This is a genomic window from Kushneria avicenniae (assembly GCF_900112585.1).
Classification (GTDB): Bacteria; Pseudomonadota; Gammaproteobacteria; order Pseudomonadales; family Halomonadaceae; genus Kushneria; species Kushneria avicenniae.
The window spans coordinates 401185-457483 of sequence record NZ_FOLY01000001.1 but is presented as its reverse complement, the minus strand read 5'-3'; the positions used below and the strand labels follow the sequence as shown (position 1 = coordinate 457483).

Sequence of the window (56299 nt, the reverse complement as noted above, 5' to 3'; positions counted from 1 at the left end):
GTGACGAGATCATCGATGGCGCTCGACTGCCGCTGCGCATGACCGCTCACACGCCCTGTTATCGCAGTGAAGCCGGCGCTTACGGTCGTGATACCCGCGGCATGATTCGCCAGCATCAGTTTGACAAGGTTGAAATGGTACAGGTCGTCGACCCGCAGCACTCCTATGAGGCGCTCGAGGAGATGCGCGGTCATGCCGAGGCCATTCTGCAGGCGCTTGAGCTGCCGTATCGCGTCGTGACCCTGTGCACCGGTGACATGGGCTTTGGCGCGGCCAAAACCTATGACATCGAAGTGTGGCTGCCCAGCCAGAACACCTATCGCGAGATTTCCTCGGTGTCCAACACGGAAGATTTTCAGGCGCGGCGCATGCATGCGCGTTTTCGTGGTCAGGGGCAGAAGAAACCGTCACTGGTACATACGCTCAACGGTTCCGGACTGGCAGTCGGGCGCTGCCTGCTGGCGCTGATGGAAAACCACCAGCAGGCTGACGGTTCAATCACGGTGCCCGAAGCTCTGCGCGGCTGGATGGGCGGTGTCGAGCGCATCAACCAGCCTTGATGACGGCTGCGCCGGCCTGACGCCGGCGCATCGTGATTGCGGCGATAACGATAATTCTCAGGGCACTTATGGAACTGCTTTCTCTTCAGGTGGACCCCCGACATCTTGATGCTCATCTGATCGGCGCCGGTCAGGCCGCGCTATCGCTGGCACGTCAGTTTCGCGGGCTGGAGCTGGCCCTGACCCTGCATGGTGAAAGAATGCCGGCGCTGACCACACTGGCGCGTGAAGAGGGCTGGGACTGTGTGGCGGAGATGCCACAGACGGGACAGCTCTGGATCGTGGCAACCGGCAGTCTGGATGAGGATGCGCGTTGGGCCGCCATCGCCCATCAGCACCGCATCGGTGTCTACGTGCCGACCTGTCCGGAGCTTTCTACCGTGCGACTGCCGGCACGCACTCAGGCGCTGGCGCCCGAGCAGGCCAATGACCTGCGGCGCGGTCATGTCTCGCTGGTCGGTGCCGGCCCGGGCGATCCGGGGCTTTTGACCCTGCGCGCGCTGGAGCGTCTTCAGGAAGCGGATGTTGTCATTCATGACCGGCTGGTCAGTCCGGAAATTCTGGCGCTGGCCAATCCGCAGGCGCGACGTCTGTATGTCGGCAAGGCGCGATCGGCCCATAGTGTGCCCCAGGAGGGCATCAATCAGGCGCTGGTGGACTGGGCGCGTGGCGGTTACCGAGTGGTGCGTCTGAAAGGAGGGGATCCCTTCATTTTTGGTCGTGGCGGGGAAGAGCTGCAGGCGCTGGCGGCCGCGGCGCTGTCCTTTGAGGTCGTTCCCGGTATTACGGCGGCCACGGGTATTTCAGCCTATACGGGCATTCCGCTGACACACCGTGACCATGCCCAGTCCGTGCGGTTTGTGACCGGGCATCTGCGCAACGGTACCTGCGATCTTGACTGGCAGACGCTGGCGGCCCCTGGCCAGACGCTGGTGTTCTACATGGGGCTCGGGACGCTGGACACGCTATGCAAGCAGTTGATTCAGCATGGCCTGTCGGCTTCAACGCCCATCGCGCTGGTAGAGCAGGGCACCACCGCCAGGCAGCGACTGCACACCGGCACCCTTGAAGACCTGCCGGGCAGACTGGCGGGGCTGAAGGCGGCGCCACCCACTCTGATTGTTGTCGGAGACGTCGTAACCCTCAACGAAACGCTGGGCTGGTTTGCAATACAGACGGCCAGAAGCCTGGGCTGGGAGAGCGGCAAGCATCCTTCTCCACTACCGCTGGCGGACAGTCGCTGACGATATCAACGCTTGCCTGCACTGGTAGATCTGCACTGGTCTGACGTGCTTGTCAGCGCAGAAAGGGAAGCTCGGGTAGCGAAAAATCGGGCAGTGAGAAGGGCATGGGGATGTTCTGCATATGCCCGATCACCAGCGCCAGCACGATAGGGCTGAACAGCGCGAAAAGCGTCAGGGCCAGCCAGTTGAAACGTTCATACCAGAGCACGTTGCGGTAGCGCCGGTTGGACGGCAGCGGATCTCGCAGCGAGCGATACCCCATCGGCAGTGTTTCTTCCGATGATTCCACGGCCTTCTTGTTATCCAGCTGTGACATCACGACACCATCTGCGCCTGAATCAGCGAATCGATCAGGATCTCCTCACCCATCCCGGGACGGGTTGCCCGCAAAATAATAAAGGCAGTTCGATGGGCGGACTCAAACGTGTTCCACGCTTCATCGGGACTGGCCAGAAAGGATTCTACCCAGCGTGACGCCCATGCCTGACATGGCGTGTGATGTTCCGGATAGCAGGGACTGGTCATCAGTGACACTCCTTTGATAACGGGGCAGGTCATGACAGTCTCTTAGCGGTGGCTACCATCATTGTTGCGATCTGTCCCGGATGGGCGCGGCGTGGAAAGCGTATTGCGCTGCTGATAATCACGCTTTTCCTGCTGCAGCTCACGCTGTGACTGTCGCAGCCTCTGCTGCTGTAGCGAGCGGTCGCCGGGACTGGTCTGCGGGTTACGCAGAACGGATTGCTGTCGATGGATGCTGGATTCACGGGACTGGATGCGTGAATTCTGCTGAGCACGCTCAAAGCGCTGCTGGGCTTCACTACCGGCGCGCTCTCGAGAGGCGCCGACACCTGATGACATGCCCAGTGCCACTATCAAGACGGCAGACAATGAAAGAAGACCAACGCGATGACGGCGCATGGTAATACTCCTGTTGTCGGGCATGACCTTTTATGAGGATAGCGCTATCCCGCCTTGCGCGTCATGCCGATACGATGGAGCTGCACTTCTTCGGCCATGGCAAGCTCATAGGCTGCCTGGCGGAACTCCTGCATGGTGCAGATGTAGTGCCCGTTGGGGCATCTCAGCTCATGATGATCCAGTGTACGGACCGGCCAGGAAAGGGTGATGTTGCACTCGGGACAACGCGGCCCACCGCGATAGCCTGTAGGGGTCATGACATTTCCATTGTCAGTAGGGGATGGTAACCGATGCCTCCATCGGCGGCATTCCATGCCTTCGATGCGGTGCGGACTCTAGCACACTGTAATGAGCTGTACAGGTTCGTCTGTATAGATAAATGGGCCAGGTCCACATCAATTTAAGCCTGACCCAAACATTGCAGGCATCTGCAGGAACGCGCGCCATGCCGGTCCCGACACGATTTTCCGGATAAATTCACGACTTGTGGAACCAATTCCGAGTGTCGTAGTCAGAGATAGTGCAAGACATCCTTCTGGGTTTCTTTGCCCCTCCCTCGTGAGGGGCTTTTCTTTGCCCGACAATCGGCAAATCCGACACTGATTCCCTGCCGCTGATTGACGGATGTAGCGCAATGCGTACAATACCTCGCACTCGCGGGAGTGGTGGAATTGGTAGACACGCTGGATTTAGGTTCCAGTGCCGCAAGGCGTGAGAGTTCGAGTCTCTCCTTCCGCACCATCTGCTTTACTTGTACGTCCTCTGACATATCCTTCAGCCCTGATGGCGCCCAGTCTGTAGCAAACCTCTTTCCTCTAGCGTCATCCTCAAACACGCTATTCAGGACGACTCCTTGTGCCCCTCCTTGTATGTTTGCAATTAAACTCGGTATGAAATCGAGGTGATGTGCTGCCACTACTCATTGGAGAAGATGGTGTGCCGACCGTGATGACCAACGTCACCTGCCATGTGACCGGTATTCGTGTGTTTGAGTATCCGATCATGCTGGCGGCCTGGTCAGTCAGCTACCGACGATATAATCGTAAAACCTGTGCTTGCGGGTATCTTCGTTGCTCATGAAAAGCTCGGTATATCGTCAATATGCCGAGCTTTTCCCTTTGTGATGGCGCTGATTTCATATTTTTCCAGTCGCTGATCCGAGGCGTTCACGTGCTCTGATTCAGGAGGCAGGTGTTGACCGAATAGGTCCATACGACTCCTGGATCACATGCCAAATTCCCGATTGTCTCTTGCCGCCTTTTTAAGGGCTTCGATGACCGTGCGAACGCCGGGCCTTAAATAGCGGTTGGTGGGCCACAGGACGTGGATCGGCATTTCTGCCCCTGCGTAGTCATCCAGTACGGTATCGAGCTGCCCGGTCGCCAGTTCCTCGGCGATCAGCCAGGTCGGCAGCTGACACAGACCCGCGCCGGCAAGCACTGCCGACACCATGGCTTCGCCATCGCTGAACTCGTGGCGGGCATGAACCCTTTGAGAGACCAGATGGCCATCGCCGTGACGCAGCAACCAGCTCGGCTGATCGTGACGTTTCCAGCCCACAATACAGTCATATGTCATCAGAGCCTCCGGCGTCTCCGGGCGACCATGCCTGTCCAGCCAGTCAGGAGAGGCACAGATAACCAGTCGCTGGGTACCCAGCCGGCTCGCCACGATATCGGCATCGTCATCCAGACGGCCGATGCGCACGGCCAGATCGATACCCTCCGCGACAATATCAGCGGTGCGTTCGCTGAACATGACCGAAAAGTCGAGCTGATCGAAACGCCGCGACAGCTCGTTCAAAAGCGGCAGCACATGGCGTCTGCCAAAGGCGCCGGGAAGCTCCAGGCGGACGGTGCCGGCCGGGGCTTCCCGGCGGGTGGCCAGCGTCTGTTCGATATCCTCGAGAGCGCCGAGCGCACGTGCGGCGGTGTCAAAATATTCGTTGCCCTCGTTGGTGAGCGTCAGGCGTCGGGTCGTGCGATGGAAGAGCTTGGTCCCCAGCCTTTTTTCCAGTCTGGAGACACTCTTGCCCACCGCAGACCCTGTCATGCCGAGTTGTTGCGCCGCCGCAGTGAAGCTGCCCAGCTGAACGGTAGTGGTGAATTCGATCAGCCCATCGAGTGAGTGCGATATGCTCATTATGGAACTCCACGACGTAATGAAAATCCTTGCGGCCCGATTATAGCGCAACCAGAAGTGTCTAGAGTGTGCGGTCAGGAGGATTTGCTCATGACCGACACTACCGCTCTGCGTTCGGACTCAAGGTCCCCAGCAGGTTTCAAACATCCGGGATATCGTGGGCTCTTTGAGCCCGGAGAGGTGACCCTGGGGTTGATCATGCCGCTGGAGACCTACCCCAACGCGCCGGCACCCACTCTGCAGGATCACTTCACGCGCGCCAGGGAAGCTGACGAGGCGGGGCTGAGCGCGCTCTGGATGCGTGACATCCCGTTTTTCGACCCGCGCTACGGTGATGCCGGTCAGGTATTCGAACCCCTGACCTACATTGCGGCGCTGGCGCGGGAAACCCGACGCATCGCGCTCGGGACGGCCGGCATTGTACTGCCGCTGCGCGAGCCGAAGCTGCTGGCCAAACAGGTGGCGTCGCTGGATCACTTCACTGACGGTCGCATGCTGCTGGGACTGTCCTCGGGGGACCGACCGACAGAGTATCCGCTGTTTGATATCGACTTTGACAGCCGTGGCGAGCGTTTTCGCGACGCCTTCGAGGTATATCGCGCCGTCATCGAGGAAGATTACCCGACCTTTGACTCTGCCCGTTTCGGGCGGTCACAAGGGACGCTCGATATGCTGCCCAAACCGCCGCATGAACATACGCCAACGGTTGCCATCGGCCGCGCGCAGCAGTCGACCGAATGGATCGCCGAACACCTCGATGGCCACATCGCGCCATCACCGCCGCTTTCGCGCCTGACACGGTTTGCCGAGCAGTGGCGTGACGTGGCCATGCCGCAGTCCGACAGCCCCTTCAAGCCACTCGGCATTGCCGGATTTCTGGATCTGGTGGCCGATCGTGATCATCCATTGCAGCAGATTCCCGCCGGTTTTCGCACCGGTAGCAAAGCGCTGGCGGAGTTCATGGCCACGGCCCGCGAGGCCGGCATACAGCATATGGCGCTCAATCCGAAGATCAGTCAGCGACCGCATCGGGCGCTGCTGGATGATCTGGTGCGCGATGTGTTGCCTCACTTTCCCACACGAATCGATCAACCGATTTGACGGTTAGACATCTCAAGCAGGAGATTTTGATGAGTCAGAAACTTTTTGAAGCCTACACACTGGGTGACATCACGCTGTCCAATCGCGTCATCATGGCGCCGATGACACGCGCCCGTGCCGAGAACGAAATCCCGGATGAACTGACCGCGCGGTATTACGCCCAGCGCGCCGGCGCCGGACTGATCGTCAGTGAAGGCGTGCCGGTTTCAAAAGAGGGGCGCGGTTTTCTTTACACGCCCGGGCTGTTCAACGCCGCCCAGGCCGAAGGCTGGCGTCATGTGACGGACGCCGTTCATGACAATGGTGGGCGCATCTTCGCTCAGCTCTGGCATGTCGGTCGTGTGTCGCATCATTCGCTCCAGCCGGACGGCGGCCAGCCGGTCGGGCCGACATCTCGTCAGGCCATCGATGCCAAGGCCTTTGCCATCAGCGATGAAACCGGCGAGCCGGGGCCGATCGCCCCGGACCAGCCACGGGCACTCGAAATCGAAGATATCGAGCACATCATTGAAGATTTCGCCCGGGCAGCGCGTACCGCCATCGATGCCGGCTTTGACGGAGTCGAGATTCACGCCGCCAATGGCTATCTGTTCGATCAGTTCATCAACGGCGAGCTCAATGATCGTGACGACCGCTATGGCGGCTCAATCGATAATCGTCTGCGCTTCACGCTTGAGACGCTGGATGCGGTCATTGCGGAAGTCGGGGCCGGGCGCGTTGGTATCCGTGTCTCGCCGTTCGGTCGCTTCAATGATCTGAAAGCCTTCGATGGCGAGGCCGAAACCTGGGTCGCCATGGCTGCCGAGCTGGAAAAGCGCGGTCCGGTCTATGTTCACCTGAGCGATCAGCTGACGCTGGGGGCCGAGAAGATGCCCGATGGCTTCGCCGCCCAGTTCTGCAAAACCTGGACCGGGACCCTGATCGCCGCTGGCGGCTTCGGTCAGGCCAGTGGTGAACAGGCACTGGTCAACGATGAGCTGGATCTGATCGCCATGGGACGGCCCTTTATTGCCAATCCGGATCTGGTCGATCGTATGAAAAATGGCCACCCGCTGGCCGAACCCAATCGTGAGACCTTCTACGGTCTGCTCGGCGCCAAAGGCTATACCGACTACCCGACCTGGGCCGAACAGCAGGCCGGCGTCGAACAGGAAGAGGCCTGATGAACATGAATGATGATCAGCAGGCGCGTCTTGTCGAACTTCTGGATCGCGAGGCGATTCGACAGCTTCGAAACGATTATTCCCGCTGCCTGGACAGTGGGAATATCGACGGACTGTCCCGGGTGTTTACCGAAGACGCCTCGCTTGAAGTGACCGTCGGTGCGATGGAAGGTCTCGAGGCGATCAAGGCAGGACTGCGCGACGCCTATCGTCAGTTTGATCGCGATGGGCGCGGGCATTACCCCTTTGTACACGTCATCGCCAATCACGAGATTCGCCTGACCGGCGCCGACAGTGCCGAGGGGCAGTGCTATCTGATCGATTTCGAGACGGCATCAAAAACCGATGATGAGGGGCGCGTCGATAAAAATCCGCTGCTGCTGCTTGGTCTCTACCACGACCGGTATCAAAGGGTGGACGGCGAATGGCGCATCGCTTATTCGAAGCTCGATGTGGTGTGGCCGTCGCAGGCTGACTGACACACGTTTCATGTCTTCATGCGTTTTGTACCTTGCAAAAACCCCGGACTCATTGTGTTGAGGGCGGGGTTTTTCGTGGTATTGATCGATAGGACGCCGATATCGCTTACGAGGTGAACGGCATGTTGTCATCGCCGAACCAGCCGGGCACGTACTCGCTCCAGCTGAACTTCCAGAGGCCGTCCTCCTTGATCAGTTCAAGCCGATAGTGGGCACCGTAAAGACGCTGGCCGTCATCATCCACCCAACGCCCGGGAATGCGGCGGCCGACCCACATCTCGGCGCTCTGGCCATCGTCTGCCAGCGTGATCTTCAACGGTTCGCCGTGGTGCTGCATCCAGGGCCACAGGCGCCGAAAGGCCTTCAGCGACCCCACGATCTCATGCAGACCGTTCAGCGGCCCCAGCGGTGGAAAAAGACCGCGCGCGGCTGGCGTATAAGTGCTTTTGAACAGAGTGATGTCGTTTTGATCAATGCCCCAGGCGTAGCGGGAATAGGTCTCGGCAATTTTTTCTTCTTCGCTGGCCTGAATTCGATTGTCGGGCATGGCAACCCAGGGCGAATCGAGTTCGCTGACCATCACCGGTGCGTCATCGCCCGGCCGCCAGCCCTGCTGTCCCGGCGGCAATGTCCAGCCGGCCAGGCGCTGCGTTTCGCCTTCGGCCCAGACGACGCTGAGGAGAATGTCGTCGATCTTCCAGTCCTCGCCGCACCAGGTCAGCTGTAGCCGCATGACAAGACCGAAGGCAGTGACCGGTGACTGCGAGGGCGGCTGTGACAGCTCGCCGTAGCCGTAGGCACTGACCATGGCGTGGCCTTGACCGTCGGCGGTGACGTAATGGTTGGTGGTGGCAAGGGCAAGGCGCTGGTCATCTCGAGCGTCTTCCTCGAACCGGGCAATGACGCTGTCGCGCCCCTGGTGATGGCCCTTGTGGTCGCTGCGTAGTGCAACCTCCGCGCTGATAAAGGCCTCTTGCGCTGTCCAGTCGTTGTCGGCCCAGCTTTGGGTGAAACGGTGTAAAAGATCCAGCGCCGCGGTGCGGGTGATGAGTCGGCTCATGTAACTTACTCGGGATAAGGGGCAGAAAAAGACCCGGATAGACCGGGCCTTGTATCGTTTGAAGGGCAGCGCGTCAGTCGCCAAACCAGGCGCGGGCGATACGCTGATGGGAGTCGATGCGGGCGTCGGGATCATGAATCCAGGAGTTGATCATGATTTCATCGGCGCCGGTGCGCTGGACCAGGTCGCGCAGTTGCTGGCTCACCTGCTCGCCGGTGCCCCAGGCGGACTCGCGTAGCTGATGGCGGATCTGGCGCGCTTCCATCGGATGCCACAGTCGATCCATGTCCTCGACCGGTCTGGGCAGCAGCGTGTCGACACCGCGTCCAAGGTTGTAAAACTTCTGAAGCTCCGTGGTGGCAAGGTGCTCGGCATCACGCCGGGTTTCGGCGGCCACGGCGTTGACGCAGACGATGACATAAGGGGCATCCAGCTGCGCCGAGGGTTTGAAGTGGGCGCGGTAGGTGGCGATCGCCGCCGACATGGCATCCGGCGCGAAGTGCGCCGCGAAGGCCAGCGGCAGGCCGCGCTCGGCCGCGAGCTGGGCACTGAAGGTGCTGGAGCCCAGCAGCCACAGGGGGATGTCGAGGCCGGCACCCGGAATGGCCTTGATACGCTGTTGGGGCTTCAGCGGGGCCAGATAGCCCTGCAGCTCGGTGAGCATCTCCGGGAAATCGAGGCCGCTGGCCGTCAGGTCGCGGCGCAGTGCTCTCAGCGTCGCGCCATCGGTACCCGGTGCGCGTCCCAGCCCCAGATCGATGCGGCCGGGGTAGAAGGACTCCAGCGTGCCGAATTGCTCAGCAATCATCAACGGCGGGTGATTGGGCAACATGATGCCACCGGAACCGAGCCGGATGGTCGAGGTGCGCGCGCCGATATGACTGAGCACCACTGAGGTGGCCGCACTGGCAACATCGATCAGGTTGTGGTGCTCGGCCACCCAGTAGCGCAGAAAGCCGGCCTGTTCGGCGGCCTGCGCCAGTCGTGTGCTGTTGGTCAGCGCATCGCGGGGCGTGAAGCCCTCACCAATGGGAATCAGATCAAGCACGGACAGTGGCGTGTGACTCTCTTTCATTGCGCTCTCCGAAACGGCGGAGCCAATGGCGCTCCGCGTCCAAAAATGTGATCGGCGTGCAGTATGATTGTGTCTTATGGGTGAATAAATTGGCTCGAAAGATGCTTAGAATATCCTGTCAAGCCATAATCGCGAGGGCCTTGACTCGCTAGACTGATTGGCTCGGTAGACCATGCCGGAGCCTGAACGGCCGGTCATTTGATGCGAGGAGAGAATTCCATGGAAGAGCGCGCCCTGAACCTGATGCGCGAGCACGCCATTCGCGATATTGCCCACCGCTGGTTTGCCTTCTTTGAAGGAGAGACCGAACCCGTCGAGCAGCATCTGGCGCTGTTTACGCCAGAAGTACGCCTGGTGCATGCCGGCACACATCTGCTGGCGGCGGGAAGAGACAGGCTGGGACAATGGCTGCAACAGGTCCCCAACGAGCAGGACGCTCATTTTATTCACGCATTGAAGTGGCAGATGCTTGATGCGGACAGCGCCGAGGTGGCCATGGAGATCGACTATCGCGTTGCCCAGTCGGACGGTAGCCTCGGTGGCGCGATCATCGAATATCGCGCCGAAGTGGTGTTCGATGCCGACGGTAACGCCGTGTTTCGCTGTCTGCAGAAGACGCCGGTTGCGCCTAACCCGGCGCGTGAATACCGGGATAGTTTCGCCGACAACCGTTTGAGGGCCGCCGTGGCACGTCTGGGGTTTCTCGCCGCCTGTGGGACGACGGATCGAATAGGCCAGGAGCTGCTCGGTCGCAACGCAATGAGTGACTGGACGAAACTGACACCGACGCTGCCCCTGGCGTTGCTTGCCGAGGCTCGAATCACACGATTTGATGGCGATGCGTTGACGCTGGAGCTGTCTGCTGACGAGATGCAACCGCTGCGCCTGTCGTTCGCGGAGCGCACAGGTCGTTATCCGAGCCTATGGCGGATTGAATGGATATGAGGGAGGCGAGCCGGCAGAGCGCCGGCTCGCAGATCGGGTTACTCGGGTAGAGCGTAGGCGATGACGTAGTCGCCGACCTCGGCGGAGCCGGAGGCGCCACTGGCGGACACCACCACGTACTGGCGGCTGGTCTCCGGTGATGTGTAGGTCATCGGAGTTGCCTGGGCGCCAACCGGTAGCGGGGCCTTCCAGACCTCCTTGCCGGTGTCGATGTCGAAGGCGCGCAGGTAGAAGTCCAGCGTGCCGGCGTAGAACACCAGTCCGGACTGCGTCGTCATGGAACCCCCCAGTGTCGGCATGCCCAGCGGAATCGGCAGACCAGTGCGCAGGCCCAGCGGGCCGGTCTCCTCAACGGTGCCCATCGGGCGTTGCCAGACGATCTTCCTGGTCTTCAGGTCGATCGCAGTCAGCGTGCCGAACGGCGGTGTGTTACACGGCACGCCCAGCGGTGACACGAAGCGCTCGCGATTGATGCCGTAAGGCGTGTTGCGCGCCGGCATGTAGTCGAGCCCTTCTTCCTGTCCGCCCGAATGCGTGGCTTCGAAGGCATCGGCCTCTTCCCGCGGCAGGAACTCGACCAGCTGGCCAATGCGAATATCGTTGACCAGCAGATAGTCTTTGGTCGGGTTGATCGATACACCGCCCCAGTTCATGCCGCCCAGCACGCCGGGGTAGTGCAGCGTCTGCTGTGTCGACGTGGGTGTGTAGGAGCCTTTGTAGTGGAGCTCATTGAATTTGATGCGGCAGGCCAGCTGATCGAACAGGGTCATGCCCCACATGTCCGTCTCGGAGAGAGAGCCGCCGCCGATTCTCGGCATGCCCGTCGACACGGGCTGGGTCGGTGAGGGATGCTCATCGGGCACGGCGGTCTGCGGTACCGGAACTTCCTCGACCTCGGTGATGGGCTTGCCAGTGCGACGGTCGAGCAGGAAAATTTCGCCCATTTTGGTCGCCTGGGCAAGAGCTGGAATCGTGCCGCCCTCGCCATCAGGAATGTCGTAGAGTGCCGGCGTCGGCGAGACGTCGTAGTCCCACAGATCGTGATGGACGGTCTGAAATACCCAGCGTTCGTGGCCGGTGGCGATATCGACCGCTACAACCGAGGTGGCGCGCTTCTCCGACTCGGGGTTGCGGCCGACACCCCAGTAGTCGGGTATGGTGCCGCCCACCGGCATGTACAGCAAGCCCAGTTTTTCATCGAAGGATGGGTGAGACCACATGTTGGGCGAGTCGTGGGTGTATTCGCCATCCTCGGGCAGGCCGTGGGTGTCAGGGTCGCCGGCATCCCACGCCCAGACCAGGGCGCCGGTCTCCACGTTGAAGGCGCGCACCACGCCCGAGGGTTCGGCGCCGCGATGGATGCCGTCGCTGACCCAGCCGCCGACGATCACCAGGTTGCCGAATACCGCCGGCGCGGAGGTGGCGGTGTACCAGTCCGGCTCGGGGTTATCCAGATGCAGCTGCAGATCCACCGTGCCGCGATCGCCGAAGGTCTCGCAGAGCTCGCCGGTGCTGGCATCGATGGCCTGAAGGCGGGCATCGTTGGTGGTCAGCAGGATGCGCTGCGTGCAGCTGGCATCGGCCAGTCGTTCGTCGATGGCTGGCGTCATCGATACGCCGGCCGCCGCTGCGTCGCGCGGCACGAGGTTGTCCGCGGTGTCGGCGTCAAAGTAACCGACGCCACGGCAGCGCGGGTGGGTGCTGATGGTGCGCGACTCGGGGTCGTGATGCCAGATCGGCTCACCGCTGTCGGCATCCAGTGCGAAGACCTGGCTGCTTGGCGTGCAGGTATACACGACGCCGCCGACTTCCAGTGGCGTGGCCTGGTCGGCATAAGGGAATTGAGGGACGTCGCCGGTGCGGAAGGTCCAGGCCACTTCCAGCGCGTCGACGTTGTCCGGCGTGATCTGATTGGCCGGGGAGTAACGTACGCCGGTGGGCGACTGGGCATAGCTGCGCCATTCATCCCACTGGGGCTGCGCCAGGTTGCCACCAGCCTCGGCGGCCGGGGCGTCGTCATCGGGCGTGATCATGCCATGGGGCTGGAAGGCGAAGCCGATCAGCACGACGCAGAAAACTGCGGTGGCGCCGGCCAGCGTGCGCGTGACGGCCGGCCTGCCGATACCGGCGCGACCGGGGAAGATCGTCGGCAGCGACAGCAGCACCGGCACGCAGAGCACCAGTGGGATGCCCAATCTTGGCATCAACGGCCAGTAGGCAAGACCCGCCTCGGTCAGTGCCCAGATCAGGGTGGCGATGAAGTAGGCGAAGAACAGCACGGCGCCTGAAGGGCGACGCTGGAAGATCAGGATGCCCGAGAGTGCCAGCACGACGCCGGCAATCACGTAGTAGAGCGAGCCGCCGAGCATGGCGAGGCGAGCGCCGCCGATCGCCAGTACCAGGCCGATCGCGAACAGCACGATACCGGCCAGGGCGACGGCTTTGCGCGCCGGTCCCGAAGGTTCCCTTGTCATAATGATTCCTTGCTTGCGCCATCGGTCGTCGACCCGCAAGGCCCCTCCGCTGTCGGGTACCCGATGGTTTCTGATTCGAGAGGGGGTGCTGCGATGCCGGCTGGGGTTTCCCGTCCCGGCACGAGAGGCCACCGGGAAGGCTAACGCAACCGTGGCGATCGATAATCGGGATGGCGGGAAAAAGCCTTTGTCCTGGAAGTCGGCAATGCTTTGCGACGAAAGTTGTGTGGCGGCGAGCGTCTCGGAACTTGGCTCCGACGCTATGATGGGCCCCGCAGATCGGCGCTGGTGCTGCATCGGCGAGAATCGACCAGGGAATGACATGATGTACGCGCAGATCGAATCGATCCATGGCAAGACAGGCGAAACAGGCAGCGTGGTACAGCTTGCTTGTCGTGATCGATGTCACGGTCGATGTCACGAGCGGCGTCGCAGAGAAGAAAGCGGCCGAGTCTATGCGGTCGTCGTCCCGGGATCGCAAACGGTGGAGGCGCAGGTATGAATGCTGGTGACCGCTTCTCGGGGATCGAGGCGTTCGTGGCCTCGGCGGGGGCCGGCAGTTTCACCGCGGCGGCCAGAACGCTCGGGATGACGCCCTCCGGCGTGGCCAAGAGTGTCTCGCGGCTGGAAGCCCGCATCGGCCTCAAGCTGCTGCATCGTACGACGCGGCAGATCTCGCTGACGCCCGAAGGCAAAGCCTATCTGGGCGCTTGTCGCCAGGCGATCGGCGAGCTCGACGAGATGGAGGCCGCGCTGGCCTCCGATGTCGCCGATCCCCTTGGGCGCGTGCGTATCACCATGCCGGCCGCGTTCGGCCGACGTCATGTGCTGCCGAGTCTGTTCGAGCTGGCCCGATGTCACCCGGGGCTCGATCTCTGCGTCTCGCTGACCGAACGCACGCTCGATCTGGTGGCCGAAGGTCTGGATCTGGCCGTGCGTATCGGCGAGCTGGACGATGACGGTGACCTGGTCGCCCGGCGGCTGGGAACGGAGCGGCTGGTGACCTGTGCGGCGCCGGCCTATCTCGGGCAGAGCGCCGCGATCGCGTCACCCGAGGATTTGCGCTACCACGATTGCATCGTGGGGCCGCCGCGCGCCGCGACCTCCAGCTGGGTCTTTCACACGCCAGAGAGGGAAGTGACGCGTCAGGCCCTGCGTGTGCGCCACCAGTTCAACGACGGCGAGAGCATGCTGGCGGCGGCACTGGCTGGCTGCGGCGTGATCCAGATGCCGACCTGGCTGGTCGGCGAGTATCTGCACGACGGCCGGTTGATCCCGGTGCTGGAAGACGTCGACGGCTGCGAGCTGCCGATTCATGCTGTCTGGCCGAAGAGCGCGTTTCTGCCACCCCGGGTACGCGTGGTCATCGACCTGCTGGAGCGCCTGGCCAGCCGTGGGGATTCCGGTTTCGCGCCTTGAGTGTGTCCACAAAGCGCCCGGCTTGGTTGGTTCGCCGCGGCGCGATGATCGAGGCCATCTGTCCGGCCACGTCTGTAGGGGTGAAGAGCTCGCGGGTCATCCGGCTCGGCAGACTGACCGGCAGTAGCTCGGCGTGGATTCGTAAGGTCACTCCTGGCCAGCAGGCCGGAGCTGACTCGTTGTCATCACTCGAAATGCCTCCGAAGGTGCTTACCTTAACGGCAGGAAGGTCCATGATTCGCACGCTCACGTCCGCGAATCGGGATGGATCTTCATTGCCACGATCAACGACGTGACCAGCATCAGGACGCCCGCCAGCAGGACCGGAGTGGTGGCGTTGCCGACCGTCAGCAGGTAGCCGCCGAGGGCTGCGCCGGTCATGTTGGCGAACTGAATGGTGGCGACCTGCAGTCCGCCGGCGTTTTCCGGGTCGTTGGCGAAGTGACGCGTCACCCAGGTGGACCAGCCGACAGGAACGGTGCCGAACACGAAGCCCCAGATCAGTGTGAGCAGGATCATCCAGCCGATGTGGGTGCCAAACAGCGCCAGCCCGAGGGCGCAGGCGCCAATGATGAGCGGTGCCACGACCAGAGTGCCCTTGAGATTGGCCTCGATGACGCGCGATGAGAATGAGGTGCCGATGAAGTTGGCAACGCCAAAGGCCAGAAAGATCAGTGACAGGTGGTGGCTTTCGAGCCCGACCCAGCTTTCATAGAAGGGGCGCATGTAGCTGAAAAAGGAGAACTGGCCGGCAAAGACGCAAAATTGCGCCACGATCCCGATTCTCATTCGGGGGTGTCTGGCCACCTGCCAAAGGTCGGAGAGCGTATTGACCCGGGTCGAAGGCATGCCGGGCATCGACAGCCATTGCCAGATCGCGCAGATCACGCCAAGTACTGCGGCTCCGGCAAAGACGCCGCGCCAGCCGATGAGCGTGCCAAGATAACTGCCCAGTGGCGCCGCCAGTACCAGCGCTACCGACAGGCCACCGAAAACGATCGACAGGGCGCGGGGCACCTTCGAGGGCGCCGCGAGACGCATGGTCAGAGAAGGGGCCATGGACCAGAGGCCACCCAGTGCCACACCGAGCAGCAGCCGACCCAGGGTCAATACCGCGAAATTACCGGCAAACACGACCAGCACGTTCGACAGGGTCAGAATCAATGAGAAGGCCAGTATGACATGGCGCCGGTCGATGCCTTTCGTGACGCGTGTGATCAAAAGGCTCGACACTACGGCGACCAGTGCCGTGGCGGTCATCGATTGGCCGGCCATGCCTTCGCTGATGGCGAGATCCTCCGCCATGGGGGAGAGCAGACTGACGGGCAAAAGCTCTGTGATGACGACGACCGCGACGCTGAAGGCGAATGCGAAAACGGCACTCCAATGGGTGACGTCGGAAAAACTGTCGGACGATGCCGTTGTGTTGCCATGACTCATCTGGATCGCTTACTCGAAATTCGGGGCCTTGTCCGGTCAGATGGCTGGAAGCACCGGGCAGGGCGGGCATTCAAAAGGGGATATCGGCTTGGCGGCCGAAGCGGCAGGTCAAAAATGTGATGGCGTTCAACGCCTTTCTGCTGCCATTGTGGCGTCACAGGTTAGCGGCGAATGCGTGATGTTCAAGTGCTTGTTTATCAATGGCTCGCTGGCGGGTGTCGCGGTGAGATGCGAACCCAATGATTGGCTCGATCCGCCCGCTCGCTCAGCCGGGTGAAATAACCGGGGAGGGTGCCCGTGTCTCAAGCAGAGTGCTCACTCGTCGATAATGACAGGATGGACCCGCCACGGACACCGTCATGCCCTACGTCGATATCTCCCTCTCCCTCACGCTGGACCAATGTCGACGCTACTACGCCGGCCATGCAGAGTGGGTTGATGCCCACAGTGTCGATGGTCGGCGCGTGCGTTTTCCCGCGCGGGCGCTGCGTCGAATTGTCGGACCCAACGGGGTGCATGGGGTCTATCGGTTGGCGTTTGATGGCGCAGGGCGCTTCGAGAGTCTGGTAAGCATGGCCAGCTGAGGTCTGGTGTTTCCCTCGACTGGCCGGTTACTCAGCGGCTGTTTAATGCCTTGCCGAAGGCGCGTGCCTGAAACAGCGCCGCTTCACCGGGTTCACGCTTACCATCGGTGGCGACGATGGTGAGCTCGTCGGTGCCCGGGCGGATCGCCATGCTGGTCACGTGCAAAAAGCGGCTCTCATTGCGGCCCGGCAACAGAATCTGACCGATCGGCAGACCTTCACGTGAGAACACCATGATTTTGCCCTGACCGTACATCGCCACGTAGACGTGGCCCTCAGCGTCGACACGCATCGAGTCCGGTGCCGGACCGATAAAGTAGTACGCCACGGTGCCACCGAACGGCGCCACGCTGGTCGCATCAGCAAGATCGAGGCGGTGCAGCTGGTTGGTGCCAAATTCCCCGACCCAGAGCCGATCGCCCTGTGGCGAGAGCGCAATGCCATTGCCCACGTCAAGGTGTTCGATCACCGGGCTGATATCCCCTTCAGGCGAGTGATAGTAGGCACCACCCTTTGGATCACTGGCATCGCTGTGGGAATCGGTGAAATAGAACCCGCCCTTGTCATCGAAAACCACGTCGTTGGGCAAAAAGCCCGCCTCCTCGGGCACAACGCTTTGCTGATCGCTGCCATCAAGTGCCATCGAGACGATCGCGCCGCCGCCATCGGTGGTGAAGGCGGCCACAAACAGGCGACCATCGTGGACTGCCATGCCGCCGGGCATCAGGCCATCGAGTGTGGCGAGGGTCGAAAGGCCCTTGTCCGGGGTCCAGCTCAACAGCCGCCCACCCTGGGTATCGGAAAAGATAAGGCGGCCATCGTCGGTGAATACGGGGCCTTCGAGATCCTTGGTGACATCGGGCACTTCGACCACCTGGTGGGCCTGGCGCGTTGCCAGCCCCTGTTCGGCGGGGGGAATCGGCACGGGGCTCTGCGCTGCGCCAGCTTCGCCGGAGCTCTGTGCCAGAGCTGCTGTGCCGGTGGTCAGCAGGATCAGGCCGAGGGCCATTGCCCCCAGAGCGGGCCTGAATGAATGTTGGGTCGGCATTGTCGGCTTCCTTCTGTGTTGTATGAGAGCGTCACGCGTGGGCCTTTTCGCTTGCGGCCCGCTTATCGGCCGGCGTTTTCAGATAGGGGCGGATGACCAGAAAGAAGACCAGGCCGAGGGCGGTCAGTCCAGACCCCGCCCAGATGGCCGAGGGCACCCCGAAACCGGCGTGGACCGCGACACCGCCTGCCGCAGCGCCCAGCGCGTTGGCGATATTGAACGAGGCCATGTTGAGCGAGCCCATCAGCGTCGGCGCCTCCGGGGCGAGCTTCATCATCTGAAGCGGAATGGTCGGCACCGCAACCATCAGCGTGAAACCGGTCACGGCCAGCATGATCAGAAGCGATGCCGGGTGGGACGTCGTCAGCGCCATGATCGCCAGCATCACGAGCGTGACCAGAAAGCCGGCAATCATCGCGGCAAAGCGGTAGCGGTCGGCCAGATAGCCGCCGAGCATATTGCCAAGCGCCATGCCGATGCCGATCAAGGCCAGCGCGATGGGGGTGATCGACTCCGGCAGCCCGGCATGGCTCACCAGCGGTCCGACAAAGGTATAGACCGAGAACAGGCTGGCCACGACGATGGCAGCAAATACCAGCATGCCCCAGACACTCAGGCGACCAAGCGCCGAGAGTTCCTGGCGCAGCGAGCTGCCCGCGTAGGCCGCGCTGGGTTTGAGCCAGACGATGATGGCCAGAGTTGCCAGCGCTCCAAGTCCGGCGATAACGAGGTAAGCGATACGCCAGCCGAGCATCTGACCGAACAGTGTGCCGACCGGCGCGCCGACGATGGTGGCGAAGGTAATGCCGCCCATGACCAGTGAAATGGCACGTCCGCCGCGGTCCATGCCAACGATGGCGGTCGCGACCACCGAGGCGGCGCCGAAATAGGCGCCCTGTGGCAAACCGCTCAAAAAGCGGGCGACGACTAGTAGACCGAGATCGTTTGCCACCGCTGTCAGCAGATTGGCGAGTACCGCCACCACCAGCAGGATGATCAAAAGCGTACGTTTATTGACGCTGGCCGCGCCGATGGTGATCAGCGGTGCACCAGCCATGACCCCCAGTGCGTAGGCGGTGATGGCGTTGGTCGCCATCGGTACGTCGAGGTTCAGGCCATCGGCGAACAGCGGCAGCAGGCCCATGCTCGCGAACTCGGACGTCGAGATCACGAAGCTGCCGAAGGCGAGCGCCAAAAGTGCGAGAAAAGAGGGAGTGATGTGTCGTGTCATGGCAATCCTGGCGGCCTGACATCGCACCATGGCGCTGGCGGTACGACGACAAGAGGCCCCGCCAGAAGCGGGGCCCGTGATAGGGCTTTGAGCGATATCAGCTCAGATGCTCGCCGAAGAATGTCTCCAGCTTGTCAAAGGGGATCAGGTTGACGCGGTCATACAGATCGACGTGACCGGCGCCCTCGACCCAGTAAAGCTCTTTCGGCTCGGCCGCACGCGCGTAGGCGTCTTCGCTGAATTCGCGGGAGTGGGCCTGGTCGCCGCTGATGAACAGCAGCGGGCGCGGCGAGATGGTGTCGATATCGACGAACGGATAGAAGTTGAGAAACTTTACGTTGCTGGTCAGCGTCGGGTGCGTGGTCAGGTCCGAGGATTGCCCCTTCGGCGTAAACTCACCGCGCGGTGTCCGATAGAAGTCATAAAACTCCTTGGCGATGGGATGCGAATTCTCGTCGATCTCGTGCGGGCAACCGCTGGTGTAGGCGATATCGCCACCGGCAAATTCGACGTTGCGCTGCTGTGAGGCGGCTTCGATACCGGCCTTACGGTCCTCGAGCGAGACGCTCTTGCCAAGGCCGTAGCGGTTGGCCTGACCCATGTCGTACATGCTGACCGTGGCCACCGCCTTCAGGCGTGAATCGATCTTGGCGGCGCTGATCACAAAGCTGCCGCTGCCGCACACGCCCAGACCCCCGATGCGTTCGCCATCGACGAATGACTGGCTTGCGAGAAAATCGACACCGGCGCTGAAGCCCTCGGCGTAAAAATCCGGCGACACGCGATTACGCGCGCCGTCACTGGCGCCCCAGTACGGCAGGTCGATCGCCAGTGTGACAAAGCCGCGCTCGGCCAGTTTGGTGGCGTACAAATTGGCGCTTTGCTCTTTCACCGCCCCCATCGGATGGCCGACCACGATGGCGGGATGTGTCGTCGAGCGGTCCAGGTTTCTGGGAACAAACAGGTTGCCGGCCACGGCGGTCTGGTAGAGGGTCTGGAACGTGACCGCCTGGGCGTCAACGCGGTCGCTCTGATAGAAGTTCTGTGCATCATCCGCCATGGTGGCTTCCTCCGGCGTTATCGGGTGGACATTGTGACGGGAAATATTGTTGAGCCAGACTGGCGGTCATCGATAGCCGGGTTCTCCAGAATAATTGCCTGATTCGATGATCCTGCATTGAATCCTGGTCCAATGTGGGCGGATTGAGTTTAAAGTGACGCTCTCTTGAAGGGGAGCAGGATACAATGGAAGAGACGTCACGACCGCTGGAAACGGTCCGGCATGATCCTGACATGTTCGGTCAGGGCGGTGCCAATGGGCGGGTAAGCCCTGATCTCGTGGATATCGTCGAGCGCTGGTCTCGTGGCCATCATGACTGCGAGACGGCGGTGCCGGGACTCGGTCTGTTCCGGCGCGAACAGCCGTCACCGCCCGTGGAGTGCATGATCGAGCCGAGCATCGTGATCGTGGTGCAGGGTGCCAAGCGCATGTGGATCGGCAAGGATGCCTATTCCTACGATGCTTCGCGTTTTCTGATTACATCGCTCGAGCTGCCGGCACGCTCCGAGGTGATCGAAGCCTCTCCCGAGCGTCCCTGTCTTGGGCTGGCGCTCAGGATAGACCGGGCACAGCTGACGGATCTGATTTCCCGGGGCGGCGCCCAGGGCCCGCTTGACAGAAGCAATATGGCCGGCATCGGCCTGAGTGATACCACGACAGGGATTCTGGCGCCGGTGTCCCGACTGCTCTCGCTGCTTGATGAGCCCGGGGCGATTCCCTTTCTGGCCCCGCTGGTGCTGCGCGAAATCCACTACCGTCTGCTGCAGAGCGATCAGGCGCATCGTCTGCGCCAGATTGCCTCGATCGACGGCCACGGTTTTCGAATCTCGAAGGCCGTCGACTGGATCCGGGCCCATTACGCCCAGCCGATGCAGATCGAGCACCTGGCGGCCATGGCCCGGATGAGTACGCCGTCCTTTTATCATCACTTTCGCCAGCTCACGACGCTGAGCCCGCTGCAGTATCAAAAGCGGCTGCGGCTCGATGAAGCGCGGCGACTGATGCTGACCGAGCAGCTCGATGCGGCGAATGCCGCTTTTCAGGTCGGCTACGAGAGTCCGTCGCAGTTCAGCCGGGAATACAGCCGGGCATTCGGCGCACCGCCAAAAAGCGATATTCAGAAGCTGAGAAGCCAGGCCAGAGCGTCTTTCGGGTAGCGATATTTCAGGGCGCCTGACGCATATTCCTGGAAGGTCATCATGATGAAGCCCCGACCGTTCAACGTTCTCACCCCTTGAGCGACGCCAGCAGGATTTTCGTGGCGATTGCATTGACCTCAACAAAAGTTGAGGTCTTATAGTCTCGATCTCGCAAGACGGGTCTTTGAAATCTTCATGATCGGTTCAGGAGAGTATTGATATGAACGGCAAGCAGATTGCTCTGGTGAGCGGCGCTAATCGTGGTCTTGGTTTATCCATTGCAAAGGGGCTCAGCAGAGCCGGGTTTCACGTGCTGGCCGGGTGCCGTGATCTGGAAACCGGGCAACGAATATTTTCTCCTTCATCCAGCGATGGTATCGAGCCCGTTCAACTGGAAGTCACCGACGAAAACAGCATTGAAAGGCTTCGGCAGTTCATTGCAGACAAGTTCGGAAAAATTGATGTATTGATCAATAATGCCGGGCTCTCTGCGGACATGACGCCATCATTGAGCACTCGTGATCGTTACCGGAACACTTTTGATGTCAATGTGCTGGGTGTGGTGCTGCTCACGGAGGGGATGCTGCCGCTGTTACAGAATTCGGACCATGCCCGTATTGTTAATATTTCTTCATCGCTTGCTTCATTTACGCTGAGATCGGATGCTTCCTGGCCCTACGCCTCTTTCCAGCTTCCCTTTTATCAGGCCTCGAAGGCTGCTCTGAACGCGTTGACGCTCAGCCATGCAACGGCTTTTGCCGAACATGGCATCAAGGTCAATGCGGTGTGCCCCGGGTTTACGGCAACGGAAGCAACCCAGTTCCAGGGTAGAAATGTCGATGAAAGCGCCGAGATCGCCATCAGATTGGCGCAGATCGGTGTGGATGGTCCGACAGGTGCCTTTGTGGATGATGGCGGCACCGTCGCCTGGTAATTCACCCTCACGGATAACGGTCCCGGCCATGAAAGCCGGGGCCCGGGCAGAAAGATTTCCTTTTGAGTGATGATCTGATCTGCCAACGGCAATCCCTCGAATCGATGAGCCTTCGGCCATGCGCCTGCTACTGCTCATGGATCCTTTTTCTGCCGGGTTGAACGCTGATCATCGGCTGCAGGGCCTGATGAAATCGATCGAGCATGGTGGAAAGGTGTTGTGTGGTGTCAGAGTCCGGTTTGAAGACATTGTTGCGGTCAAAATAGCGTTCAATCCCTTCAAGCCCCAGAGCGTGATCGATCGGTATGGCCTGTAGAAAGGAAAATACCTGTCTGAGCTGTTCGACGGCCTGCATGCCTTTTGAGTAGGTGCCATATGAAATAAAGCAGACCGGTTTGGCTTGCCAGACATTCGGCACGATGTCGATGAGATGCTTCAATACGGCCGGATAGCCCTGATGATATTCGGGCGTCACGACAAGAAAGGCATCCGCTTTTTCCATCCTTGCTTCCAGTTGACACCAGATATCCAGAGGCAGCGGCTGTTCGCCAAATGAAAGGGGGAGCCCTGAGGGATCTATCATATCGGCCGTCATGTCATGACGGGCATTGATCCTGCTTGCTGCCCACTGCGCAATGGGCTCGCATCGACGCCCATATCGGGCGCTGCCGATAACCGTCGCAATTGATAAAGGTACAGGCGCCATGCTTGCCTCCATATTCACGAGGCAGGCATTATCAAACCTGAACAAATGTTGAGGTCAAGCCATGACACGACCATTGAGCCCTGAAAAAAAATTCCTGTCAGTGGGCGATGTTTCACAGCGCATGGGTATTGCCATTTCGGCACTGCATTTCTACGAACGTGAAGGTTTGATTACGGCCCATCGAAGCGCTGGCAACCAGCGTCGTTACCCAAGAGATATCCTGCGCCGTGTGGCGGTTATCAAGACGGCCCAGCGCGTGGGTATTCCTCTGGCCGAGATTCGTGACACCCTGGCACAGCTTCCTGACGGCCGAGCGCCGAACGCAGAAGACTGGGCACACCTGTCGATGCGCTGGCGCATGCAACTGAACGAGCGCATCAGTCATCTTGAGCAGTTGCGTGATCAGCTCGATGGCTGTATCGGATGCGGTTGCCTGTCTCTGGCGCAGTGTCCGCTGCGTAATCCCGGCGACATACTGGGGCAGGAGATGGTCGGGGCCGTGCGATTTCAGTCAGAGTCGGAAATCGATCAGGGGCAGGATCAATGGGCGGGGCCAGAGGCGCCTGCCCATGATCAATCGGAATGACGCTTCAGGCCCTGTATTGTCAGCACAGGCAGCGTCAGTACAGGCAGCCTCTCACCGTGCAGCCTTTCCCTGCACGATGCGATCCAGCACCACGGCGCAGACAAGAATCGCCAATCCTGCCAGCAGCCCCTGTCCCTGAGCCGCGTATTGCAGCGCGCGCAGTACGTCCTCGCCAAGGCCGGGGGCGCCAATCAACGACGCGATGACGACCATCGATAGGCACATCAATATCGTCTGGCTGACGCCGGCCATGATGGACGGCATCGCAATGGGCAGATCTACCCTGAACAGCAGAAAGGCACGAGTCGCGCCGAACGCGGTCGCGGCTTCCCGCACGTTTTCCGGGACGTTTGAAATGCCCAGGGCCGTCAGGCGCACCACAGGGGGGATACCGAAAAATACCGTGGCAATGATGCCGGAAGGCTTGCCGATGCCGAACAGGGCGATCACCGGGATCAGGTAAACAAACGCCGGCATGGTCTGCATGAAATCAAGCGCCGGGCGTACCAGCCGGGCCAGACGACGATGGTAACCGCAGGCGATGCCCAGCGGAATGCCCAGACCGATCGAGATCAGGGCCGCTGTGCCGAGCAGGGCCACCGTTTGCATGCTCTTGTCCCAGAATCCCAGCAGGGCCAGATAGGCCAGCGCGACGACGGTCAGAAGAAAGACACGAAAGCCGGCGATCTGCCAGGCCAGCGCCAGAATGATGGTCATGACCACCGGCCAGGGCGTTGCCGCCAGCAGGGTCTCCATCAGCCACAGAGCGCCATTGATGGTGCCGGTCATCACCCCGGCGGCCGGCGCAACCTGCTCGCTGAAGGTCTTCATGGCGCCGTCAAGGAAGGCGGCGGTCATGGAGTGCCAGTCCGGGTTGGCCGGAACACTGGCCAGAGCCGGCATCAAGTGGCCTGAAAAACCAAGCGCGCTGATGGGCACCACAAGCGCCATCAAAGCGGTGGCCGCGATGGCGCCGCGCAGACTCAGTCCCGTGGGGGCACTATCACCGAGCAGGCGCCAGGTGCGAAAGCGCCGCTCCAGCAGGGGGGTCGCGACGATGCCAACGCCGGCACGCACGATGACAAGGCCCCCGATGCCCAGAAGCAGGATCTGCCAGGCACTGCTGGATGCTCTGTCGGCCGCGGCATAAGCCTCGTCGCGCTCTTTTGTAAGTGCGGCGGCAGATTCAGCCAGGGACTGGGTCATGGCACTTTCGGGATCTCTTTGTGTGGCCGCTGCGGCCTGTGCCTGACGACTCTCTGCCAGCGTGGCAAGCCTGTCGGCGCGCTGAAGGGACTCTCGATTGGCGCCACCGCTCAAGCCCACCGATATGACGATCCAGGCCAGTAGCTCAATGACCAGAATCGGCCAGAAAGCCGCCCACAATCGCCGCGCCCCGAACCAGATCGGGCCGAGCAGGGCGGCGGCGGGATTGAAGGACCCGATGCGCCCCCGACCCTCGCCGATTCGGTGAAAGGCCTGAACGTAGTACTGCGAGCCTCGTCCTGAAAACTGACGTATGGCGTCGCTGCGCTCGGTGGTCGAGACATCCGTCTCCATTCCGACTGCTGTCATTGAACCATCCTCAGCGGGGGTTGTTCTGGCGTTGTCCGATAAGGTTCGACAAAGCGGGCGACGTAATCATCCGCCGGGGCGTCGACAAGCTCCTGTGGCTTGCCGAGCTGAACGATCCGGCCGGCACGCATGAGTGCCACTCGATCGGCAATGCGAAAGGCTTCTTCAACATCGTGAGTAATGAACAGCGTCGTCTTGCCAAGATCCCGCGACAGGCGGCCGAACTCGTCCTGCAGCTCACGTCGAATAAGCGGGTCAAGGGCACTGAAGGGTTCATCCATGAGCAGGATACCGGGGTCGGCGGCCAGCGCCCGTGCGAGACCAACCCGCTGCTGCATGCCGCCCGACAGGCTTGAAACATTGCGATCGCCGAGACCGCCCAGCCCGGTTCGCTGGAGCAGTTCGTCAGCCCGGTCCTCGCGCTGATGGCGGGGAATTCGCTGAATCTCCAGCGGCAGGGCAACGTTGTCCCGCACGGACAGGTGGCCTATCAGCCCGTGGCTTTGAAAGACCATGCCGATATCCTGCGAGCGAAGTCGACGCAATTGGGCGGTATTGAGCCGACCAATATCGCTATCCCCGATCAGCACCTGCCCTGATGTCGGTGTCAGAAGGCGGTTGACCAGACGTATCAGCGTTGATTTTCCGCAGCCTGAAAGCCCCATGACACACAGCAGCTCACCGGGTGTCACGGCAAGATCCACGTTTCTGACCGCGATGGTCGCCGACTGCTGCTTCAGGGTTTTTCCGTCGATGTCATCCTGCCGGGCAGCGGACAGGGTGGCCTGCGGATCGGGAGAAAATATCTTCCATACCTCTTTCAGCGTGATCATGATTCAGTCCGCCGTCCACTGGGCCACAATATCGGGATGCGCGGCGATCCATTCCTGTGCCGCCTCTCGTGGCGGAGTGTTCTCAACGGCAATGGCATAGGCCAGCTGATTCACTTCTTCTGTCGTGAAGGTCACACGCTCAAGTAGTGCAGCGACCTCAGGAGCACGAGTTTTCAGCGATCGCGAATAGGCCATATGGATGGCGGCGTCCTTGTAGGCGGACGCAATGGAGGATTTTTCGAGCCAGTTTGGATCGCTGGAATCCACCACGTTCCAGGCGTTTGGATCGTAGGGAGGCTCCTCGAGTTGCACCAGATCGTAGCGGGCAAAGTTCTGGTGCGGGGCATAGCAGTATCCGACCCAGCCGGTGCCCTTTTTGACTGCAGCGTCGAGCGCGGCGGTTGCCACGGCTTCGTCGGTGGTCTGCAGATCGAAGAAGTCAGCAAAACCGTAATCTCGCGCACGGATTCTCTCGAAGCCGGTAGAGAGCCAGCCGGCAGCGCCCAGCCAGATTTCCCCCTTGCCATCGCCGTTGCTGTCGAACGCACTGATCTTGTCAGGATTGGAAAGGTCGTAGACCGAATGAATGTCATGTTTCTCGGCGGTGGCGCGGGTCGTGCAATACCCCTGCGTGCCGGCATAGGACGGCTGGGCAAGAATCGCCTGACCCTTGTCGCCGGTGTACTGGTCAACAAAAGGCGCCTGATTGGGCAGCCAGACATCGGTCCATATGTCGATATCGCCATTATTGCGGTTCAATGCTTCCCAGATCACCGGTACCGAGGTGGTATTGACGATCCGGGTCTGATCGCCAAACCGATCCTGAATCAGTGCCTCAACGACGTAGGCGGTTCCCTGCGCCGTGGCATACCCCGGATCGGTAATGGCAATGGGCCGGCTGTCGGCGGCGTTGGCCGTGGTGGCCAGAGTGGCGCCGAGCAGTAGTCCTGTCGCCAGATGGGGGAGTGATGTCATGTTTCTGATTCCATGATTCTGTTAACGCCTGGCGATGTCAGGCGCTTTCGAGTTGTCCGGCGGCGTGATGGTCTGTCTGGCCGCCCTGTCTCAGGCCCAGCCGGCGGCGCAGCGTGGTTTCTGCTTTCGAATCGCCGAGCAGCCCGCGCTGATGAAGGATCGGCATGACCTTCTCGACGAAGGCGTCCAGCCCATCAGGATAGGTGGGGGGCATCAGCATGAAGCCGTCGGCAGCCCCGGTGGTAAACCAGGTCTCCATCTGATCGGCAATCGATTCGGGGGTGCCCACGACCTGCCAGTGGCCTCGTGCCCCGGCGACCTTCAGGGCCAGTTGACGAATCGTCAGGTCATCGCGCGCGGCAAGATCGGTCAGCAGCTGCTGGCGGCTTCGGATGGCATTGGACGTCGGCAGCTCGGGCAGAGGTCCGTCCGGGTCACAGCCGGAGAGATCGACATCACCCAGATAGGTTTCGAGCAGGGCGATGGCCACTTCCGGCTGAATCAGTGATTGCAGCGCTTCAAAGCGTGCCTCTGCTTCTGCCTGGGTGTCGCCAATAATCGGGAAAATCCCGGGCAGTACGGCCATCTCGTCAGTCTGACGCCCGGCATTGAGCAGTCTTTGATGCATGTCGCTGCGAAACGCACGGGTCTTTTCGACACTGGGGTGCGCGGTAAACACCACCTCGGCATGCTGTGCCGCAAGATCGCGGCCGGCCGGGGATGACCCTGCCTGCACCAGCACCGGCCGCCCCTGAGGTGAGGGAATGACATTGAGCGGCCCACGGGTGCGAAAATGCGTTCCCTGGTGGTCGGTCTCCCGCAGGGCATCGGCTTCAAAAAACAGACCACTGTGCTTGTTGCGCACGATGCCCTGCGGGTCCCAGCTGTCCCAGAGACCCATGGCCGCCCTGATAAATTCGTCGGCTCGTTCATAACGAGCGCCGTGGGAAAAATTGGGCACAGGGTTGAAGTTGAGCACTTCAGCGCCCAGCGATGACGTCACGATGTTCCACCCCACGCGGCCGCCGCTGAGCAGATCCAGTGACGCCAGCTGGCGGGCCAGGGTGAAGGGCTCATTAAAGGTTGTCGAGGCCGTGGCCACGATGCCGATTCTTGAAGTCGAGGCGGCCAGAGCACCTGCCAGTGTCAGGGCTTCAAACCCCTGCGACCATTCATCAACACGTTGAAGGGCCTGGCGTGAACCGCCTGGTATGGCCAGCCTGTCGGGCAGGAAGATGATCTCGAAGCCGGCCGCTTCGGCAGTTTTTGCCAGGCGCTGATAATGCGCAATGTCGCTGTTGGCGCCGGGGTCAGTACTCGGGTGGCGCCAGGCGGCAAGATGATGACCGGTAGGGTAGGCCATGAGGCTTAAAAGCATCGGGCGTTGTGGTGTCATATCCAGGATGGCCTCTCGCTAAAGCATCAGAAGGTCAATGAAAATCGTGAATAACCGAGGGGCTTTTACTGCGTCTGCGCCGTTGCTGGTCGTTTCCGGGACGATCTTTCATCGCATGTTCAAAAACGGTCATCGCATGTTTAAAAAGAGGAGGCGTCTTTTAACCCTTCTTTTTTGAAGGCGCTCGACCGGCGTCTTGATCAAGGCACCGGCCGTTTGGCCCGAGGCTTCTCATGTCAGACGCTCATGCCAGCGCCAGATTGAGGTCTTCGCGCTTTTTGATGACATGGGTCGGTAACGGTTCTGATGCAGATATTTCAAGGAGCTCTGTGGCGGCATTATCGAGGCGGGCGCCAATCTCCGTGCCGGGCAGATAACGGCCATCAGAGGTTTTTTCGATATGCTGCGGGCTGGCATAAACGCCGGCCAGCTGGTGACTGGCGCCCAGCGCGGCAAGCACAGGTTTGAGGGCATAATCGAGCACGAGCAGGTGCTGGTCGCTACCACCGGCCGCCAGTGACAGCACGGTCTTGTGCTTCAGGGCGCCTTGTGGAAGGACATCAAGCATCAGCTTGAGCCCGCCACTAAAGGAGGCCTGATACACCGGCGTCGCCACAATCAGCGCATCCGCCGCGGCGATCGTTTCTCGAAGTCTGATGATGTTGGAATCATTCCATCGTCCCTGAGACAGGGCATTGGCATCGAAGTCATCCAGTCGAAACGCCGAGACGTTTGCTCCCGCCTTTTCGAGCGTTTCGGTCACGTGTTCGATCATGGCCGTAGAGCGTGATGACGCACCGGGGCTACCGGCAAGTGTGACGATGTTCATGGGAAAACTCGCTGTCTGATTCGATAATCAGGGATGCTATCAGCGCCGTATCGGCGCCACTAAATCATTAATATTGAAAACCTTATGAAGAATTGATGCCGCGGCGCAGGCGCCAGAATCATGATGACGGTATGGAGTATTCGGGGGCGTGTCGGGTCGGTTCCGGCATCGAATAGTCAAAAGGAAGCTTTGCACTTTTCGGCCGAAAAACTCCCCGGGTGCCGCCCAGGGCGATAGCGCGGCGCCAATTCATGAGTTCACTTCATTTCAGTTTTCCACGAGACCGTTGTTGATCATTTCGCCGGGCTTCTACCCTTTGGATGAATGAAAGAGGTAACGCTCTTGCACAAGAGGTAACGCTTTTGTGTAGCGCTCGGGGGAACGGGAGAGTTTCTTCTCGGGGCGATATCCATCAGAGCGTTATCGGCATCAGTGTTTCCAACGTTTGCCTTTTACTCTGCCATCAGGGATGTACTGTCATGGAATACCGTCTGCTGGGCCAATCCGGAATGGCCGTTTCCCAACTTGCGCTTGGAACAATGTATTTTGGTAATGAAACTGCCGAGAAGGACGCCTTTACCATCCTCGATACCTTTATCGAGAAAGGAGGCACGTTCATCGACACCTCCGACGTCTACGTCGGTGGCGAGGCGGAAGCGGTCGTCGGTCGCTGGATGGCCAGCCGGCCGCGAGAGGTAACCGATCGTGTCGTGCTGGCGACCAAAGGGCGCTATCCGACCGGTGAAGAGGTCAATGCGCAGGGGCTGTCACGTCGCCATCTGCATCGCGCACTCAACGCATCGCTGGAACGACTGCAGGTCGATACCATTGACCTTTATCAGCTGCACGGCACTGACCCGCTCACGTCGATGGAAGAAACGCTGGCGTTTCTGGATGACGCCGTACGTGCCGGCAAGATTCATTATGTGGGGCTTTCAAACTTCAACGGCTGGGAAATCCAGCGCATGGTCTCCACCGCACAGGCCATGGGGCTGACGGTACCGGTCTCGCATCAGCCGCAGTACAACCTGCTGTCGCGCGAGATCGAATGGGAGATCGTCCCGGCCTCCATGCACAATGGCCTCGGTCTGCTGCCATGGTCGCCACTGGCTGGCGGCATGCTGACCGGCAAGTACGAGCGCAACGGAACCCCGGGCGCCGAGACGCGAGCAGGCTCTGATAACCCGCTCTATCAATGGTCGAGCGCCGAGTTCGTCAGTTCGGATCGTGCCTGGCGTGTCATTGATGCCGTGCGGGAGGCAGCGACACAGCTTGGCGCGACGCCTTCGCAAGTGGCGCTGAAATGGCTGATGGATCGGCCGGGCGTGACGGCACCGATCTGCGGGGCGCGCACACTTGCGCATCTTGAGGACAACCTCGGTGCAGTGGATCTGGAACTCGGTGATGAGATTACCGAGCGGTTGGAAGCGCTGAGTCGTCCGGTGCCGGAAAACTGCTATCCCTACGGTGATTTCGGCGACGCCATGCGCACGCGCTTCGTTGGCAAGGCCGAGCATGCCGTGGGGCGAGTGGTCGGTGGCGGTTCCGATGCGCCGCTCAGCGGCAAGCCCAACTGAGCGTGAGAGAGGCGTCGTAAATGAACAACGATCAAGCCGATCGTCACACAGGCACTGCTGGCGGGCCCTCCGGGCCCGTTCAAACTGCTCGGCTCGACCCGAATCAGGTGCAGATTCTTTTCGCCGACTTGCAGGGCAATCTGATCGACAACAGCCGGACAACACCGCCGGAGTCGATCTCCCGGGCTGCTGTCGGTCTGGCCAGGGTTGCCGACATTCTAGAACTGCCGATACATCACAGCGTGGCGGCTCAGGCCGGCATGGACCCGGCGGTCATTGAGCCCCTGAGACCCTATGCGACAGCGGATAATACGTATCATCGGGTCACATCAGGGGCGCTGATGGACGCGCCGACACGAGAGGCACTGTCAGCGACGAATCGACCCATCCTTGTCGTTGCCGGGTTCGCGGCCGAAGTCGTGGTGATGCAGACGGTGCTCGATGCGCTGGCCGAAGGTTATACCGTTTTCTACATGGTCGATGCGATCGGTGGGCTGTCAGAGCGCAGCGAGCAGGCCATGTTTCGGGCGATGGAAGGCGCGGGCGCCATACCTTCTTCAGTAGCGAGTTTCGCCGCGCGGCTGGCGCCCGATTTCGATCGTGCCCCGGGGACCGGGATTCTCGAGGTAATTCTGTCACTGTGATCATTGCAGCTGCATAGGGAGCCATGATGCGCCTGTCGATTCAGGCGCATCATGGCTGACGGCGATGCCGCGGCCTCAACGATTGATCAGACCCATATGCATGGTGTTGTAACGGTCACCGACCACCGGGTGACGTTCAAGAATCGACTGAATGTCTTCCAGTTCACCATCGCTCAGTTCAGTACGCGCGCCTTCGATGTTTTCAGCCAGACGATGAGATTTGGTTGTACCGGGAATCGGCACAATCTGATCGCCCTGACGCAGCAGCCACGCCAGCGCCAGCTGTGAAGGCGTACAGCCTTTCTGCTCGGCAAGCGCGCTGACTTCTTTCGCGATGGCCAGGTTGGCTTCGAGCGCCTCGCCCTGAAAACGAGGAATCGTGCTGCGGACATCATCGCTGCCAAAGGCGGTGGCGGAATCGATGTTGCCGGTCAAAAACCCTTTCCCCAACGGGCTGAACGGCACCAGTGCAATGCCGAGCGATTTCAATAGCGGCAGAATCTCTGTCTCAGGATCGCGGGTAAACATCGAGTACTCGCTTTGTACCGCGGCTACCGGTTGCACGGCATGGGCGCGGCGAATGGTGTCGGCCCCTGGTTCGGAAAGGCCGAAATGGCCGACCTTGCCTTCTGCGATCAGCTCGCGCACCGCCCCGGCGACTTCCTCGATCGGTACATCAGGATCCACCCGGTGCTGATAGAACAGATCAAGCCGTTCGACGCCCATGCGCTTTAGTGACTGGTCCGCCACGATACGAATGCGCTCGGGACGGCTGTCCAGCTCTCCATTGCGTGGATCACCGTTTTTCCAGCCAAACTTGGTCGCAATCACGACATCATCCCGAAACGGCGCAATGGCGGCCCCGACAACCGATTCGTTGTCGGCGCCATAGGCTTCTGCCGTATCGAAGAAGGTGATGCCCAAGTCGTGTGCTTCACGAATCAGGGAGATGGCCTTGTCACGTGAAGTCGCCGGTCCATATCCGAAGTTCAGGCCCATACATCCCAGACCGATGGCAGAAACGGACGGGCCCTGATGGCCCAGCTGGCGCTTTTGCATTCTAAAGCTCCTTTTGCAGATGTGGCGAGGTTTGTCGATGTGACGAGGCTTGTCGATATGATGGGTGTGGCGAAGACGCCCGTCGTCATCGTGATGACCTCAGCATAGCGAAGGGCTCCTCGCGCGACCCTGACATGGACGTGCATGCTCCTATGCGATGGATTCATGAATGCGCCGAGCCTGTGGCTGTAAAATGTGCTTCAGGGCAGCATCGACCCGAGCGCTTTTACTCTGCGGTTGCTCACGGTTCACGTCACAAGGGAGATATGGGATGAATGTCAGCTACGATTTCAGTGGTCAGGTCGCTCTGGTCACCGGCGCCAGCGCCGGCATGGGGCTGGCCGCCACGCGCGCGTTCGCCGGGGCGGGTGCGGCGGTGGTCATCAGTGATATCGATGAGGCGGCTTTGAACACCCTGGCCGACGAGCTCAAGGCGGCCGGTCACCAGGTGCTGCCGGTGGTCTGCGATGTGGCTGATGATGATCAGGTGGCAGCGCTGGTCGAGCAGGCGGTCGCGGCCTTTGGCAAGCTCGACATGGCGTACAACAATGCCGGTGTTCAGCCGATTCCCGCCGAGATGGCCGATCAGTCGCTCGACGACTATGAGCGGGTGATGGGCATCAACCTGCGCGGTGTCTGGTCCTGCATGCGTCACGAGCTGGCGCAGATGCGCCGGCAGGGCAGTGGTGCCATCGTCAATTGCTCCTCGGTCGGCGGTCTGGTCGGTGGCAGGGCGCTGGGCAGCTATTATGGCTCCAAGCATGGGGTGATCGGTCTGACCAAAACGGCGGCAATGGATTATGCCGACCAAGGGATTCGCATCAACGCGGTCTGCCCGGGCGCCATCAGTACGCCCATGGTGGCCAGAATGCTTGAAGAGCAGAAGGAAGCCATGGATGAATTCCTCAAGCTGCAGGCCATCGGGCGTCTTGGCACCACTGATGAAGTGGCTCAGGCAGTGCTGTGGCTGTGCAGCGACGGTGCCAGCTTTGTGACCGGTACCACCCTGGCCGTGGACGGCTGTTTTACCGCCAACTGATCACGCCTTCGGCGTGTGACAGGTCGCGGCCATTGTCGACATGACGTCGCCATTATCGGCATGACAGGGCCGCGGCGGGAGAGGCTCCCGGCGCGGCTTTTCATTATGCCCCTATGACGTGTCCCAATGTCGTGAAGTCACTCGCGGCAGCGCCAGGCCGCACATGACATCAGATGCGTGACAGCGCACCGCCCGGCGTGAAGGCGGCACGCAATCGATGGATGCCTTCCTGCAGCCGGTCTCGCGAACAGGCGAAGTTGAGCCGGATGAATCCCTCGCCGGCATCACCATAGAGGATACCTTCGCTGAGCCACAGATGATGTCGATCACGCAGCCTTTGAGCTATTTCCTGGCTGGGCATTTCGAGCGCCGTGCAGTCGATCCAGGCCAGATAAGTCGCCTCCAGTGGCGTGATGCGCAGCTGTGGCAGCAGGTTGTGAAGGGCTGCTTCGACAATGGCGTAATTACCGGCGAGGTAGGCGCGCAGTGCTTCGAGCCAGGCTTCCCCCTCGGTATAGGCTGCAATCAGTGCCTCGACGCCGAACGGGTTGAGCTCGCAGGTCTCGTTGATGTTGATCTGACGATCGATACGTCGACGCCATTCGGGATCGGCAACGATGATGTTCGCGGTTTGCAGACCGGCCAGATTGAAGGTCTTGCTCGGTGCGCTGCAGGTGATCGAGCCGCGCCGGCATGCTTCGTTGACCGCGGCGAAGGGCGTGTGTCGAAATCCCGGACGGATCAGGTCGCTGTGGATCTCGTCGGCGATCACGATGACGCCGTGCTGCTGGCAGATCTGTCCGAGCTGCTCGAGCTCTTCCCGGCGCCAGACGCGACCGACCGGATTGTGTGGATTGCACAGCAGCAGAAAACGATTTTTGGGATCGGCGGCCTTGACCGTGAGGTCCTCGAAGTCGATCTGATAGTACCCGTCGGCGTCCTGACGCAGCGGGTTGTCGACCTGTCGACAGCCGCTGTTGCGAATCGAGGAAAAAAAGCAGTTGTAGGCCGGCGTCTGAACGATCACTCCATCGCCGGGCTGGGCAAGTGCCTGAATGATCGCCGAGAGTGCCGGCACCACGCCGGTGGTATAGAGCAGCCAGTCGCGCTTGAGTGGCATGCCGTGCCGGCGATCGTACCAGCCAATGATGGCTTCGAAGTAGCGCTCGGGTACTCGGGTATAGCCAAAAACACCGTGTTCGGCACGTCGCTGTAACGCTTCAACGACGGCAGGTGCCGTGCGAAAGTCCATGTCCGCGACCCACATTGGCAGCATGCCGGGATCGTCACTGTCGTCCCACTTGTGACAGTGGCTGCCGCGCCGAAGGACTGGGGTGTCGAAATCAAACAAGGGGGCGTCGCTCATGCCGGTACCTCTGTCTCGCGTGTTTCGATCCGGCAGGCGCCCGGGTTCAGGCAGTGCTCATCCAGAAACACCTCGTCGATGTGATCGGCACGAATGCGACCGCCCGCCGGGTTTCTGATGCTATCAATGCTGCCGACGATGTCGACATCGATGGTCGAATACTCGAAGCAGAGATCGGTATGTTCCATGACGCAGTTTTTCATCATGAGATTGGTGACGTAGCACAGCGGCTGCGTACCGCGAATGGTGCAGTTGACCAGACGCAGGTTACGGGAGTGCCAGCCGAGAAATTCGCCCTCGAGCACCGAGTCATACACCGTGACGTCACGGGTGTTCCAGAGGGCGTCCCGGGAGTCGAGGTGGGCATTGCGGATCACCACGTCACGCGCATCCTGAAAGCTGTAGTTGCCCTGCAGGCGGAAACCATCAATGTGAATGTGCTGGCTGTTCATCAGCAGGTAGTCGCCGTTGGCGATCTCGACGTCCCTGAAATCGATGTTGCGACAGTTCCACCCGCACTCGGCGGCATTGGACAGCGTCACACGCTCGAGCGTCAGGCCCTCGAGTGAGCGGAACATCTTGGGCGCCTCCACGCGGGTATCCCGCATGCGGACATTGCTCGAATACCAGATCGCTGCCCGCGCATCGACGGTGAACAGGCTGTTCTCGATCAGGACATCATTGTTGTGCCAGAACGGATACTTGCCGGTGAAGCGGCAATGGTGGGCTTCGACATGGTGGGTGTGCTTGATCGCCGATTCGCCCGGATGAAAGGTGACGCCCTCAAAGCGGGTGTCGTGAGCGGCAAAGCAGGCGCGCTCGCCGCCAAAGGCGGTGTTGTCGATATGTTTCATGATCATGCCTCTATCGATGTTCGGGTCATTGACCGGGCGGCAAAAGGGGATATGCCACCGGATCGGCGTGGTGTCGCCATGACACAAGAGCGCCACCACGGTATGAGTCACTGGCGATGTCGCCTGAGAGGGCAGCACCGTCGGAAGGTTTCCGTGTCGCACGCATGGCAGGTGCGGATGTCGGGTGGGCGCTGGCGGAGAGATGATGGCGGTTGAGCCGCCCGGGCGATGGCAGCCATCATGGTGATCACGCCCTGAGTGATCATGTGCAGCGTCAGGCCACGGGAAAACCATTCACAGGAAGACCATTCACAGGCAAACCATTATATCGGTCGAGCCCGCTGTCGGTGAGGTTACCGCGGCGATAGCATTTATGGGTTCAGCTCATTAATGAGAGTTGCTGGCTGAGTTGACTACCGGCCAGCGGCAATTCGAAAAGCGCGACGCCGACGACACCGCCCAGCTGACGCGCTCAGGAGAACAGAGCGGATACGGAGCTGGTGACCGTGGCGGGGAAAGTGGGTGACACTGGCCGTCAGGATGAAGCTCGATAGCGCGGGTAGAGTGTTATTGCTGTCTGAGATGACACCGGTAGTCGCCATCCGTGCCGATCTACGAGACCAGGGCTTCGGAGCCTCAACAGCCGGGATGGTTATTTCAACGCTGCGTCAGCGGACATGCTCTGTCGACGCAGCGTTGATGAGCATTTTGGTTGCAGATATCGGTGCGGGGGATCACTCCGCGCGTTTGATGGTCACCTCGATCGGCCCGCTGCGATCGATGGCAGAAAAATCGGCATCAAACTGCCCCAGCCTGACCAGCCCGCTGGCATGCTTGAACCCCTTGCGGAAGATGGCCAGATTACCCCAGGGCGCATAGTAGGTGATGTCACCGGCCGCCGGTTTCATCCCCTTTGACGCCGTCTCATCCGGCAGGCTGGTGGGGAGGTCGGCGATCTTTTCGACACCGCCACCGAAATCCTCGAGTTCAAGCGTCAATGGCAACATATCGGCGAAGGCACGGCCGGCAGCGCTGTCTTCCAGAGTGGCGGGAATCTGCTGATCACCGGCGTCGAAAACGATATTCATGGTGTGAGTCTTCTCCATGGTGTCTGGATTGGCCGAAAGGGCGATGCCCGGGATCAACATCATGGCAATGCCCAGGGCATTGAGATGAGCGCGAACGAGGCGCATGGGCATCATTCCGGCAGATCTTCGGGGCGATAGCCCGGGCGCCGGTAGAGACCCGGTAACGCGGGCGCAATGATGGGTTCGTAAACCAGTCGACGCCAGTCACGGATATCGATGTCCTCGATGGCGACCGATACCTGTGCGGCATCGGCACCGGCAATGTCGACAAGGCTTTGTGTCATGGCGTCTGCCAGTTGTTGCTTGATGGTCTCGGAACGACCGGTGGCCAGCTTGAGGATCACATGAGGCATGACGGCTCCTGGGATAAAAGCGCCATCGCCCGAGATGCAAGGCGCTGGAATCGCTTTGAAAGGCGTTTTGTAAAAAGGTGTTTTGTAAAAGGGCGACCGCAACGCAGGATCGCCCTTCAGGAATGCCCCGGTGTTAGAGAGGCTGTGCCGTCGGGCGATAGAGTATTTCGTTGATGTCCACGTCTTCCGGCTGCGTGATGGCGAAATAGACCGTGCGTGCGAAGGAGTCAGCGGGGATGGCTGCCGACTCATAGAAACCGCCGATGGCCTCGGAAGATTCCTGATCGGTAATATGGCTTGGCAGTTCGGTATCGATCGCGCCGGGAGAAATGATGGTCGAGCGCAGGTTGTAGTCCTTGACCTCCTGCCGGAACCCTTCACTGATCGCGCGAACGGCATATTTGGTCGCACAGTAGACGGTACCTGCCGGGGTGACCTTGTGACCTGCCACCGACGAGACATTGATCACATGACCGAACTTCTGCGACTTCATGTGCGGCAGGGCAGCAGCGACGCCGTAGAGCGTGCCCTTGATGTTGATGTCGATCATGTTGTCCCACTCGTCGACCTTGAGCTTTTCGAGCGGGGACTGCTGCATGAGACCGGCGTTGTTGAGCAGTACATCGATCTTGCCATAAGTGGAAACGGCGGTATCGACCAGTGCCTGTACATCGGCCTGACGGGTGACATCGGTCTTTTGCGCCATGGCCGTGCCACCACTGGCCTGGATGTCATCGACGATGGTTTGCAGGCGATCCATGCGTCGTGCGCCCAGCACGACAGTGGCGCCATGCGCAGCCAGATGACGGGCCGTTGCCTCACCGAGTCCGCTGCTGCCGCCGGTAATGACGACGACCTTGCCCTGAATATCCTGAGTCATGAGGTTCTCCTGACAATATCCGACAAATAAAAGGATGAATCGTTTTCGTCTGCACGGGCATACGCCATGATTGACGCATGCCCCGGGTTTCAGCCTAGTGGGCGGTGAAACCACCATCGACCGGCAGTGAATGGCCGATGACGAACGTGGACCCCGGCCCGCACAGCCAGACCACGGCCGAGGCGATCTCCTCGGGCTTGCCCAGACGACCGATCGGCTGCTCGCGCAGAACGTCTTCCAGCGGCAGATCGCCACTGTCGACCATCTCCTGCACCATGGGCGTGTCGATGGTGCCGGGGCAGACGGCGTTGACGCGGATACCCTGAGAGGCATACTCCAGCGCCGTGCTCTTGGTCATGCCGACCACGCCGTGTTTGGTACCGTGATAGATCGAACGGCCGGGCAGACCGACCAGGCCGCCGAGCGAGGAGCAGTTGACGATCGCGCCACTGCCCTGTTTGCGCATCTGCATGAGTTCATACTTCATGCAGCACCAGACGCCGAACAGGTTGATCGAGTTGACCCGGTTGAACTCTTCACTGGTGGCATCGGCCGTTTCGGAAGCCAGGCTTTGAACGCCCGCGTTGTTGAAAGCGGCATCAAGACGTCCGTAGGTGGCGACGGTCTGCTCGACGAGGCTGGCCACCTGATCTTCCCTTGACACATCGCAGAGAATACCGGTCACGTCGTGGCCTTCCTGCTTGAGCGTCTGGACCGCTTCATCAAGGGCGCTCTGGCTGATATCGGAGAGCACGACTCTGGCGCCTTCTTCCGCGAAGGCTCTGGCAGTGGCAAACCCCATGCCCATGGCAGCGCCAGTGACGAGAGCCACCTTGTCGGCAAAATAATCCTTCATCCGAAATATCTCCTTGCAGTGTTCAATAACGTCAAGGCTAGACCGGACACCGGCATTTGATAAGGGGATGGAGGCACTAGGACTTAGTAGTTGCCTTCATAAGTGAAGAAGTGCCCGTTCAACACGCCGTCAGACCAGCAAGTATGCGCGTGATGTGTAGGGGTGGATGGTGCGTGATGTGCAGGAGATAGGGCGAGCCTGGTCAGTGAACCAGACGGGATGAATGACACGCCGGTCCGGACCCTGCGACCGAGTGTTTTTTCGACAAGAGGGCCGGGCGAATAATCGGCCGGCCCATTCCTTGACAACGACTATTGGCCCCAGCCGGACGCCATCGGGTGGCCCCTCATAGGCAATTCGGCGCGAAGGATCGATCCGGAATCCGACTCGGTGATGTAAAGCGTTCGACCCTCCGGGCCACCGAACGCGCAGTTGGTGGTGCCCAAGCCTTTGGGCGATTTGACCACCGCGATCGGAATGCCGAGCGCGTCATGGACCCACACCAGCCCCATACCGGTCTGGCAGACCACGACGCCGTTGTCCCGGGTCAGCGCCAGGCCGTCCGGCCCGGCACGCCCGCCGGAAAACTGCAGAAAAAACCCGGCCTTGACCACCCGCTGGCTCGGCGACAGCGGCAGCCGCCAGACCGCATTGGCGCGCGTGACCGCGACGTAAAGCGTGTGGCCGCTGGTATCCAGTACCAGGCCATTGGGGCTCGGAACGGTATCGATCAGACACTCCAGGCGGCCATCATCCGGTGTCCAGCGATAGACGCGACCGCTCGGGTCATGAAGCCCGGTCTGACCCTGATCGGTGAAATAGATCGCGCCGTCCGGGCCGATGTGCAGATCGTTGCAGCCCTTGAACCCTTCGGAATCGGCATCGCCCAGTGCCGTGCTGATGCTGCCGGTATCCGGGTCGAGCGTCATGATGCCGTTTTTGAAGTCGGCAATGAAAATGCGCCCGCGGGCATCAATCTTGAGTCCGTTGGGCTGGCCATCGTATTCGACAATCTGTTCTACATCGCCATCCGGCGAGGCGCGCAGAATGCGACCAAACGGAATATCGACGAACCACAGATGACCCTCCCGATCGAAGGAAGGCCCCTCGATAAAGCTGTCGACGGGGGCCCCTCGTCGGTTTTTGGTCGCCCAGTCAGAGGGCTTGCCGGGGCGCCGCAGCGCCTCCGGAAGCGTGGTGAAGACCTCGGCCTCGATCAGGACCGGGTCGGGGTGGGGGAAGGCCACGGGTCAACCTCCGGCAGTCAGTTGGGGAAGCCACAATGCGATGTCGGGCATCGCAATGAGCAGCACGAGAAACGCGAGGATAATGGCGAAGAAGGGCAGCACGCCCATGACCACATCCTCGACTTTGGTGTCCGCATCGGAGCTTGCCACCACAAACAGAATCACGCCGAGCGGCGGTGTCAGCTGGCCGAGCTCGACCAGGATGACCACGAACACGCCGAACCAGACTGGATCGACGCCCATTGCCATCAGGGTCGGGAAGATAACCGGGACGATGATCGCGATCATGCCAAGGCCTTCCATGAAACAGCCGAGAATGGCGAACACCACCATCAGGATCAAAAGCAGCGATACCTGCGAAAGGCCGGCCTCGGCCACCCGATCGACCAGTGCCTCGCCGACGCCGGACAGTGCCGTGGCGTAGGCGAACAGCATCGAGATGAAAACGATGAACAGCACGTTGCCGCTCATGGTCAGGGTGCGTGACAGTGCCGACCTGAGCATCGCCAGATTGAGCCGGCGATACAGTGCCGAAATCGCTACGGCGCCGACAACGCCCAGCGCCCCGGCCTCGGTCGGGGTGGCGATGCCGGCGTAGATGCTGCCCAGAATGAACACGATCAGAATCGTGAAGGGCAGCACATCCGCGGCGGCCCGCAGGTAGTCGGCGAGCGTGCGTCGCTGAGTATCCTTTGGCACCAGTGAGGGTTTCGCCAGGGCACGAGCGATGATGAACAGGCTGTAGCAGGCTCCCAGCAGGATGCCCGGGACCAGACCGGCGGCAAAAAGCTTGGCAATCGAGGTCTCGGTGAAGGTGGCGTAGATGATCATGGTGATCGAGGGCGGAATCAGAATGCCCAGGGTGCCGCCTGCCGCCAGTGATCCGGCCACGAACCGACGGTTATAGCCACGTGCCGACAGGGCGGGTAATGCCACTGTCGACATGGCTGCTGCCGTTGGGGCGCTGCCGCCGGCCACCGCTGCAAAAACGCCGCTGCCGACAATATTGGTGTGCAGAAGGCCGCCGGGCAGGCGGCGCATGAACGGTGCGATGCCGTTATAGAGTCGAGAACTGAGTCCACTGGCCAGCAGAATTTCGGCCATCAGAATGAACAGGGGAATGGCGGCCAGGGTAAAGCTGTTGGCGGCCCCCCAACTGACCAGTCCCAGCGCTTTCCATCCGGCAACGCCTTTGATCAGCCACAGATAGGCCAATGCTGCAGCGCCAACGGCAAACTGAACCCACAGTCCGCCGATGATCAACAGCAGCAGTACGCCGAATGCGATCAGAGCCTCCATCAGTCAGTCTCTCCATGGCGAAGTGTGAGCATCATGCGTTCGATGATGAAGATGGCGATGAAGGCCAGTCCCAGGGGCATCAGCAGCTGAGGCATCCAGAGCGGTGTCATCAGGAAGGTGGGCGCCACGTTACCGCGACTGAAGGAGCTCAGTACCAGCTGCAGGGTGTACCAGATCAGCACAGCGCAGATCGCCAGTGACAGCCCCAGATAGACCAGCCCCATGACCCGTTTCACGGCGCCAGGCAGGGCGTCAAAAATGAAACCGACCTGAAACAGACTGTTCTTTCTCACGGCCAGGCTGGCACCGAATAGCGTCAGTCCAACCACGAGATAGCCTGCCAGCTCTTCAACGACCCGCAGTGAATGGTTGAAGAAAAAGCGTGAGACGATTTCGGCGCTGACCAGCAGAACCAGAACGATCAGCGCAAGACCGGCGACAAATCGTACGCCGGTGGCAATCATGTCGAAAAGCGAACCGGCAGACGCCGGCCCGCTGGTTCGGGTAGAGGGTGTGTCACTCATGAAGGGCTCCCGGGATTACTTGCCAAGGGCTTTCAGAACCGCTTCAAGCGCTTTTTCGTGCTCCGGCCCCGCCTGTTGGGCCCATTCGCGCCACCATGGTGCCATCCTTTCCTGGGCGCGCTGGATGTCGGCCGGGTCCGCTTCGACGATCGTCATTCCCGCATCGGCCTGCTTCTGCTTTTGAACCTGCTCATCGGCGATGAAATCCTGGGTAATCTTTTTGGTTTCATCACTGACAATGCGATTCAGCGTCTGGCGGGTAGCGTCCTCAAGGCCTTCATAGGCAGAGGTATTGGCGATGATGGCGCTATTGGCGTAGTTGACCGGCAGGCGATAGTTGTAGGGTAGAAATTCATGCCAGTTCTTGGCCCCGCCGGCGCTGGCGGTCAGGACACCATCAATGACGCCGCGCTCCAGGGCGGTCGGTACTTCCGAGCCCGAAAGTGTAATCGGTGAGCCCCCGAAGGCCTCGACGAATGCACCCTGTTCCGGTGACGTGACGCGAATCTTGTGATCGGCCAGATCGTCCAGTGAGTTCATCCTGAACGAGGTGAAGATGACTTGCTGCGGGTAGCGATAGCTGCCCAGATAGGTGACCCCCTGCTCGGCAAAACCTTCCTTCATGTAAGGCGCCATGACGGCGTAGGCCTTGTTCCACTCTTCGTCGTTATTGATCAGCAGTGGCAGATTGAGAATGCGTGCGATGGGGACGTTGCCGGAAAAGAAAAGGTCCGCAGCAAAATCAACGATGCCATCACCGGTCGCCTGTGTGATATCACTGGAAGAAATCTGTAGTGTCTTGCCCAGGTGAAGCCGGATTGAAAGATCATCATCCGTTTCCTTCGCGACACGATCGGATATTCGCTCCATACCCTTTACCGCAGCGGTAGTGGACACCGACGAATAGGTATAACCCGTCCAGTTATCGGCCATGACATTGCCGGCCATTGCCGTACTGACAATGATCAGTCCGGATAATAGAGCGTGCTTGACTGTTGTTTTCACCAGGACTTCCTCGTGTTCAATTTTAAATACTTGTTTGTTTCCCTGAAATAAAAAGACGCGCTTCGGCATTGAACGAAGCAATGTCTTCTACTTTCATCGAAGATATATCTTTCATGGCACGGCCGTTACTTGAAAAAAACGGCCTTTTGAACGTCGAGTGAACATTAAAATAGAGGCGCGCTAAAGCGTGTTTTTCTGCATTAAAGATGCAGGGAAACTTTACGCCAATTCTTGAAAATAAATGTTTTGTCGATGAGACCTTGGTCGTCTCCAGTGCGGTCAGTGGCACCGCGATGAGATCATGAAGACAGGCGGGGTCACCGCATGATACAGGCAGGGGTGCGGGCTGAAATTCGCGGTCGACGTCCCTCGAAACGACACCGACCGCAATAGATAAATGATTGAAAGCGACAAGGTGTAGCGGTCAGAACCGATAAAGCCTCGTCGGATTGTCATGAAGGCAGGCCTGGCGCTGCGCTTTGGAGAGGGTGCGTTCAAGAAACCCGAGCATGTCGGTGGATTCGGGGAGAGGGGCAGCGGTCATGACATGCGGCCAGTCGCTGCCCCAGAGGCAGCGCTCGGTGTAGCGCTCGGCGAGCTGGCGGGTCAGCTCGCCGAGATCGTCATAACGGCCAACATGGCGGCTGACGCGTGTGGGCGCGAGCTTGATCCAGATTCGCCCGGTATCGAGCAGATGGTAAAGGCCGGCCAGCTGTTCCGGGTGGCCCGGCGTTACATGCCCGAAGTGATCCAGCACTATGGATTGCCCCTCGGGGAGAGCCGGCAACAGCGCCTCCAGCGCGTTGTAGCGTTCAGGTTCGGTGTTGAGTTCTACATGCCAGTCCACGTTGGCTGCCCGGGCTGCCAGTTGTGGCAATCCTTTCAGATCATGCTGGCCCAGCCGCGTGCGATCCTGAACGCGAATGCCCTGCACACCGGCCATGGCCATCGATTCAAGGTCCGGGGTGTGCGCATCAATCATCACAACGCCTCTCAGCTCAAGAGGGGACTGCGCTGTTTGTGCCTGACGAAGGGTGTCGATCAGATAATGGTTGTCGGTGCCGTCGATGGACGCCTGTATCAGTACGGCACGACGAATGCTGGCAACCGCTGCTTCGCTGATAAAGTCATCGATATTCTTGTGCGGTGGCTGGTATCTGGCGTCAGCGTAGGCCTTGTCGTGATCGAAAACATGGATATGGCAGTCACAGCTCGGCAGGATGTCTGATATCTGATTCATGCCTGGTCTCTCCGGTGCGTTTGTCGATAACGCTTGAACATCACGCCCAGCGCGCAGAGTAACGTGACGGCAAAAAGTCCCATTGCGATCGGTGACCGGAAAAAGATATCGGCGCTGCCGGCACTGGTCAGAAGCGCCTGACGCAGGCTCTGTTCCAGCGGTGGCCCAAGAATCAGTCCGATCAGCAGAGGCGGTAGTGGGAAGCCTGCCCGGCGTAACACGAAGCCGATCACGCCCGCGCCGAGCATGACCGCCACATCGAAAAGGCTGTTATTGACCGAGAAGGCACCGAAAATCGCCAGAATGGCGATGACCGGGAACAAATGCCTGGGGCGGATTCTGATGATGTGCACTGCCCCTCGAAACATGGCCAGGCCAAACAGTACGCAGGGAATCGAGAGCAGAATCAGGGCCTCGAAAATGGCATAGACCTCGACGCCATGCTGCTGGAACAGGAAAGGCCCGGGCGTCAGCCCCTGCAGCATGAACGCCCCCAGAATGACAGCCGTGACGGCATCACCGGGAATGCCGAGCGATAGCATCGGGACCAGTGCGCCACCGGTCACTGCATTGTTGGCCGCCTCGGGGGCGGCAACGCCCTCTGGCTCTCCCTGCCCGAAGCGCGCCTGATGGGATGAGCGGGAGCGGGCAAGGTTGTAGCTGACAAAGGCCGGAACCGTCGAACCGATTCCGGGCAGAATGCCGATAAAGGTGCCAATCGTTGATGACACTATCAGCGTCACGCGCATCTTCCACAGCGTGAGCCAGCCAACCGGCCGGTTGGAAGTGCCATCACCCGAGAGCGGGCCAACATCTGCTGCCGGGGGCGTCGTGCGTCTGCCGGCAAAGACCTGCAGAAATACTTCGGACATCGCGAAAAGACCGATCAGAACCGGAATCAGCGCGAGGCCGTCTTCGGCTGCAAAACTGCCAAAGGTAAAGCGGGGCAGTCCCTCGATCGGGTCCAGCCCGACGATGCCGGCAGCGACGCCGACCAGCGTCATCAATGCAGCATCAAGAATCGAGCCGCCGCTGAACAGCACGATGATGATCAGTGCGAAGGCCATCAGGGCGGTCATCTGTGCCGGTCCAAAATCGAGTGCCAGCGAGGCCAGTGGCTGGGCCAGTACGATCAGCACCAGACAGCTGAAAATATTGCCGAACACACTGGCGTAGAGCGCAACACGCAGTGCCTCGCCGGCGCGTCCCTGGCGCGCCATGGCGTGACCATCCAGGGCGGTGGCAGCCGAGGAGGGTGTTCCGGGAACATTGAGCAGAATGGCGGAAATCGAGCCACCAAAGATCGCCCCCTGATAGACGCCCAATAGCAGAATAAGAGAAGGAATGGGCGGCATGGTAAAGGTGACCGGGATCAACAGGGCAATGGCCAGTGTCGGGCCCAGACCGGGAATCGCGCCGATCACGATACCGACGGCGACACCACTCAGGGCGGCGATCAGTACCCAGATATCAAGCAGGGCATGGAAGGCATCCAGAAGCATGGACAATATCTCTCGGATAATCTCTGAAAAGGGGAGATGGCCGCCTCAGGGAAGTGGCAGGTTGAGCATGTGTCGACCTGCCCAAGCAATGGCCATGGTGACGGCGATGGGCAACACCGGGTTGAACAACCAGTGTCGCTCCCCCAGAAGCCATGCCAGAAAGATGCCTGTCGCGGCCACGGTCACCACGAATCCCAGCACGTTCATGGTCGCCACGGCCACGCCCATCAGCGTCATGACAAGGATCACGCGTAACCAGCCTGATCGATCACCGATGGCCGTCTCCGGTGTCCTTCGATAGCGCCACAGGCGAAGTAATGCGCCCAGTGTCAGCAGCCATAGCACCAGTCGTGGAAAGAATCTGGCATCCGGTCCGGGATCGCCAAAATCGAATACCGTGACCTGATCGTGCAGAGTCACAAGCCCGGTGACGGCAACGATCAATAACCCGATACAGATCCAGCTCTGGAGCCCGTATCGCGAAGTTCCCTGTCGGGAAGAAGCATCCCTGTTGGTGGTCATCGCTTCAGCGTCTCGGCCAGTTGATGATAGGCAGCCAGATTCTTCCTGATGACGGCTTCGACCTCGTCACCGGGGAGCAATCTCACTGGCTGATTGAGCTTTTTCATTACCGCGGCAAATTCCGGTGAAGAAGCCGCCTCGCGAAAAGCCGAGCGTAGCGTTTCGGCACGCTCGGCACTGACGCCGTGGGGCACCATCAGAGCCACGATGGAGGGAAATTGAATGTCATGTCCTGACTGCTCAAGCGTGGGTACCCTTGGGAAGTCCGGGTCAGGTTGATCGTCCAGAACCGCCAGCAGGCCCAGCTGGCCGTTGTTGACCAGGTCGCGATAGGCCGGAACCAGTGCGATGTCGACATGATGACCCAGCAGGGCAGCTGTAGCACCTGAGGCCCCGTCAAACGGCACATGCTGCAGCTTCGCACCGGTTTGGCGCCCCAGCTGGGTAAAGGCCAGGCGTGCGCCACTCAGGGCACCGGCTGTGGCGTAGGTAAGGCGCGAGCCGCTGCGAGCGGCGTCAAGCAGCTCTTCCAGACTGTGATAGGGGCTATCGGCACCCACCAGTACTCCATGCCAGGGCCCGGAGTAGTTCAGAATCGGTGTGAAGTCCCTGATGGGATCGTAGCCTGTATCGCGCAGTGCGGGCGCCACAAAGGAGGGAGAAGACGTGGTGGCGATCAGGGTATAGCCATCCGGGGCGGCACGGGACACCGTGCGCATGGCATTGACGCCGCCGCCACCGGGACGGTTCTCGATGACCACGGGCTGGCCCAGCAGGGGCTCTGCGAGTCTGGCGAGCTGTCGAGCCGAAATATCGGTGGTGCCGCCGGCCCCGTAGGGAACGACCAGCGTGATGGGGCGAGTCGGGTAATCACTTGACCAGACAGAAAAGGACAGCACCATGAGCAGGGCGCTGAAAAGATAAAGCCAACGACTTCGAAGCGCAGGCATCGAGGCTCTCCCGATAAAACAAAACAAAAGGGGCGTGACAGTAATGTCGTTATTTGCTTGAAAGCATGAAAAATAAAGCAGTGCCGGGAAGGCTTTTTATCGATAGTTATGAGACTGATTCATTGTCCGAGGCAGATGATTTTACGTGCTGATGGTCTTTTTCATCATTCCACCTTGGTCTATTTTTTATTTTAAATTCAGTGGCTTGAAGTAATTTTTTTGATGCGCGCGCGAAAACGATGCCCGTCATGACCATGTCGGGCATCATTTTGACCATCAGAAAAAACCTGTTGATCGAGCGTTTTTAACAAGAGATCGATACGTTTATTCGAACTCGCAGCCCGTTGATGTCAACGCGGCATCTACCCAGCTTCGATCATTTTCGCCGGCATGAATGGCGGCCATTTGCTTCTCTTCAGCGGCCTGTTTCGCCTGAGCGGCTTTCAGTACCGTCTCGGCGTCGTTATAAGGCACACAAAGCATGCCATCACTGTCGCCGATAATCAGATCGCCCGGCTCGATGACCATGCCCCCCAGGCTGATGGGCGTGTTGATTTCGCCCGGCCCATTCTTGTACGGACCACGGTGGGTGACGCCGGCAGCAAAGGTCGGCAGATTGGTCTCGCGGAAACCATCGAGATCGCGGAGGGCACCGTTGAGCACGAAGCCGGCAACGCCTTTTTTCACGGCATAGGCCAGCATCAGCTCACCCATCAGGGCATTGGTCGTGTCACCGCCAGCGTCGCAGACAATCACATCGCCGGGTTCGGCCATATCGATGGCCTTGTGCAGCATCAGGTTGTCCCCTGGACGCGTCCGTACGGTCAAGGCTACCCCTGCCAGTGCGCCCTCCCGGTGCATGGGACGAAGGTTGCTGCCTCCGGCAAACACACGGGACATGCTATCGCTGACGACGGCGACGGGAAGCGCCGCAAAGGCCTCGACCACGGAGGCATCAACCTGACGCTGACGCTTGAGAACTCGGTTGCCGATAGACATGGCAATACTCCATTTGGACGGCCAGTGCGACTGGCCGATGTGTAGGAAAAACAGGAATTACAAGCAGGTGGTTTCCGCAGTGCTGTTGACCAGACGAGCCGGCGGCAGGGCCTTTCCGGCAATGAAGTCAACGATCCCGCTGACGGCCAGAACGCCGACGCGTGTACCGGCCTCTTCGGTAACGCCTGCGATATGGGGGGTCAGAATGACGCGCTCGGAAGCGGCCAGTGGATTGATGCCTTCTGGAGGTTCGCGCTCAAAGGTGTCCAGCCCGGCGCCGGCGATGTGGCCGCTTTCCAGTGCCGCCATCAACGCTTTCTCATCAATCAATCCGCCGCGTGAGGTATTCACGACGTAACTGTTTTCGGGCATCAGAGCCAGCGTTTTGGCATTGAGCAGATGAGCATTGGCGTCGGTCAGAGGGCAGTGCAGGCTGACAATGTCGGAGCGGGCCAGCAGCGTCTCGATATCCTCGATATGTTGAGCGCCGAGAGCCGTAATGGATTCTGTCGAGGCGTAAGGATCATAGACAGCGACCTCCAGTCCCATGCCCTGTACGATTCTGGCAACGGCGGCAGCGATGGCTCCCCCCCCGACCAGTCCCAGACGCATGCCGGAGAGTTCTCGGCCGAGAAACTCCGCTTTTTCCCAGCGGCCCTGACGCATGCCGCCATCCAGCGGTAGCAGGCGCTTGACTGTCGCGAACATCAGGGCCACGGCATGCTCTGCCACCGAGACGGCATTGCCACCGGCGGCGCGAATGACCTGAACGCCATGCCGAGTGGCTGCCTCGACGTCAATATTGTCAACACCGGCGCCATGTTTGGAGACGACCTTCAGTGAGCGTCCGACGGCCATCGCTTCAGCACCGAACTGACCCATGCGGGCCACAACACCCACCGGGTCCAGACGTTGAATGTGCTCCACGAGAACATCCGGCGTTGGATATGAAGGGGTATGGGATACGGTATAGCCGGCGGCCTCGGCGTGTTGACGGGCTTCTTCTGCCAGATAAGGGCCGGTGACAAGTATGACGGGTTGTTTGGCCAACTCGGGGCTCTCCCTTTGACTGCCGCAGACCACAAGACGCGGCAAGCTGAACATTGAAATATTTGACTAGAATACAGGTAGTTTTACTGTATTAAAGCGACTAATATTTCCTTTTTTGTGAAACAAAACTTCATTTGTGGGTGATTTATGGATACGCGTCAGCTACGTACCCTGATGGCAATTTCAGAGCACGGCACCTTTGCCCGCGCGGCGCGTGAAGTCAGCCTGACCCCCTCTGCCGTCAGCCAGCAGATGCTGGCGCTGGAGCAGGAGCTTGATACGCCGCTATTCAACCGGGAGACGCGGCCGCCAAGCCTGAACCTTCAGGGGCTGCAACTGCTGGAAACGGCCAAAAAGATTCTCGGCCTGGTCGAGGAAACCCGGGCCTCGCTGAAAGGCAGCAGTGTGTCCAGTTCGCTCAGCATCGGTTCGGTTCGCACCAGCACCATTGGCCTTTTGCCACGCGCCATCGTGGCCCTGAGGCATGAGTTTCCCGAGCTTCATGTCGATCTGCGTGTGGGGATGTCGTCGGCGCTGCTCAGCGACGTCAACGCCGGGCGTCTGGATCTGGCGGTGGTGGCCGAGCATGCCGGCGTCTCGCGCAATCTTTCCTGGTCTCCCTTCCTGCGTGAGCCGCTGGTGTTTATTGCGCCACCCGGTACGCCGGCCAGACCGGTTAGAGAATTGCTGGAAAGTCTGCCCTTTGTGCATTTCGCCAGCGATGTGCCTCTGGCGGCATTGATCAACAACGAACTGACCCATCAGGAGGTCAAGGTCAGACATATCGCCGAGATCGACACCATCCCGGCGATCGTCGAGTGTGTGGCCGCGGGTCTGGGGGCAGCGGTGGTGCCTGATATTGCGGTGCGCGAGAATGGTCGTGACATGCTCAAGCTGCCGTTTGGCCGTCCTCAGGTCTATCGTCAGATTGGTACGGTGCGGCGTGCCAATTCGGCCAAGTCCGAACTGCTGGTGGCCATGCACAACAAGCTGGCAGAGCTTTCCGGCGAATTCGGCGTGTTCATGTGAGCGGGACCCGGTAACACACCCTGCGTTCATTTCCATGGGTGGTTTTCCCACAGTTGGGCGGCAATGTCTGACTGGGATTCGGCCAGCTCGCGGTAGTCATCTCCCACCACGATATCCAGCGTATTGCCCTGGGCTGCCAGCTCGTCGTGCAGTGCCTTGTTGTCGGCCAGTGCCCTGAAGGCCGCTTCGAGACGAGACCGGATATCTTCCGGCAATCCATGAGGCGCGACAAAGCCGCGGTAGGAGCCCATCTCGACGTCGTATCCCTGCTCTTTGGCCGTCGGTACCTCCGGCGCGAAGGAAGAGCGTTCGTCGTCGAGCACGGCGAGTACACGCAGTTCGTCTTCAAAGCCGATGGTCTGGCTCAAGGCCATGGTGCCCGCTGCGACATGCCCGCCGAGCAGGGCGGTACGTGCCATCGAGGCGCCATTGAAGGGAATCAGGTTGAACTCGGTATCGGCAGCGGCGGCCAGCAGCAGAGCGCTGAAATGATCATTACCACCCAGGGCCGACAGTGCCATGCCAAGGCTTCCGGGCTTTTCCTTCGCCGCCTGGATCAGCGCTTTCAGGCTGTGATAGGGCGAGTTCTGGCTGACGACCAGCGTGTTAGGGTCGTGCACCACATTGGCGAGATAATCGAAGCTATCGACATCGTAGGCCGCCTGGCGGTCGTAGGTCAGCGCCATGGCGGCCGGCAGATTGAACGTGCCGAGCGTATGACCGTCGGCTCTGGCGGCAGCAACGCTGGTAAAACCGATCTGGCCACCGGCGCCGGGCTGGTTCTTGACCACGACACTGGCATCGTCCCCCAGCGCCTGTTCCAGATACTTGCCGACCACGCGGGCAAGCACGTCGGTCCCCCCGCCAGCGGAATAGCCGACAATCACCTCAATGGGCTTGTCGGGGTAGTCGGCGAATGCCGGATTGCTCAGGGTTGCCATGGCCTGTGCCGACAGGGTGATGGCTGAAATGACCAGCGTCCGGCGAATCATCTTGAACATGACGTGATTCCTCGTTGTTGTTTGCAGCATCGTTGTCGTCTGCAGCATCGGTGTGGTCATCGTCACTGATGACCGAACCGCTGCCTCGCGGCGGTCATGACACACCATGGGGTGTGGTGCGTTCGTCGAACGCTACGCGATAAGTGCTGGCGGCCGTTTTCCAGAACAGCTGATCGCGCTCTTTCTGGCTCAGTGCTCGGGTCAATCGCTTGAAGGCATTCCACAGCGCGACATAGGAGAACATGCCCTTGTCGACCGGGAAGTTGCTCTCAAGCATGCAGCGATCGGCACCAAAGGCTTCGAGACAGACCTCAAACCAGGGCGACCAGTCCGTTGCGAGCTGCCGGGAAAGTGGCGGCACTGCCTGTTGGTGATAGTCGTTACCGAAGACGGCGAGGCCGAATCCGCCAATCTTGAGACGCGTATTGGGCAGCGCTGCCAGCGTTTCGATGCCTGCGCGCCAGGCCGCGAAATCGGCGGGGGTTCTGTGACGAAACGGCCCAACGCCAAGCGGGCCGCCGCAGTGATCAATGACGATCGTCAATTCGGGGAGCTGGCGGGCCAGTGCCTCGATCTCATGAAGCTGTGTCTGGTAGGCCCATACATCCAGCACCAGCCCTGCCCGGGCCACTTCCGCGGCCCCCTGGCGAAAGGCCTCCGAGCGCAGCAGGCCATCCCGTGCTGGTTGTGGGTTGGAACGTACTGCGGGATCAGGATGGTAAGCGGTGGTATTACGAATGCCACACACCCGGTCGGGTGCCAGCTCAAGCAGGGCATCAAGCGTGTTGCGAACTTCATGCCCCATCATCAGATCGGCGAAGGCGACGATGCCGACAGGGTGATTCGGCGCGCTGGCACTCCACTCAAGAATCGTGTCGACTTCGCCAAGCGGCTGAAGCGATTCGGGGCCCGAGGTTCGATAGCCGGTTCGGCACTGTACGTACAGGCTGGCACGTACGTCATGACCACACCCCGCATCCTCGAGAAATGCCTCGGTGCGATAGCGACTCCCGGTGCGGTCCCATAAATGATGATGGGCATCGAGAATCGGCTGCGCAGGGTCCAGCACTGGCTCATCGGCCAGTGCCAGCCAGGCTTCGCGGATCGGGGCGTGGGGCGTCATCAGCCGGCCACCCGGTTCGCCTTGCGTGATCTGCGCAGGCGCGAAAAGAGGGGCATCAGAACCACCAGCAGAATCATGCCAATCAGAATTTTGGCGGTCGGACTGCTCGCCAGAATCCCCCAGTCACCGCCGCCGATGCGCAGGGCCAGACGCAGATTCTGCTCGGCAAATCCACCCAGAATCAGCCCCAGTACCACTGGCGGTAGCGGGAATTTCAGCTTGTCCATGAAATAGCCGATCAGTCCAAAGCCGAGCATCAGGTAGACGTCGAACATGCGTCCGTTGATCGAGTACACGCCGATAAATACCAGAGAGATGATAATCGCCCCCAGCAGCGGCCGCGGCAGACGCAGCACCTGAGCGAAGCTGTTGGTGGCCAGAGCACCGCCGAGAAAGATCAGCAGCACGGCGGCAAACAGGAATTGCCACATGAAGCCGAAGACGATCTCCGGGTTGTCACGAAAGAGCATGGGCCCGGGCTGGAGGCCATGAATCAGCAGTCCGCCGAGCATGACCGCCGCCACTGCTGTCCCGGGGATACCCAGGGTCAGCGCTGGAATCAGGGCTGCTGCCGTATCGGCATTATTGGAGGTCTCGGAGGCGGCAACCCCTTCAGGTTCGCCCTTGCCCCATTCCTCGGGGTTTTTGGAGGCGCGGCGCGCTTCGTTGTAACTGAGAAAGGCTGCCATCGAGCCGCCGGCGCCCGGCAGAATGCCAACGAACACACCAATGATCGAAGAGCGCACCCACGTCTTCCAGTATTTCAGCATGCCGGGAATCGCTTTCCAGATGCTGGTGGTGTTAAGACGGCCCGTGTTTTCTGTATCGAAATCACGCACTTCCTCGAGCAGGCCGATGGCCGGCGGCAGGGCATAGAGTCCCACCAGCAGCACCACGATATTGATACCGTCGAGCAGTTCCAGATGGCCGAAGGTGTAGCGTTCAGCACCTGTGATGGTGTCGGCGCCCACCAGCGATACGAAGACACCGAAGGCAGCACTGATCAGCCCCTTGAGGACATCACCGCCGAGCAGAAAAACGATCGCCGACATACCAAAGACGGCCACCCAGAAAATTTCGGTCGGCCCGAAAAGCAGGGTGACCTTTGCCAGCGGCGGTGCCAGCAGCATCAACACCAGTGCCGAGACGATACCGCCCAGCGCGGAAGAGACCACGGCGACCTGCAGGGCGTAGCCGCCCCGGCCCTGTTGAGCCATTGGATAACCATCGAAACTGGTCGCCACCGCGGCTGGTGTCCCGGGGATACGCAGCAGCACCGCAGGAATGGAACCGCCGTACATGGCGCCGTTGTAGATGCCCGCCATCATGCCCAGTGCCACCAGCGGGTCCATGCCAAAGGTAAAGGGTATCAATACCGAGATGGCCATGGTGGCGCTGAGGCCGGGCAGGGCGCCAACGCAGATGCCGGCAACAACGCCGATGACGACGGCCAGCAGGTTGCCCAAAGACAGCACGGACGGTAGTGCGTCAATTAGATTGCCGTACATGGTAAGTCCTCGTTAGCGCAGGAAGAATTCGGTGGGCAACTCCTGCCCCATCAGCAGCACGAAGACGATCGCGATGCCACCGGTAAAGATCAGATCGGCAAGCAGCACGCCCTTGAGGCTGCGATAGCCGAAACACCAGGCAACGACCGGAATCATTACGGCCGTGGTGGTGTAGAAACCCAGCAGCGCCACGGCGGCAACATAAATCGCAATCGCTGCGATAATGCCGACAAAACGCTTGGCGTTATCAAAGACCTTGATCGATGCGGTGGTCCGGCGCCGGTGGCGTAGTGCGCAGCGTCCGATCATCAATATTCCCAGTATGATCAGCGCCGACAGCATGGTGACCGGCAGCAATGCCGTCATGCCCGGCATGTCCGTGGTTCGGGTCAACAGCACGCCGGCACCGAGTACGATGACCACGCCGGCGATCAGGTCCGGATCGATACCACCCGAGCGTTCGGCGGCAGTATTGGTAGGTTCACTATTCATGGAAGGTGTCTCATGGAGTCGCTTCAAAACCAGGCATGACGTGCCGGCTGTGAACATTCAGGAAGGGTGCTCGAACAACCGCGTGTCCCGGGTGGAATATCGCGGCTGTCCTGCGGTGGGCGTCATGCGTCAGCATTAATCGCTACGGCTGGCGCAGGTCTACTTCCAGGGATGCGTTTCCCAGATGCGTTTGGCCAGTTCCAGCTGCTCGGCATTGAGTGATTTGAAATCGTCACCCAGCGCCAGCTCGGTCGGGTTGCCCGAGCGGCGCATGGCCTGCTGGAAATCGGGGTCATCGTAGGTTTTCTGGAAGGCATCCAGCAGTTTTGCCTTGACGTTGTCCGGCAGATTGGCAGGCGCCACAAACCCTCGAAGTGCACCGTTGACCAGGTCGACTCCCTGCTCCTTGAAGGTGGGAATGTCGTCGGCCAGGCTGGAGCGCTCCTCGGAGGCAATGCCCAGCACGTTCAGCTCATCCCGAAAAGCGACTACCTCGGAAACATTGATGATGCCCATCGTGACATGGCCGCCCATCAGGGCGCTTCGAGCAGGGGCCGAGCCGGAGAAGGGCACAACGGTATAGTCGGCATCGGTGACGTCAGAGAGCTTTTGCAAAAAGAAGTGGTCATCTCCCCCGAGACTCGACATGGCGACTGTGACGGCACCGGGGCGTTTCTGGGCGGCTTCGACCAGCTTGTCCATGGTGTCAATGTCGCTGTTTTTGGGGGTCACGATGACATTGGGATCATTAACGACATTGGCCAGATAGGTGAAACTGTCCGCGTCATAATCGGCGTCGCGATCAAGGGTGCGCGCCATGGTGCCGGGTAGATTATACGTGCCGATCGTGTAGCCATCGGGTCTGGCTTCAGCGACCGCTGTGACACCGATCTGACCGCTGGCGCCCGGCATGTTCTTGACCACAACCGAGGTGTCGTTACCCAGGTATTTTTCCAGATAAGGGCCAATGGTACGGGCCATGACATCGGTGCCTCCGCCTGCAGCGAAACCGACGATCATGTCGATGCGTTTTTCAGGATAGTCCGCCAGAGCAGCAGTAGACATGCTGCTTGAAAGGATCAGTGCTGTGGCGATGGCAATCGATTTGAAACCCATGATTGTGCCCCTTGAGACATGAATTCGTCCGCGCAGTTAAAGGCACAAAAAAATTGGATTAAAGCGAATAATTCTTTTTGTCTCGATCAGTTTTATTTCACTAGCAGTTTTAGTATCGATAATTAAGACCTTGGTCTTAAGGTTTTTAATTTCACTTAATTGATGAGTACGTGAGTGTCAATGAGACCAATGATTGGCGGAATGGCTGATCGTTAAAACATGGCAAGACATCACAATAAAAAGGCCACGAAGCGTCGATAAAACGCTTCGTGGCCTGATCAGCACGACAATTAATTAAAGGGTTATTGTTCGAGCACGCCGCGGGATTCAAACACGGATTTGAAGACCGGCATGGCAGAAAAGACTCTGGGCCAACCTGCGTAGAACGCCAGCTGTGTCAGCGTCTCGGAAGCCGCTTCTTTCGATAGTCCGTTGTCCATGGCCCGGTTGAGGTGGAAGGTCACCTGTTCGGGCTGACCGGCGGCCACCAGGGCGCTGACCGTGATCAGGCTGCGATCCCGCGCAGCGAGCCCCGGACGCAGCCATAGATCCAGAAAAAGTGCATCAGTGGTGTAGTTGACCACGCCCGGCGACACATTGCCAAAGCGCTCGTCGACCAGCTTCTGACGGTTTGCTTCTGCTTCTTCATCCAACGGTAGCCGCTGCTCCGGTATGGCGGGCGATGACGAGTTATCGATCCCGCGAGCCTCGAAGACATCACTCAGGATCGCAACGGCTGCGGTGGCATTGCCCCAGCCTGTATAGAACGCAAGATGAGTGATCATCTCGGACAGTTCATTGGGCGTCACACCGTTATCCAGAGCCAGGTTGAAATGGTAGGGCAGTTCGGCAACCTGCTGCTGAGTGATCAGCGCTGACAGGGTGACCATACTGCGATCCCTGGCGCTCAGACCGGCACGATGCCACAGATCACCGATGACCATGTCATTGGTGTAGTGAGCAAAGGCCGGTGACACGCGATTCATTTCTGACTCGCTGGGCGCAGGAGAGAAATCTCTGGGAGATCGGGATTCAGGCATCTGACTACAGGCCGTCA

57 protein-coding genes and 1 tRNA gene (2 of these 58 running past the window's edge) are annotated in these 56299 nt (G+C 60.1%); 16 read left to right on the top strand and 42 right to left on the bottom strand.

All coding sequences use genetic code 11. The features are described 5' to 3' along the window. Positions 1 to 560, top strand: the end of a protein-coding gene (gene serS, locus BM079_RS02185) for a serine--tRNA ligase (RefSeq protein WP_090130351.1). Its footprint begins 721 nt before the window's first position; 560 of the gene's 1281 nt are visible here — the last part of the coding sequence; the start codon falls outside the window, past its left edge; it ends in the stop codon at positions 558 to 560. Positions 561 to 628: 68 nt separating this feature from the next. After that, complete coding sequence (gene cobA / locus BM079_RS02180; RefSeq protein WP_175489562.1) at positions 629 to 1804, top strand: uroporphyrinogen-III C-methyltransferase; 1176 nt, start codon at positions 629 to 631, stop codon at positions 1802 to 1804. A 52-nt stretch (positions 1805 to 1856) separates the two neighbouring features. On the opposite strand, the gene BM079_RS02175 is transcribed toward cobA, so the two are convergent. Genes BM079_RS02175 through BM079_RS02160 form a run of 4 tightly spaced genes read right to left on the bottom strand, consistent with a single transcriptional unit; the run spans position 1857 to position 2982 of the window. Further along, positions 1857 to 2120, bottom strand: coding sequence for a hypothetical protein (locus BM079_RS02175; protein WP_090130349.1), 264 nt, complete (start codon positions 2118 to 2120; stop codon positions 1857 to 1859). Beyond that, the gene (locus tag BM079_RS02170) at positions 2120 to 2329 is read right to left on the bottom strand and encodes a hypothetical protein (protein ID WP_090130347.1); all 210 of its coding nucleotides are present in this window, start codon (positions 2327 to 2329) and stop codon (positions 2120 to 2122) included. Before BM079_RS02170 ends, BM079_RS02175 begins: the two co-directional genes overlap by 1 nt. Positions 2330 to 2371: 42 nt before the next feature. After that, on the bottom strand, positions 2372 to 2725 hold the full coding sequence (locus BM079_RS02165; protein WP_090130345.1) for a hypothetical protein: 354 nt from the start codon (positions 2723 to 2725) through the stop codon (positions 2372 to 2374). A gap of 44 nt (positions 2726 to 2769) precedes the next feature. Next, complete coding sequence (locus tag BM079_RS02160) at positions 2770 to 2982, bottom strand: hypothetical protein (RefSeq protein WP_090130343.1); 213 nt, start codon at positions 2980 to 2982, stop codon at positions 2770 to 2772. A gap of 399 nt (positions 2983 to 3381) precedes the next feature. Between BM079_RS02160 and BM079_RS02155 the strand changes: the two genes are divergently transcribed. Further along, positions 3382 to 3466, top strand: a tRNA-Leu gene (locus tag BM079_RS02155). Between the two features lie 483 nt (positions 3467 to 3949). Here BM079_RS02155 and BM079_RS02150 read toward each other — a convergent pair. Beyond that, on the bottom strand, positions 3950 to 4867 hold the full coding sequence (locus tag BM079_RS02150) for a LysR family transcriptional regulator (RefSeq protein ID WP_090130341.1): 918 nt from the start codon (positions 4865 to 4867) through the stop codon (positions 3950 to 3952). Positions 4868 to 4957: 90 nt separating this feature from the next. On the opposite strand from BM079_RS02150, the gene BM079_RS02145 reads away from it, so the two are divergent. The 3 genes from BM079_RS02145 to BM079_RS02135 are packed head-to-tail and all read left to right on the top strand — an operon-like array spanning position 4958 to position 7610. Next, positions 4958 to 5968 carry a TIGR03571 family LLM class oxidoreductase gene (locus BM079_RS02145; protein WP_090130339.1) on the top strand — a complete coding sequence of 337 codons (1011 nt, stop codon included), beginning with the start codon at positions 4958 to 4960 and terminating at the stop codon, positions 5966 to 5968. Positions 5969 to 5997: 29 nt separating this feature from the next. Beyond that, positions 5998 to 7131, top strand: coding sequence for an alkene reductase (locus BM079_RS02140; protein ID WP_090130336.1), 1134 nt, complete (start codon positions 5998 to 6000; stop codon positions 7129 to 7131). Continuing rightward, positions 7131 to 7610, top strand: a complete 480-nt coding sequence (locus BM079_RS02135) for a nuclear transport factor 2 family protein (protein WP_217639626.1) — start codon at positions 7131 to 7133, stop codon at positions 7608 to 7610. Before BM079_RS02140 ends, BM079_RS02135 begins: the two co-directional genes overlap by 1 nt. Before the next feature lie 106 nt (positions 7611 to 7716). Here the strand turns inward: BM079_RS02135 and BM079_RS02130 are convergent, their stop codons facing one another. Together BM079_RS02130 and BM079_RS02125 are read right to left on the bottom strand one after the other, a co-directional pair. Beyond that, positions 7717 to 8670, bottom strand: coding sequence for a nuclear transport factor 2 family protein (locus BM079_RS02130; RefSeq protein WP_175489561.1), 954 nt, complete (start codon positions 8668 to 8670; stop codon positions 7717 to 7719). Positions 8671 to 8743: 73 nt separating this feature from the next. Continuing rightward, positions 8744 to 9745 carry an LLM class flavin-dependent oxidoreductase gene (locus BM079_RS02125; RefSeq protein WP_090130332.1) on the bottom strand — a complete coding sequence of 334 codons (1002 nt, stop codon included), beginning with the start codon at positions 9743 to 9745 and terminating at the stop codon, positions 8744 to 8746. A gap of 219 nt (positions 9746 to 9964) precedes the next feature. Here BM079_RS02125 and BM079_RS02120 point away from each other — a divergent pair, with 219 nt between their 5' ends. Beyond that, complete coding sequence (locus BM079_RS02120) at positions 9965 to 10690, top strand: hypothetical protein (RefSeq protein WP_090130330.1); 726 nt, start codon at positions 9965 to 9967, stop codon at positions 10688 to 10690. Between the two features lie 38 nt (positions 10691 to 10728). Here BM079_RS02120 and BM079_RS02115 read toward each other — a convergent pair whose 3' ends face one another. Then, positions 10729 to 13164, bottom strand: coding sequence for a membrane-bound PQQ-dependent dehydrogenase, glucose/quinate/shikimate family (locus tag BM079_RS02115; RefSeq protein ID WP_090130328.1), 2436 nt, complete (start codon positions 13162 to 13164; stop codon positions 10729 to 10731). Between the two features lie 498 nt (positions 13165 to 13662). On the opposite strand from BM079_RS02115, the gene BM079_RS02110 reads away from it, so the two are divergent. Then, on the top strand, positions 13663 to 14583 hold the full coding sequence (locus BM079_RS02110; RefSeq protein ID WP_090130326.1) for a LysR family transcriptional regulator: 921 nt from the start codon (positions 13663 to 13665) through the stop codon (positions 14581 to 14583). A 246-nt stretch (positions 14584 to 14829) separates the two neighbouring features. Here BM079_RS02110 and BM079_RS02105 read toward each other — a convergent pair whose 3' ends face one another. After that, a complete protein-coding gene (locus BM079_RS02105; protein ID WP_090130324.1) occupies positions 14830 to 16023 on the bottom strand; it encodes an MFS transporter in 1194 nt (397 codons plus the stop codon). A 359-nt stretch (positions 16024 to 16382) separates the two neighbouring features. Between BM079_RS02105 and BM079_RS02100 the strand changes: the two genes are divergently transcribed. Beyond that, a complete protein-coding gene (locus BM079_RS02100) occupies positions 16383 to 16607 on the top strand; it encodes a DUF2835 family protein (RefSeq protein WP_090130322.1) in 225 nt (74 codons plus the stop codon). Between the two features lie 31 nt (positions 16608 to 16638). Here the strand turns inward: BM079_RS02100 and BM079_RS02095 are convergent, their stop codons facing one another. The 3 genes from BM079_RS02095 to BM079_RS02085 form a co-directional block, all read right to left on the bottom strand. Continuing rightward, positions 16639 to 17655, bottom strand: a complete 1017-nt coding sequence (locus BM079_RS02095; protein ID WP_217639625.1) for an SMP-30/gluconolactonase/LRE family protein — start codon at positions 17653 to 17655, stop codon at positions 16639 to 16641. A 31-nt stretch (positions 17656 to 17686) separates the two neighbouring features. After that, the gene (locus BM079_RS02090; RefSeq protein WP_217639624.1) at positions 17687 to 18886 is read right to left on the bottom strand and encodes an MFS transporter; all 1200 of its coding nucleotides are present in this window, start codon (positions 18884 to 18886) and stop codon (positions 17687 to 17689) included. A gap of 97 nt (positions 18887 to 18983) precedes the next feature. After that, on the bottom strand, positions 18984 to 19946 hold the full coding sequence (locus tag BM079_RS02085) for an alpha/beta hydrolase (protein ID WP_139215238.1): 963 nt from the start codon (positions 19944 to 19946) through the stop codon (positions 18984 to 18986). A 185-nt stretch (positions 19947 to 20131) separates the two neighbouring features. Here BM079_RS02085 and BM079_RS02080 point away from each other — a divergent pair, with 185 nt between their 5' ends. Together BM079_RS02080 and BM079_RS02075 are read left to right on the top strand one after the other, a co-directional pair. After that, positions 20132 to 21103: an AraC family transcriptional regulator gene (locus tag BM079_RS02080; RefSeq protein ID WP_217639623.1), complete on the top strand. Its 972-nt coding sequence runs from the start codon at positions 20132 to 20134 to the stop codon at positions 21101 to 21103. 202 nt (positions 21104 to 21305) lie between these two features. After that, a complete protein-coding gene (locus BM079_RS02075) occupies positions 21306 to 22019 on the top strand; it encodes an SDR family NAD(P)-dependent oxidoreductase (protein WP_217639622.1) in 714 nt (237 codons plus the stop codon). 127 nt (positions 22020 to 22146) lie between these two features. Here BM079_RS02075 and BM079_RS02070 read toward each other — a convergent pair whose 3' ends face one another. Continuing rightward, complete coding sequence (locus tag BM079_RS02070; protein WP_139215237.1) at positions 22147 to 22770, bottom strand: NADPH-dependent FMN reductase; 624 nt, start codon at positions 22768 to 22770, stop codon at positions 22147 to 22149. Between the two features lie 16 nt (positions 22771 to 22786). Between BM079_RS02070 and soxR the strand changes: the two genes are divergently transcribed. After that, positions 22787 to 23311: a redox-sensitive transcriptional activator SoxR gene (gene soxR / locus BM079_RS02065; protein ID WP_090130313.1), complete on the top strand. Its 525-nt coding sequence runs from the start codon at positions 22787 to 22789 to the stop codon at positions 23309 to 23311. A gap of 51 nt (positions 23312 to 23362) precedes the next feature. Here the strand turns inward: soxR and BM079_RS02060 are convergent, their stop codons facing one another. From BM079_RS02060 to ssuE, 5 genes are all read right to left on the bottom strand, one after another. Further along, positions 23363 to 24886, bottom strand: a complete 1524-nt coding sequence (locus tag BM079_RS02060) for an ABC transporter permease (RefSeq protein ID WP_090130311.1) — start codon at positions 24884 to 24886, stop codon at positions 23363 to 23365. Next, positions 24883 to 25719, bottom strand: a complete 837-nt coding sequence (locus BM079_RS02055) for an ATP-binding cassette domain-containing protein (protein ID WP_090130309.1) — start codon at positions 25717 to 25719, stop codon at positions 24883 to 24885. Before BM079_RS02055 ends, BM079_RS02060 begins: the two co-directional genes overlap by 4 nt. Before the next feature lie 3 nt (positions 25720 to 25722). Continuing rightward, on the bottom strand, positions 25723 to 26694 hold the full coding sequence (locus BM079_RS02050) for an ABC transporter substrate-binding protein (RefSeq protein ID WP_090130307.1): 972 nt from the start codon (positions 26692 to 26694) through the stop codon (positions 25723 to 25725). 37 nt (positions 26695 to 26731) lie between these two features. Continuing rightward, positions 26732 to 28090 (bottom strand): LLM class flavin-dependent oxidoreductase, encoded by a 1359-nt coding sequence (locus BM079_RS02045; protein WP_090130305.1) that lies wholly within the window; start codon positions 28088 to 28090, stop codon positions 26732 to 26734. Positions 28091 to 28334: 244 nt separating this feature from the next. After that, positions 28335 to 28919 (bottom strand): NADPH-dependent FMN reductase, encoded by a 585-nt coding sequence (ssuE, locus tag BM079_RS02040; RefSeq protein ID WP_090130303.1) that lies wholly within the window; start codon positions 28917 to 28919, stop codon positions 28335 to 28337. Positions 28920 to 29398: 479 nt separating this feature from the next. On the opposite strand from ssuE, the gene BM079_RS02035 reads away from it, so the two are divergent. Both BM079_RS02035 and BM079_RS02030 read left to right on the top strand, forming a co-directional pair. Beyond that, the gene (locus tag BM079_RS02035) at positions 29399 to 30496 is read left to right on the top strand and encodes an aldo/keto reductase (RefSeq protein WP_090130301.1); all 1098 of its coding nucleotides are present in this window, start codon (positions 29399 to 29401) and stop codon (positions 30494 to 30496) included. Positions 30497 to 30516: 20 nt separating this feature from the next. Next, positions 30517 to 31140: an isochorismatase family protein gene (locus BM079_RS02030; RefSeq protein WP_090130299.1), complete on the top strand. Its 624-nt coding sequence runs from the start codon at positions 30517 to 30519 to the stop codon at positions 31138 to 31140. 75 nt (positions 31141 to 31215) lie between these two features. Here the strand turns inward: BM079_RS02030 and BM079_RS02025 are convergent, their stop codons facing one another. Next, positions 31216 to 32199, bottom strand: a complete 984-nt coding sequence (locus BM079_RS02025) for an aldo/keto reductase (RefSeq protein ID WP_090130297.1) — start codon at positions 32197 to 32199, stop codon at positions 31216 to 31218. Positions 32200 to 32470: 271 nt separating this feature from the next. Here BM079_RS02025 and BM079_RS02020 point away from each other — a divergent pair, with 271 nt between their 5' ends. Then, positions 32471 to 33238 carry a glucose 1-dehydrogenase gene (locus tag BM079_RS02020; protein ID WP_090130295.1) on the top strand — a complete coding sequence of 256 codons (768 nt, stop codon included), beginning with the start codon at positions 32471 to 32473 and terminating at the stop codon, positions 33236 to 33238. Between the two features lie 169 nt (positions 33239 to 33407). Here BM079_RS02020 and BM079_RS02015 read toward each other — a convergent pair whose 3' ends face one another. The 17 genes from BM079_RS02015 to BM079_RS01940 all read right to left on the bottom strand — a co-directional run bounded on the left by BM079_RS02015 (position 33408) and on the right by BM079_RS01940 (position 48973). Then, on the bottom strand, positions 33408 to 34604 hold the full coding sequence (locus BM079_RS02015) for a MalY/PatB family protein (protein WP_090130293.1): 1197 nt from the start codon (positions 34602 to 34604) through the stop codon (positions 33408 to 33410). Next, positions 34601 to 35569 (bottom strand): DUF3737 family protein, encoded by a 969-nt coding sequence (locus BM079_RS02010; RefSeq protein ID WP_217639621.1) that lies wholly within the window; start codon positions 35567 to 35569, stop codon positions 34601 to 34603. The genes BM079_RS02015 and BM079_RS02010 overlap by 4 nt, the downstream gene beginning before the upstream one ends. Before the next feature lie 623 nt (positions 35570 to 36192). Next, positions 36193 to 36651: a cyclophilin-like fold protein gene (locus BM079_RS02005; protein WP_217639620.1), complete on the bottom strand. Its 459-nt coding sequence runs from the start codon at positions 36649 to 36651 to the stop codon at positions 36193 to 36195. Between the two features lie 5 nt (positions 36652 to 36656). After that, positions 36657 to 36899, bottom strand: a complete 243-nt coding sequence (locus BM079_RS16690; RefSeq protein WP_090130290.1) for a tautomerase family protein — start codon at positions 36897 to 36899, stop codon at positions 36657 to 36659. 133 nt (positions 36900 to 37032) lie between these two features. Continuing rightward, positions 37033 to 37779, bottom strand: a complete 747-nt coding sequence (locus BM079_RS01995) for an SDR family oxidoreductase (RefSeq protein ID WP_090130288.1) — start codon at positions 37777 to 37779, stop codon at positions 37033 to 37035. A gap of 94 nt (positions 37780 to 37873) precedes the next feature. Next, positions 37874 to 38635 (bottom strand): glucose 1-dehydrogenase, encoded by a 762-nt coding sequence (locus tag BM079_RS01990; RefSeq protein WP_090130286.1) that lies wholly within the window; start codon positions 38633 to 38635, stop codon positions 37874 to 37876. A 311-nt stretch (positions 38636 to 38946) separates the two neighbouring features. Next, positions 38947 to 39882 carry an SMP-30/gluconolactonase/LRE family protein gene (locus BM079_RS01985; protein ID WP_090130284.1) on the bottom strand — a complete coding sequence of 312 codons (936 nt, stop codon included), beginning with the start codon at positions 39880 to 39882 and terminating at the stop codon, positions 38947 to 38949. Positions 39883 to 39885: 3 nt separating this feature from the next. Continuing rightward, positions 39886 to 41181 (bottom strand): TRAP transporter large permease, encoded by a 1296-nt coding sequence (locus BM079_RS01980; RefSeq protein ID WP_090130282.1) that lies wholly within the window; start codon positions 41179 to 41181, stop codon positions 39886 to 39888. Further along, entirely contained in the window at positions 41181 to 41705 is a 525-nt protein-coding gene (locus tag BM079_RS01975) for a TRAP transporter small permease (RefSeq protein WP_090130280.1), read from the bottom strand. Before BM079_RS01975 ends, BM079_RS01980 begins: the two co-directional genes overlap by 1 nt. A gap of 15 nt (positions 41706 to 41720) precedes the next feature. Further along, positions 41721 to 42710 (bottom strand): TRAP transporter substrate-binding protein DctP, encoded by a 990-nt coding sequence (dctP, locus tag BM079_RS01970; RefSeq protein ID WP_245742787.1) that lies wholly within the window; start codon positions 42708 to 42710, stop codon positions 41721 to 41723. A gap of 22 nt (positions 42711 to 42732) precedes the next feature. Continuing rightward, positions 42733 to 42999, bottom strand: coding sequence for a hypothetical protein (locus BM079_RS16545; protein ID WP_139215235.1), 267 nt, complete (start codon positions 42997 to 42999; stop codon positions 42733 to 42735). A gap of 135 nt (positions 43000 to 43134) precedes the next feature. Then, positions 43135 to 43950: an amidohydrolase family protein gene (locus BM079_RS01965; protein WP_090130277.1), complete on the bottom strand. Its 816-nt coding sequence runs from the start codon at positions 43948 to 43950 to the stop codon at positions 43135 to 43137. Beyond that, positions 43947 to 45452, bottom strand: coding sequence for a tripartite tricarboxylate transporter permease (locus BM079_RS01960; protein WP_090130276.1), 1506 nt, complete (start codon positions 45450 to 45452; stop codon positions 43947 to 43949). The genes BM079_RS01965 and BM079_RS01960 overlap by 4 nt, the downstream gene beginning before the upstream one ends. A 45-nt stretch (positions 45453 to 45497) precedes the next feature. Further along, positions 45498 to 45974, bottom strand: coding sequence for a tripartite tricarboxylate transporter TctB family protein (locus BM079_RS01955; RefSeq protein ID WP_090130274.1), 477 nt, complete (start codon positions 45972 to 45974; stop codon positions 45498 to 45500). After that, complete coding sequence (locus BM079_RS01950; protein ID WP_090130272.1) at positions 45971 to 46924, bottom strand: tripartite tricarboxylate transporter substrate binding protein; 954 nt, start codon at positions 46922 to 46924, stop codon at positions 45971 to 45973. Before BM079_RS01950 ends, BM079_RS01955 begins: the two co-directional genes overlap by 4 nt. Positions 46925 to 47248: 324 nt before the next feature. Further along, complete coding sequence (locus BM079_RS01945; protein ID WP_175489560.1) at positions 47249 to 47923, bottom strand: RraA family protein; 675 nt, start codon at positions 47921 to 47923, stop codon at positions 47249 to 47251. A 57-nt stretch (positions 47924 to 47980) separates the two neighbouring features. Then, on the bottom strand, positions 47981 to 48973 hold the full coding sequence (locus tag BM079_RS01940) for a hydroxyacid dehydrogenase (protein WP_245742786.1): 993 nt from the start codon (positions 48971 to 48973) through the stop codon (positions 47981 to 47983). Between the two features lie 147 nt (positions 48974 to 49120). On the opposite strand from BM079_RS01940, the gene BM079_RS01935 reads away from it, so the two are divergent. Then, entirely contained in the window at positions 49121 to 50002 is an 882-nt protein-coding gene (locus BM079_RS01935; protein ID WP_090130266.1) for a LysR family transcriptional regulator, read from the top strand. Positions 50003 to 50028: 26 nt separating this feature from the next. Here BM079_RS01935 and BM079_RS01930 read toward each other — a convergent pair whose 3' ends face one another. From BM079_RS01930 to BM079_RS01905, 6 genes are all read right to left on the bottom strand, one after another. Beyond that, positions 50029 to 51003: a tripartite tricarboxylate transporter substrate binding protein gene (locus BM079_RS01930; protein WP_090130263.1), complete on the bottom strand. Its 975-nt coding sequence runs from the start codon at positions 51001 to 51003 to the stop codon at positions 50029 to 50031. A 94-nt stretch (positions 51004 to 51097) separates the two neighbouring features. Then, on the bottom strand, positions 51098 to 52126 hold the full coding sequence (locus BM079_RS01925; RefSeq protein ID WP_090130261.1) for an amidohydrolase family protein: 1029 nt from the start codon (positions 52124 to 52126) through the stop codon (positions 51098 to 51100). After that, positions 52126 to 53634: a tripartite tricarboxylate transporter permease gene (locus BM079_RS01920; RefSeq protein ID WP_090130259.1), complete on the bottom strand. Its 1509-nt coding sequence runs from the start codon at positions 53632 to 53634 to the stop codon at positions 52126 to 52128. The genes BM079_RS01925 and BM079_RS01920 overlap by 1 nt, the downstream gene beginning before the upstream one ends. 12 nt (positions 53635 to 53646) lie before the next feature. Next, positions 53647 to 54126, bottom strand: a complete 480-nt coding sequence (locus tag BM079_RS01915) for a tripartite tricarboxylate transporter TctB family protein (protein ID WP_175489559.1) — start codon at positions 54124 to 54126, stop codon at positions 53647 to 53649. A gap of 159 nt (positions 54127 to 54285) precedes the next feature. Beyond that, a complete protein-coding gene (locus BM079_RS01910; protein ID WP_090130254.1) occupies positions 54286 to 55242 on the bottom strand; it encodes a Bug family tripartite tricarboxylate transporter substrate binding protein in 957 nt (318 codons plus the stop codon). 302 nt (positions 55243 to 55544) lie between these two features. Next, on the bottom strand, positions 55545 to 56299 hold the 3' portion of the coding sequence (locus BM079_RS01905) for a carboxymuconolactone decarboxylase family protein (RefSeq protein ID WP_090130251.1). It continues 43 nt past the right edge of the window; only the last 755 of its 798 coding nucleotides appear in the window; its start codon lies off the right edge, out of view — the gene reads right to left on this strand; the stop codon is at positions 55545 to 55547.

Excerpts from the sequence above, each read along its gene's own strand:
- cobA (WP_175489562.1), top strand. The coding sequence starts at position 629 with ATGGAACTGCTTTCTCTTCAGGTGGACCCCCGACATCTTGATGCTCAT.
- BM079_RS02175 (WP_090130349.1), bottom strand. The coding sequence starts at position 2,120 with ATGTCACAGCTGGATAACAAGAAGGCCGTGGAATCATCGGAAGAAACA.
- BM079_RS02170 (WP_090130347.1), bottom strand. The coding sequence starts at position 2,329 with ATGACCAGTCCCTGCTATCCGGAACATCACACGCCATGTCAGGCATGG.
- BM079_RS02165 (WP_090130345.1), bottom strand. The coding sequence starts at position 2,725 with ATGCGCCGTCATCGCGTTGGTCTTCTTTCATTGTCTGCCGTCTTGATA.
- BM079_RS02160 (WP_090130343.1), bottom strand. The coding sequence starts at position 2,982 with ATGACCCCTACAGGCTATCGCGGTGGGCCGCGTTGTCCCGAGTGCAAC.
- BM079_RS02150 (WP_090130341.1), bottom strand. The coding sequence starts at position 4,867 with ATGAGCATATCGCACTCACTCGATGGGCTGATCGAATTCACCACTACC.
- BM079_RS02145 (WP_090130339.1), top strand. The coding sequence starts at position 4,958 with ATGACCGACACTACCGCTCTGCGTTCGGACTCAAGGTCCCCAGCAGGT.
- BM079_RS02140 (WP_090130336.1), top strand. The coding sequence starts at position 5,998 with ATGAGTCAGAAACTTTTTGAAGCCTACACACTGGGTGACATCACGCTG.
- BM079_RS02135 (WP_217639626.1), top strand. The coding sequence starts at position 7,131 with ATGAACATGAATGATGATCAGCAGGCGCGTCTTGTCGAACTTCTGGAT.
- BM079_RS02130 (WP_175489561.1), bottom strand. The coding sequence starts at position 8,670 with ATGAGCCGACTCATCACCCGCACCGCGGCGCTGGATCTTTTACACCGT.
- BM079_RS02125 (WP_090130332.1), bottom strand. The coding sequence starts at position 9,745 with ATGAAAGAGAGTCACACGCCACTGTCCGTGCTTGATCTGATTCCCATT.
- BM079_RS02120 (WP_090130330.1), top strand. The coding sequence starts at position 9,965 with ATGGAAGAGCGCGCCCTGAACCTGATGCGCGAGCACGCCATTCGCGAT.
- BM079_RS02115 (WP_090130328.1), bottom strand. The coding sequence starts at position 13,164 with ATGACAAGGGAACCTTCGGGACCGGCGCGCAAAGCCGTCGCCCTGGCC.
- BM079_RS02110 (WP_090130326.1), top strand. The coding sequence starts at position 13,663 with ATGAATGCTGGTGACCGCTTCTCGGGGATCGAGGCGTTCGTGGCCTCG.
- BM079_RS02105 (WP_090130324.1), bottom strand. The coding sequence starts at position 16,023 with ATGAGTCATGGCAACACAACGGCATCGTCCGACAGTTTTTCCGACGTC.
- BM079_RS02100 (WP_090130322.1), top strand. The coding sequence starts at position 16,383 with ATGCCCTACGTCGATATCTCCCTCTCCCTCACGCTGGACCAATGTCGA.
- BM079_RS02095 (WP_217639625.1), bottom strand. The coding sequence starts at position 17,655 with ATGCCGACCCAACATTCATTCAGGCCCGCTCTGGGGGCAATGGCCCTC.
- BM079_RS02090 (WP_217639624.1), bottom strand. The coding sequence starts at position 18,886 with ATGACACGACACATCACTCCCTCTTTTCTCGCACTTTTGGCGCTCGCC.
- BM079_RS02085 (WP_139215238.1), bottom strand. The coding sequence starts at position 19,946 with ATGGCGGATGATGCACAGAACTTCTATCAGAGCGACCGCGTTGACGCC.
- BM079_RS02080 (WP_217639623.1), top strand. The coding sequence starts at position 20,132 with ATGGAAGAGACGTCACGACCGCTGGAAACGGTCCGGCATGATCCTGAC.
- BM079_RS02075 (WP_217639622.1), top strand. The coding sequence starts at position 21,306 with ATGAACGGCAAGCAGATTGCTCTGGTGAGCGGCGCTAATCGTGGTCTT.
- soxR (WP_090130313.1), top strand. The coding sequence starts at position 22,787 with ATGACACGACCATTGAGCCCTGAAAAAAAATTCCTGTCAGTGGGCGAT.
- BM079_RS02060 (WP_090130311.1), bottom strand. The coding sequence starts at position 24,886 with ATGACAGCAGTCGGAATGGAGACGGATGTCTCGACCACCGAGCGCAGC.
- BM079_RS02055 (WP_090130309.1), bottom strand. The coding sequence starts at position 25,719 with ATGATCACGCTGAAAGAGGTATGGAAGATATTTTCTCCCGATCCGCAG.
- BM079_RS02050 (WP_090130307.1), bottom strand. The coding sequence starts at position 26,694 with ATGACATCACTCCCCCATCTGGCGACAGGACTACTGCTCGGCGCCACT.
- BM079_RS02045 (WP_090130305.1), bottom strand. The coding sequence starts at position 28,090 with ATGACACCACAACGCCCGATGCTTTTAAGCCTCATGGCCTACCCTACC.
- ssuE (WP_090130303.1), bottom strand. The coding sequence starts at position 28,919 with ATGAACATCGTCACACTTGCCGGTAGCCCCGGTGCGTCATCACGCTCT.
- BM079_RS02035 (WP_090130301.1), top strand. The coding sequence starts at position 29,399 with ATGGAATACCGTCTGCTGGGCCAATCCGGAATGGCCGTTTCCCAACTT.
- BM079_RS02030 (WP_090130299.1), top strand. The coding sequence starts at position 30,517 with ATGAACAACGATCAAGCCGATCGTCACACAGGCACTGCTGGCGGGCCC.
- BM079_RS02025 (WP_090130297.1), bottom strand. The coding sequence starts at position 32,199 with ATGCAAAAGCGCCAGCTGGGCCATCAGGGCCCGTCCGTTTCTGCCATC.
- BM079_RS02020 (WP_090130295.1), top strand. The coding sequence starts at position 32,471 with ATGAATGTCAGCTACGATTTCAGTGGTCAGGTCGCTCTGGTCACCGGC.
- BM079_RS02015 (WP_090130293.1), bottom strand. The coding sequence starts at position 34,604 with ATGAGCGACGCCCCCTTGTTTGATTTCGACACCCCAGTCCTTCGGCGC.
- BM079_RS02005 (WP_217639620.1), bottom strand. The coding sequence starts at position 36,651 with ATGCGCCTCGTTCGCGCTCATCTCAATGCCCTGGGCATTGCCATGATG.
- BM079_RS16690 (WP_090130290.1), bottom strand. The coding sequence starts at position 36,899 with ATGCCTCATGTGATCCTCAAGCTGGCCACCGGTCGTTCCGAGACCATC.
- BM079_RS01995 (WP_090130288.1), bottom strand. The coding sequence starts at position 37,779 with ATGACTCAGGATATTCAGGGCAAGGTCGTCGTCATTACCGGCGGCAGC.
- BM079_RS01990 (WP_090130286.1), bottom strand. The coding sequence starts at position 38,635 with ATGAAGGATTATTTTGCCGACAAGGTGGCTCTCGTCACTGGCGCTGCC.
- BM079_RS01980 (WP_090130282.1), bottom strand. The coding sequence starts at position 41,181 with ATGGAGGCTCTGATCGCATTCGGCGTACTGCTGCTGTTGATCATCGGC.
- BM079_RS01975 (WP_090130280.1), bottom strand. The coding sequence starts at position 41,705 with ATGAGTGACACACCCTCTACCCGAACCAGCGGGCCGGCGTCTGCCGGT.
- BM079_RS01965 (WP_090130277.1), bottom strand. The coding sequence starts at position 43,950 with ATGAATCAGATATCAGACATCCTGCCGAGCTGTGACTGCCATATCCAT.
- BM079_RS01960 (WP_090130276.1), bottom strand. The coding sequence starts at position 45,452 with ATGCTTCTGGATGCCTTCCATGCCCTGCTTGATATCTGGGTACTGATC.
- BM079_RS01955 (WP_090130274.1), bottom strand. The coding sequence starts at position 45,974 with ATGACCACCAACAGGGATGCTTCTTCCCGACAGGGAACTTCGCGATAC.
- BM079_RS01950 (WP_090130272.1), bottom strand. The coding sequence starts at position 46,924 with ATGCCTGCGCTTCGAAGTCGTTGGCTTTATCTTTTCAGCGCCCTGCTC.
- BM079_RS01945 (WP_175489560.1), bottom strand. The coding sequence starts at position 47,923 with ATGTCTATCGGCAACCGAGTTCTCAAGCGTCAGCGTCAGGTTGATGCC.
- BM079_RS01935 (WP_090130266.1), top strand. The coding sequence starts at position 49,121 with ATGGATACGCGTCAGCTACGTACCCTGATGGCAATTTCAGAGCACGGC.
- BM079_RS01930 (WP_090130263.1), bottom strand. The coding sequence starts at position 51,003 with ATGTTCAAGATGATTCGCCGGACGCTGGTCATTTCAGCCATCACCCTG.
- BM079_RS01925 (WP_090130261.1), bottom strand. The coding sequence starts at position 52,126 with ATGACGCCCCACGCCCCGATCCGCGAAGCCTGGCTGGCACTGGCCGAT.
- BM079_RS01920 (WP_090130259.1), bottom strand. The coding sequence starts at position 53,634 with ATGTACGGCAATCTAATTGACGCACTACCGTCCGTGCTGTCTTTGGGC.
- BM079_RS01915 (WP_175489559.1), bottom strand. The coding sequence starts at position 54,126 with ATGAATAGTGAACCTACCAATACTGCCGCCGAACGCTCGGGTGGTATC.
- BM079_RS01910 (WP_090130254.1), bottom strand. The coding sequence starts at position 55,242 with ATGGGTTTCAAATCGATTGCCATCGCCACAGCACTGATCCTTTCAAGC.